This window comes from Micromonospora sp. U21, from assembly GCF_018070045.1.
Classification (GTDB): domain Bacteria; phylum Actinomycetota; class Actinomycetes; order Mycobacteriales; family Micromonosporaceae; genus Micromonospora.
In genome coordinates, this window is the sequence record NZ_JAGPYK010000002.1 from 341,611 (window position 1) to 399,281 (window position 57,671).

Sequence of the window (57,671 nt, forward strand, 5' to 3'; positions counted from 1 at the left end):
TACCTCGCCACTACGATGCCTTCGGGCTGCTGTTTGGTGTACGAAACCTCGCCGGGTTCGAACCCGTTGGGGCCGGCCGCGGCCTACCGGAAGACGCCAGCCCGGAGCTGCTTGGCCTCCAGCTCGCCGACAGCGAACACGGTCACACTTGGGTGTCATGGACGGAGCTGGCCCACATCGATTGGAACGCACAAGCGCCCCGCGTTGACGACCGGATTCACGAGTACAAGCTGACAAGCGACGGGCCGCGTCTCATCGGCAAGGCCAGCCATCATGGGCATGCCTGGCGCGCAGTGGCCGGCGAGCGTGCCGATCCCAAGGGCAGCGCCTACCCGGAGGGAACTGAATGGCGTGCCGGCGATCGGCTGTGGCGGGTAGAGCGCCTCTCCCACGGTGACGTGTTGCGTGCCGACCCGCAGTTGCGGGCACTGCTGAACACCATGCGTGATCTCGCCGAGCGGCATGGCGGCGACAACGTACGGCTGCTTGTGTGGTTCGACAGTTAGCAACTGGCGGCCAGACCTCTATCTTGGGCATCCTCTTCTGGCAGCCGCAATGAGAGCGACAGCCAGGGCGCCTCGGCCGAAGCCTGGCCGGGCCACGGTCGCAGGTCAATAAAACAAGTAGCCGCGAAGCGCTCGTCACCGAAGGTGACGTCGGCATTGGTCTGCGACGTCCGGACGTGCCGACGCGGTCGTTCGCTAGCTTCCGGCCCCGTTACGGATGCTCGTCGGCGCTGCCCGTGAATCCTCTCCAGCTCCGCCGCCAAGGTCACTGCTTGCGATTGGGGGCAGCGGCCGAATCCGTTGCGGGGTCCGGGGCAGGAGGACCTGACCGCTGTGTCCGGGACCCAGGACGATGGCCGCCCCGTTTGTGGGCGGGGCGCCGACGACGCTGCTCTCCACCGCCGGTATCGCAGGAGCGACATCCGGCCCGCCCAGGTCTCCGGCGTCCGCCGCGTCACCGTCGCCCATGATCACTCCTTCTTGTCGTGGGCTCCGCGCGTGCCGGGGCCCGGTGAACCCGCCGGCGCCAGCTCGGCGGGTTCACAGCATATCTTGTCTTCCACTATATTAGGTGGATGAGTTCTCGGGCGATGACGGAACCAGCCTTCTTCATCCTCACCGCGCTGCTCGACGCTCCGCGCCACGGCTACGGGATCGTCGCGGAGGTGGCGGAACTGTCGCGGGGCCGCGTGCAGCTGAAGATCGGCTCCTTGTACGGGGTCTTGGACCGACTCGTCGGTGATGGCCAGGTCGAACTGGACCGCGAGGAGGCATGGCAAGGACGGTTACGCCGGTACTACCGGTTGACCGAGCGCGGTCGCCATGCGCTCGACGCAGAGGCTCAACGGCTGGCCGCCAACGCACGCCTCGCCTCGACCCGGTTGCGCGAGCGGCGGAACCCGATCACGGGGACGCCGTCGTGAGCCGGCTGGAGGAGCGCTACCGGTTCGTTCTTCGGCTGCTGCCCGCCGCCTACCGGCAGGAATGGGAAGACGACATGGTCGCCGCCTTCCTGGACAGCATGGACACCGGCGACTCCGAGACCACCGCGTATGTCACGGACTACGGCCGGCCGAGCCTGTCCGAGGTCGCCAGCATCGTGTCCCTCGCCGTGCGGTTGCGCCTCGGCGGGGCTGACGCGCCACCCCGCTCGTACGCCTGGGGGCAGGCCGTGCGACTGGCGACCCTGATGGCGATGCTGACCCACGCCGTCATGATCACCACCAGTATCGCCGTCACACTCTGGCTCTCCGGGAAGATCGCCTGGTTGCCAGCTCCCGCATCCGAATGGACGATCACTCCACCGTCGAGCATCTGGCACACCGCGTGGAACCTGGCCGGCTACGCCTGGTTACCGGCCTACATCGCACTCGTCCTCGGACACCGACGCGTGGCCCAGGCAGTCGCCCTGCTCGCCGTCGTGCCTCCCGCCATCACCACCGCCGTGCAACAAGCCGGTGATGTACCGCTGTCCGTGTCGTCCTGGGCGATGCTGCTCATCGACGTCGTCTTGCTACTCGCCATGGCGGCCTTTCACCACGGCGCCCCACCGGTGCCGCGCCGCCCGTGGCTCCTCGCGCTGCCGGTCGGCGTCCTCCTCGTCCCCGTGCCGCTGTTCACCATCCAGGCGACCACACCGGCGCTGAGGCTGCTGGACTGGCCGGGCCTGTCCTGCGCGGCGGTTACTGCTGCCATGGTGATACACCTGACCGTTCGAGTATCCCGTCGTCCTCGCAATCTGCCCTGGTCACTGGCGCTCACCCTGCTCGCCGTAACCACGCTCGCCCAGCGAACCGCAACCCTGCCCGACTACAGCGACCAGGCACAGCACACAACCCTCGCCACGATCGCTTCCGTGCAGGCAATCGCCGTCCTGGCGGTGGGCGTACCGCTCGCCGTGCTAGCCATCCGAGCACTGCGCCGGCTTCCACCGATCCCCGCCACCCAGAGACCCACCACACCGACCGAATAGGAAAATCGCCCATTCCTCGGCGCCACAGGCCCCGAGAAATGGTGAAGGCCACGGGCATGGGTAAGGGAATGGGAAACAATTCCGGCCCTGCCTCACCTGCGACGGTGTTGGCTACCTCGCCGAGGATGACTTGGCGAATTGATCACGTGCAGAAGGAGCCTCCTCACCGCCGTCGCTAGCTGCCCAGGGCCGCTTGTAGTTCGGTCACTGGCGTGTGCTGACTGGCGGCGTCGGCCCGGACCTCGGCGCGGTTCGCACGGGTCGCGGGGAGCATGCCTGACCAGGGGATGTGCATGGTGGACCGGAGGTACCACCACGCGAACCGGCCGGCGATGATTGCCAGTACCCCGATACCGCTGCACCTGGTTAGGTCAAGCCGATGAGCGGGGACGTCACTTTGACCTGGCTGGACCCGGCTGACCAGCGCCGATCCGATCAAGAATCGCTGTAACGCCTAGCGTTGCGCACCCTGTCTCCGCTCAGCGTTGCTTCTCGAGACCAAGAGATCGTCGCGCCCAGCAGGCCGGCAGCCAGCAGGGTCACCCCGGAGACGATCACCACCCTCGCCTGCCCGCTCACGTCCGGCAACAGGAAGGCCGCGATGTCCAGCAGGAGCGCCGCGGACGCGACCACGGTCAGCGCGGCGGCGGCCCGTTTGAGTCGCCCGTCCAACCGTTCGCTGCGCAGCGAAGACTCGGCGAGCAGCGACGTGTTCACGTGGCTGAGCAGCTTTTCCGCGCGCTCGTGCGTACCGTCGAGCCGCGATGGTCTCGCGGGCCGCGAGGTACGTGGCACGGTGGTCCTGGCCCGACTCGACCCGGTACGCGTCGAGATCATGGCTAGGAAATGCTCCGGGGACGCTGCCGTCCAACAGCGGATCATCAGCGCTCACCCGACGTTCAACTCATGCGCTGACACATACACCCAACGACGCCGGAACGCCGCCGGGGCGTGAACCACCGCGTCGACCCGGGCGGCACGGGTGTTGAAGGGAAACCAGAACCGCCGCAGCGACCGTCTCGACCCATGACGGCGCGGCATGTCCGTCCTTGACCGCCAGGTGTTCCCTCAACGCCGCGAGAAACACGTCCGTCGGTCGGCGCCTGGCACCGGCGGCCTGAACGCGCACCCCGTTCCCACTCCACCGCGTCGGGGTTGGCGAAACCGCTCCCGCCAGCCAGAACCGCTGCGTGGGCGGGAACCTCCGCCGTCGTCTGCGCCGTCTCGCTGGTCAGCGCGCTGGGCGCGGCGCTCGGGGCGGTGCTGCGGCTGCGCGCCCGGCAGGGCATCGCGACGGCCACCCAGCGGGCCACGCGCGATGTGCTGCACACCAACGGGCTCGCCGCCGAGCCGCTGCGGGCGGGACTGAGTGCGGCGGCGTGTCGGGAGGCCTCCACTGAGCGGAACCCCTGCGTGGCTCGCAATCCACGCGCAGTGAACTGACACCGGTCCCTGCGGTTCGCGCACCGCCACTTACTGAAAGCACCCTCCGGTCACCCGAACCGCGAAAGCGCAGGCCAAAAGCGAGATCACGTTATGGAGTGGGGCGGGCGGGACCCGAACCCGCGACCGAGGGATTATGAGATCAAGTTGGCGACCCGTGCCTACCTGGCTTTGACTGGCCTGACGTGCGGAAATTTCTGTCGGCAACTCTCGGCGTCGGTGGTCGTGGTCTGGCCTCTTGAGGACTAGATGAGGACTGCCGCCGGCGGCGCGCCCGACCACCTGTTCAGGCGGGAAGTTTAGGGATCGCCCAGGTGTCGAAGGCCCCGCGAAGAAGAACACCCAGGAGGTAGACGACGACAGACGCTCCGATGGCAATGAGAAGTCCAGTCAGGCCGCGGTAGCGCTTGTCCACACCCGGCTCTGACGGCGAGCCAATGCGCCGTGACCATGGGCGTTCGATGGCCAGCCAGGCCAGCACTCCCAGTCCGAACGGAACCCCTGCGGTGAGCCAGAACCAGTACCACCGCGTACCGATGACCGGCGCTGGCCCGGCGACGACGATGGTCAGGCAGACCAGGCCAATGATCACCGGCAAGTATCGAGAATCTGGGCGTACGTCGCCGTGGAGTCGCCGGCCAGTATCGAGCAGCGACGCCCATACCGCTGCACGGATCGACTCCGTCTGCGAGCCAAGCGGCTCGGAACTGTCGGCAACGAAGAGCTGTTCGGCCGGACCGGCATCCGCCACCACGTAGTACGTGTGCCCGTCATCCGTGCGCCAGACGAACAAGGGGCCCTCACGGCCCCACGAGCGAAGTGTGGGCACCGAGCCCCAGGAGGATACGGCGGGCCGTTCCCACGAGTCCGCCCATTGGTACACCGCTACCTTGTTGGCGGCGATGTCCGCACGGGCTCTGTCAACCTCTGCTCGACGCGGCGCCGACCACCACGCCATCACCGCCCACAGGCACCAGGCGCTGATCAGAGCGATACGCAACGCCCGCCATGACCCCCAGCTGCGCCACCTCGCGAAGCGCTGGTCACCAGTTCCCCCGTCATGCGCCGCATGCTCCCAGCGATCACTGCGAAACGCAATTGCGGCCAGCGGCCCGACCGGATATTGCCGCGCGGGGCCATGGTGTCAGACGCCAGACAAGTGCCCGCCCACCGGCATCGTCATCGACGGCGTCGGATCCTATGGCGCCACCTTCACCGAACAGCTGGTCGCAGCCGGCTTGACCGTCGCTGAGGCACCTGATGTCCCGGCCTCCACCCGCCGCCGCCGAGGCAAGAGCGACGCCTTGGACGCCGTCGCGATGGCTCAAGCCGCTGGCAGCTTGGACGTCAACCACCTGTGCTGGCCGCGGACGGCCATGTGGGATGCTCGTATGCCCTGCGACAAAGGGTAAGACGTCCTACGCTCTGGACAGATGGGGCCGCGTGCCCTTGCTGGCCTGCACAAGTTCGGGCAGCCCTTCGCCGAAGATGCTCCTCGGCAGGCAGGAGCCGGGGCATGCCATTCGTCTGCGGTAGGCGAGCAGCGACCACCCGCTCGACCTCAGAGGCGTTCAACGCGGAAGGGAGGCCTGCGTGGCCGTCACGACGAAAGCGCGAACGGGCGCCGCAGAAGTGCGGCCATTCAACATCGAGGTCCCCGAGGTGGACCTTGAGGATCTGCGCGCGCGTATCAGGGCCACGCGCTGGCCCGAGAAGGAGACTGTTGAGGATGAGTCGCAGGGTGTGCCGCTCGCGCTCATGCAGGACCTCGCCCGCTACTGGGCGACCGACTACGACTGGCGCAAGTGCGAGGCAACGCTGAAGGCTCTTCCCAACTTCGTCACCGAGATCGACGGCCTGGACATCCACTTCATCCACGTTCGCTCGAAGCACGAGGACGCGCTCCCGCTGGTCGTCTGCCACGGCTGGCCCGGGTCGGTCATCGAGCAGCTGAAGATCATCGAACCGCTGACGAATCCGACGGCGCACGGCGCAAGCGCGTCGGATGCCTTCCACGTCGTGATCCCGTCGATGCCCGGATACGGGTTCTCCGGCCAGCCGAACACGACCGGCTGGGATCCCGTGCACATCGGGAAGGCCTACGTCGAGCTGATGAAGCGTCTCGGGTACACACGGTTCGCCGCGCAGGGCGGCGACTGGGGCGCGATCGTCGTCGACGCGATGGCCGGCGGTCGCGCCGACCCGGCGGCCGCCGAGCCGGCGCCACCGGAGCTGATCGGCATCCACACCAACATGCCCGGCGCGGTTCCGCCGGACCTCTTCCTCGCGGCCTTTGCCGGCAGCCCGGCGCCGGACGGCCTCTCCGACGAGGAGCGGGGCACCTACGAGCAGCTGCTCGGGTTCTTTGGGACGCACGTGGCGTACGGACTGATCATGGGAACTCGCCCGCAGACGCTCTACGGACTGGCCGACTCACCCATCGATCTCGCCGCGTTCATACTCGACCACGGCGACGGGAGCGGTCAGCCCGGCCTGGTCCAGCAGGTCCTCGAGGGACGTCTGCAGAAGCCGAGCGACCTCACGCGCGACGACATCCTGGACAACATCACGCACTACTGGCTGACCAACAGCGGGGTCTCCTCGGCACGGCTGTACTGGGAGAGCAAGCTCCCATTCTTCTCCACCAAGGGCGTGACGCTCCCGGTCGGCGTGAGCATCTTCCCCGACGAGATCTACCGGGTCCCGCGCAGCTGGGCGGAGCAGGCGTACCCCAACCTCATCCACTACAAGCAGCACGACAGGGGCGGGCACTTCGCGGCCTGGGAGCAGCCGCAACTACTCTCCGAGGACGTCCGCGAGACATTCCGATCGCTGCGCTAGCTGTAGCTAGCCGACGAGGACGAATCAGTGAGCCACGGCCATACGGGCCTTGCGCAGTGTCCGGGATCAGGGCGGTCTTGGGAGCCACGCGTGGGAGCCACCGGGGCGACCGGAGGCGGACGAGCCTGGGCCGATCCAGTCGCCGAGCGCGCGGCGACCAGGGCGACGCAGACGTTGCCGAACGGCTGTGGCGTGGACTTTGGAATCTGCGGATCAGAAGGTTACGGGTCCGAGTCTGTTCTGGCGCACCGGGCTAACAAGGTTTGACCAGGGAAAACGTCTTTCTCGTCATCGGCGGCGATCGACTGGAGGGGCGTTTTGTGCGCCCACGGGCGCACAACGCCGCTGACGCTGGTCTGATAGTCGCGGGGAGTCGAGAGAGGCTGCCCCTGTCGATGGTTGACCCCGCCCTGGCGGCTGGCTCGGCCCTGAGGCGAATCCCCGCCGCGCCGCTGCTTGGCTCCGCATCTCGTGGGCACTGCACGCGAAGCGACCGCGCCCGTCTACCCACCGTGCCGTTGGCCGTCGGAATTTCTGCCCTGCCGGGCCGGATCCGCACGGGTCTGCACCCCGTTCGGAAGTCGAGGGCGAACGGGAAGGTAGCGGCCGGGGGAAGTCAAACGATCAACTTCAGGGGATCGATGCTTGTACGCGGTCAGGGTCGTGAGGCGGCCGCCGGACGGAAGCCCCCGAAGCAAAGACCAGCAGCTACGGGCGTTTGCCGAGGTGGGAGCGCGTTGCGCCAACGGCCCTCATCGGCGGTGTCCGGCAGCCACAATTGTCGTATCAGCCGGTCCACGGATGACCGGAGCCGGCGCTTGGGTCCCCGGCCGGTGGGGGCTTATCCAAGGTCATGAGCCGCCGGGCATCCGTCACGGGAGTTGACATGAACACCCCGCAGGAAGATCTTGACGGCGCAACGGACGTCGTCAAGGAGCCCTGCTCCACCAGCCAGGCACGCACGTCATCGCGGACAGCATCGGCGTCCCACACCGCCGTACGCAGCAGCCGCTGCATCGCCTGCGGATCGGCATGACCAGCCCGCTCCGCCAACGACCAGCAGGTCTTACGTTCCAGACCCGACAGCAGTCCTTCCACGAACTGCCCGGCCGTCGCACGCGGTTCCGCCCGCACGAACCGGGCAGCGACACGCGTCACCGCCTCATCCAGGATGACCCGCCACCCGGCCGGGTCTACGCTGTGGCACGCGGCCACCGCACGATCTTCGGTTGTCCTCACAAACCATCGATGATCACGCGGTGGCCGTCCTCATGCCCGCGCCACCCCCAACGTCGAAGCCAAGTGACGTTGGAGTACTAACCGCGATCAACACCTACCGCGATGCCCTCGGCGCCGCCCCCGATCCCGCCTCGCAGGGATGCCGCGATGTCGCGCTCGCCTCCGGGCCATGGTGGCCCTTCCCGGACACCGCCCTGATGAGCGAACGTCCCGCTGTGCTCAAACTCGATGACCAGGGTCGCCTGCACGCCGACAACGGACCGGCCATCCGGTGGCTCGACGGTCACCCGGTATGGGAGCGTGAAGGGATCCTCGTCGACGCACGCGTCGGATCGACGCCAGCGGACACATCGCCAAGGTGCACGACACCGATCAAATGATTGCCGCGTTCACCGAGGTTCGGTTGACTCCTGACCTGTGAGGCCGGCTGGCTGAAGGAGGGAGTGGAGTCGGCGGGAGTGCAGCGTCAATACTCGGGCATGGCCGGACTGTCGAAGAGATACCAGCTCGGAGTGTTCCGGGAGCCCCACGACGAGCCCAGGGCGATCACCGCCGGACTTGTCGCCGACCAGGCCGTAGTAGGGCGTGACCAGGCTCTTGATCGCGTTCGGCATGATCGCTCCTCGATCGCCAGTCGTCCATATGGTGTGTATGCTTGCTGACCGAGACCTGCCCCTCCAACTCATGCCATCCCACCCATTCGCCGGGTGACGCTGGCCAGATCGGAGTGACATGGGCTGCTCACACGCTCAGGACTGCCCCCTCTTCCCCCTGCTCAACGCAAGCTTGCGCGACTGGCGTAACCACTACTGCGACAATGCGCAGGGCTGGCTGACATGTGCTCGGTACCAGCTGTACAGGACAGGCCAGCTCGTGCCAATCACGCTCCTGCCGAATGGAGTCGACGCGTTCAGGCCCGTACCTGCGGCAGTACCCAGGTCCAATCAACCAGTGAATGCACGCCGCCCGTGGACGTCAGGAACATCGCGAGAGGTATCGGATAGATTACCGACTGCGGAAAGCGGAGGTGCTGCGGAGCCGACTCCACCGGTAAATCACCCGGATCGCTCAGGCGTGCGAGACAAGGTCAGCGATGCATGGGTGCTTGCCGTCGCCGATGATGCGAAATGCCGCGGCGGTGAACGGCTGCACGTGTGGGTGACGAGCCAGGAGAAGCCGTGGGCTGCTCCTTTTCCCATCCCGAAGCCAGGGGATCCTTCTCACGCCGACGGACCGGTGGTGGTCGCCGTCGCCTGGTTCGAGCCAGCCAGCGCCGCGTGGACGGAAACCCTCACTGGCTCGCGGTGCGAGGCGCAGGTGGAGGCGGCGATCTTGTTGGGCCTGCCGCGCTGGCCATCAGCGACACGTCCGGCGAGGGTGACCACCTGGGGTGTGGGCCTCGGCGCTACGGGTCTCGCGTTGCATGACCCGACCGGTCATGTTTTCGCCTACGGCGTCGCCGAGATACCGTCCACTTGGACGACCGCCGCGAGGGCGCTGGGCGCCGTCGCCGTCGTCTACGGAGTTGGTTCTCTGCAGCAGGCAGTGCACCCCGAGCCGCCTCCGGCTCAACGGCTCACCGAGGCGCGACGCGACGGAACCGTCGCCGCCGCATGGGTACCACTGCTCGAGTGATAGGCCGAGGCCGTCCCCTTACCCGGTCAGGGTGCCGCATCTCGCGGTCGCCGTCGGCGGTATACGGGTGCTGAAAGACGTGCTCACGTGGATGAGGCCCTGTACCGTGCCAAACTCGGTACAGAGTCCGTGAACTCGGGTTTCGTTGATCCGATCATGCCGCCCGCTGGTACTCGTTGATGACGCCGCTGAGGACCCGGCGGCGTCGTATCGGCGCGTTGATCGGAATGACGACGGCCGGGTCGTGGGTTCGGTGAGTGCTGGGCGAGGCTCTGGTGTGGACGATGCCCGTTGAAGCGGGCGGCGTATCCGTCGAGCATGGCACCGGAGTGACGTTCGTTCTACATCAGGAGTCTGTCGGTGCACCCGTGCCGGACGCCGCGGATGAACCGTTCTGCGTAGCAGTTCGTCCGAGGGGCTCGGGGAGGGATCTTCACCAGTCGACGCCGTCAGCGGCGAACACCTCGTCGAAGCTCGCGGGAACTTCGCGTCCAAACCGCGGATCAGGAACCGGAACGACGTGACCTAAGCCGAAATCCATCACCAGGTTGCGGGCTTGCCGGGTGGTCCAGGCCGCAGTCCGATGCGCCGTGGCACCGGGATCTGCACCAGGCGGCTTGCGAACTCCATTACGAACAGCACGTACAGCTTCTCGTTAACCTCGGCCGCTGGTAGTTTCTGGCAGTCCCTGTGGGTGCCGCCCTCGTGCTCGACGTGAGGACGACCACCGCAGATGATCTTCCGTTTCCTGGCAAGAACACGAAGATCAATCGGCGGCCGGCATCAGCAACGCCGCCAAATGCCTGGATGCCGTCGTAGGGCGCCGGACGGAGATCGGGCATTAGTGGCGGAGGCACGGATGGTCAGCGGTAGCACCGCCAGGCGTATGGATCGTCAGGATTCGACGCTTGTGCATAGGCGCCCCGATCCGTACGTGTCGCGGCAGGCGACGTCAATGTCGACGGCGGACGGGTGACGCCGGCGAAACAGGCGTCTGGCCGCCGACGCGTTCGCCTGCCTGACTGCAGTGGGACTGCGCTTCCGGACTGGTCTCACCCACACGGCTTCAACACGTCCGCCGATCCACAACGCAACAGCCCGCGGTGGCCGGAGGCGTAGAACGCGCCGACATGGGATCTGCCGGCCGCGCAGCGCCAACGTTCGGCGCGGCGCCGACCGGGGCGCGGGGCTGGCCCCGCGCCAGTCGGACGAACCATACGGCCGACGCGGACGCGTCATCGGCCACGGGCAACGGCCGTACGACCGCGACCGGGCCGTAGTAGGGCGTGACCGGGCCGTTGATCAAAGCGGCGACCGGCATGATCGCTCCTCGATCGCCAGTCGTCCATATGGTAGGTATGCTTGCTGACCGAGACCTGCCCCTCCAACTCATGCCATCCCACCCATTCGCCGGGTGACGCTGGCCAGATCGGAGTGACATGGGCTGCTCACACGCTCAGGACTGCCCCCTCTTCCCCCTGCTCAACGCAAGCTTGCGCGACTGGCGTAACCACTACTGCGACAATGCCCAGGGCTGGCGGACGTGCGCTCGGTACAACCTGGCCCGGACGGGCCAGCTCGTACCGATCACGCTCCTGCCGAATGGAGCCGACGCGCTATATCTCGGGCGCCTACCCACCGGTGTGGGGTCGGACACGGCACGCCGGACACCCCCGTCACGGCTCGATCCGGGGTCCTCGCAGCGGTTCGAGCCGGTGCCGGCCCGGGAGCTCAACCCGGTACCGGCGCCCGCTCAAGGCTTCAACACCCGCCACCCGCACAGGTTCCCTACCCCTCCAGAACCCCATCGACCCCACCGACGCCGCCATGGGCCCGGTGGTGGACCCGACTCGCAGAGTGGATTGCAGGTCCCGCATGACTGAATACTGGCCCTGGTGGGCGGGGGCTGCCGGGCTCGCCCTCACCACCATCAACTACGCCGTCACGACCGATCGATCCTTCGGCGTGTCCGGTGCGTGGGACCGCGTGCTGCACTGGCGCGCCGAACGCCGTGTCGAACGGGTGAACGCCCGGTTCGCTGACGAACGTGTCCTCACCGCGGCTCTCGCCGCGGCCGCCGCCGACCAGTTCGGAGCCGGTTCGGCTGCACCTGCTGCGCATCCCGCCCCGCACGGCGACGCGTGGGCACCGCGACAGGACGGGCGACCACCTGCCGCGCCGAGCCTCTTACTGGCGAGCCTGCTCCCGGCGCCCTTGATCAGCCAGGTCGCCCTGCTCCTGTCGGTTTTCGTCGGCGGGTGGGTAGCGGCGGTTACCGCCGGACGATTCCAGCTCCGCCTCGACATGGGTGACGCCTTCGGCCAGATCGTGACCGACAAACCGATCGCAATGATCGGCGCGCTCTTCATCGGCGGTGTACTCGTCGGCTTCGGCACCCGTCTCGCCGGAGGGTGCAGCAGCGGTCACGGACTAAATGGCTGTGGGCGGCTACAGCCGGTCAGCATCGTCGCGACTGCCATCTTCTTCGGCACCGGCGTCCTCGTGTCGTTTCTGCTGTGGAAGGTGATCTGATGCGCACCCGGGGCGGGATACTCGTCGCTAACGTCATCGCTGGGCTGGCTCTCGGCTACACCGTCGCGAACATCGGGTTCGGTGACTACGCCGAACTAAACCGTATGTTCACCTTCCAGGATCTTCGCATGCTCCTGGCCTTCGCCGGCGCCGTAGCAATCATCGTCGTGGTATTCGCTGTATTGCGCGTCCGCCGCACCCCAGGTCGCATCCACGCCGGCGTAATCCCCGGCGCGATCTTGTTTGGCGGGGGCTGGGCCATCTCGGGTGGCTGCCCGGCGATCCCCATCGTGCAAGTCGCCAGTGGGTACCTCCCCGCCTTGGTCACGATCGCCGGCATAGTCGTCGGCATCCGGCTCTGCCGCTGGGCCAACACGAGGTACTTCCACCTCGACAGCGGATCCTGCGGGCGGTAGCCGAACGCGAGCGACTCGAACGACACGTCTCCGCGATGGCGAACTCCGATTTACCCGACTTGGCTCACAGTCTGCTGATTTAAGGGTCTGCCGGGCTGTGACCTGGGGTGTTGTGCCCGGAGGCACGCACTAACGGGCTGCTTCCATCGTGCCGATCGTGGCGTTTCTGCGGACGGTGAAGACGCCTTCCGGGGCGCGGGCGGTGCAGATTCTGCATTCCCAGCGCCGGGGATCGCGGGACATCGAACACATCGGATCGCCACACCGACGCGGAGTTGCTCAAGGCGATTGCCCAGCAGCGGATGGCTGCGGGGCAGGGCGAGTTGGCCCCCGTCCGCCGAACAGCCCGGCCAACGGGGGCGACGCGTTGCCGATCACGTCCACACGGGCCAGGCACCTGCTGGACGCCCGCACGAGACTGCGCCGCCGTGAGCTACGGACCAGACGATGCCGCGTCAGCAGAAAGTCCGCGAACGCTGTGATGCGCGACCGACTCCAATGGTCACAGCCGGCATGAACCGAAGGCAGGACCACAGGGAACAGCGGTGCTCAGAGTGGGCGCCTACCCGGGGTGATCGGTTCGAGGCGTACCCGATCCGCAGATCGCCGTCGGCGGCGGCGTCCTCGTCGGGATGGTCCTTTCCGCCCGTTCGCCGGCACGGGCCGGGAGGGGGCGTCGTCGCCCCCTCCCGGGAAACCCGCGGTGCTACTTTCCGGACTCGTAGAGAGCCGTCACCTCGGCGGCGCTCAGCGCGCGGTCGTAGACGTGCACCTGGTCGATCGTGCCGTCGAAGTAGTCGACGGGGTTGCCGCCGAACTTGCCGCGGCCGATGACCAGGGGCCCGGTGGAACCATCGCCGAGGCAGGCGCTCGCCTGCCCGGCGAGTTGCCCGTCGACGTAGAGGCGCAGCTGGCCCGTCGCCGCGTCCCGGACACCGACGAGGTGGTACCACTGCCCGACGACCGGGGTGGTCGGCGCGAGGGCCCGCACCCCGGCGAAGCTCATCGCAAACCGTCGGTCAGCGCCCGAGTACTGCAGGTAGAAGGCGCTGTTCGAGGCGCCGTCCTGGCTCACCACCGTCTGGAAGGCGCCACCCGCGCTGTCGAGCCGCACCCACGCCGAGGCCGAGTAGCTGGCGGTGGTGTCGAGGATGGTCCTGCCGGTGTCGACGTACTGGTTGCTGCCGTTGAACAGCAGGCCCGAACCCGTCTTGCCGGCCGTCCAGGTGGGCCCGGCGACCAGCCGGCCGTCATTGTTGCCCGCCTCGTCGTTGGCCGTGTCGCCGGCATTCTCGTCCAGTGGCCAGTAGCCGACTCCGGTGAGGCCGGGCGTGCCGGGCGGCGGCGGAGGAACGTGCACGCCGGTACCGTCGGCCGAGCGGATGACCGCCTCGTTCACCGCGCGCACCTGGTCGAAGTCCATCTTCTCGACGCGGCGGTCGTAGGTGAAGAAGCCGTTGACCTCGTGCTCGACGTCGGTGATCTGGGTGTAGACGCCGGCCGAAACCCCGCAGGTGTTCGCTATGCGCAGCAGGTCGCGCTGGTTCTCCACGTACCGTCGGGTCAGCGTTTCGGAGTCCGGCGCCATCCAGTACGCGCCGCCCTCGCCGAACCACATGTGACCGTCGACCTCGAGGCCCATTCCGCCGTGCTCTCCGTCGACGGCCACCCGGTCGGCGGTGGGCAGTGGCGACGCCGGACCGAGGTACTGGTGGTGGTCGATGATGTCCCCGCGTCCGGAGTCACCGAGGGAGTTGCAGCAGTTCACGCCGCTGTGCGCGTTGACGAGCCGGGTCGGGTCATGCTGCTTCACCGAGTCGGCGATGCGGCCGGTGGCGCCCCGGTCCCACTCACCCCAGCCCTCGTTGAACGGCACCCACACCACGATCGACGGATGGGCGGCGTGTTCCCGGATCATCTCGCCGAGCTCGGATTCCCACTGCCGCTGCCACTCGACCGTCGGACGGCCGGGCTTCGTCGCGGGCATGTCCTGCCACACCATGAGCCCCAGCCGGTCCGCCCAGTAGTACCAGCGGCTGGGCTCGACCTTGATGTGCTTGCGGACGGTGTTGAAGCCGAGCACCTTGTGCTGCTCCAGGTCGAAGCGCAACGCCTCGTCCGTCGGTGCGGTGTTCAGCCCGTCGGGCCAGAAGCCCTGGTCGAGGGTGGACATGTGGAACAGGATCTCGCCGTTCAACGTCATGCGAAGCTTGCCGTCGGCGCCCTTCGCCTTGCCGATCTCGCGCATCCCGAAGTAGGAGCCGACCTCGTCGACCCGCTTGCGGCCGTCGAACAGGCGTACCCGGAGGTCATAGAGGAAGGGCGAGTCGGGTGACCACAGCTTGGGCTTGGCGATGGGTATCGTCAGGTCGGCCCCGGCCGGACCGGAGACGCGCGCGACGGCCTTGCGTCCGTCGTACGCCACGGCCTCGACGGTGAGGCCCTCGGCCCCGGATGTGGGGTTCGCGCGCAACCGCAGGGACTTGTCGCGCAGGTCGGGCGTCAGGTTCAGCGAGTCGATGGCGCCCGTGGCCGAGACGGGCTCCATCCAGACCGTCTGCCAGATGCCGGAACTGCCCTGGTAGAAGATGCCCCGGTCGCCGATCCGGCGCTGCTTGCCGATCGGCTGGAACGTCGCGTCGGTCAGGTCCTCGGCCCAGACGATCAGCTCCTGCTGCCCGCCGGGCCGCAGTGCGTCGGTGACATCGGCGTCGAAGCCGTCGTAGCCGCCCCGGTGCGTCGCCACCTGGTGGCCGTTGACCCACACCTTCGAGTCGTAGTCGACCGCGCCGAAGTGCAGCACCAGGCGTTGGCCCCGGCCGACCTGCCACTGCTCGGGCACGGTGAAGGTCCGGCGGTACCACATCCGGTCCTCGTGCCGTTGGATGCCGGAGAGGGCCGACTCGATGGGGTAGGGCACCAACACGCGCTCGGCCAGCTGCTCGCCGACCGGCGGAGCCTCGCCGGCGGCCGCACCGGCGAACTCCCACACGCCGTTGAGGTTCTGCCAGCGGGACCGGGTCAGCTGCGGCCGCGGATATTCGGGCAGCGCGTTGCTGGGTGAGACGTCATCCGTCCACGGCGTGGAGAGCGGCGGTGTTCCCTTCGTCCAACCGGTCTCGGCGTCGGGTTGGGGCGCGGCGGTCGCGGCGGTCGGCGCTGTGGTCGCGACCAGGACGGCCGCGGTGGCGAAGGCGAGGAATGGCCAGCGTCGGCTGGAGGCGCGTCGGGTCATGCGGTCGGCCCTTCGGGAGTGCGGACGGGGGCGGCGGCTGCCAGTGGTGCGCTCCGAGGGTGGGCGGTCTGGTCACTGGTCGATGTTCCAGGGGCGGGACGTGCCCGCTGCCAGATCCCACCACGCGCAGGTCACGGCTGAACACATCCCAACGTTGTTCCGGCAGCGATGTCAATAGATATCGACAAGACTGAGCTGATTCGGCCACCACCGAACACGCTCGAACAGCGGGCAACCCTGGCGCTGACGGGCCTTGCGGGACACTCGGCCGCCGGGCTCATTGGACGGTCCTATCGATAGTCGGCGAAAATTCGATGTTCCACGCCATCAACGGTGATGGCTCCGCCGTGGGGAAGGATCCATTGCGGTCGGGTGTGGCCGAAGGGGATGCCGACGCAGACGACTGCCTCCGGGTTGTAGCGGGCCCCGACGTCGACGACCGTATCGCGCTGCCGCTTGCGTAGCCGGGCCCGATCCGCGGCAACGGGCCGGCGGGTGTGGTCGGAGACCAGCGGACGGCGAGCAGGATCGCGTCGACGGCGCTGAGGATGCCGCATTCACCGAGTGAGCGGACGATGAAGCTGACATCGCGCGCAGGAGGAGTTGATGTCCGCTGCGCGCGCCGCCGCGGTCGCACCTACCTTGCGGGTGGTTGGGTATTCGACCGGAACGAGGCCGGTCACGTCAGCAAGCCGTCGCATGGCCTGCTCGTGGACTTCGGGATAGGCACCTGCTGCGGCGAAGGACCGCGAGAGGACTGCGATGTGGTCCCTGGGCGTGCCTTCCGAGGACGAACAAGATCATGCTTCATGCCGAGATCCAACAGGTGCGCCAGTCCGTGCGCATCCCATTTGGGGCGGGCCACCGCGTTAGCCTGGATTTACCGTCGCTGTGTTGCCCGGACGTCAACGGGCGAAGCCGTACCGAGGTGCCACCTTCAACCGGACGGGTGCCAACCCGCCCCGGACGGTGCCCTCACCGTGGACGGGACAGCCGCCGTCACGCTGCTCCGATGCCCGCCGGAGGTAAGGAGCCAACGGCATGCAGGCATTTACATCTATGTGCCGACCGATTACGGTGATCCCAACTCGAGTACCCAGTGGGTTGCAACCCTCACAGAACGTAGCTGCCCCTGCCTACGCGCGGGCAAGCACCACGTGACACGGGAGATTTGCCTTGGGTTCCGACGTTCGACAGCCCTCATCCGGTCAGTCACCAGCCTCCTCTCACTCCGCCGCCGTTCAGCGGTCGCTGGGGAGCAAGCACCTCCGCCGACGCCCGCGCCCGCTCTTCATGGTGGCGGCCCTGGCAGCGGGGGCCCTCGTCCTCGGCGCCACGCCCCTCTGGGGGTCGGACCGCGCGGACCTCCTCGACAGCGCGGCCCTCTCCTCGACCCCCACCTACACCGTCGGCCTGCAGCCGCCGCAGGATCCGGGGCCGTTCCCCGGCAGCGTGACCCCCACGTCCCCCACCATCACCATCGCCGGCCAACGAGACGGCGAAAGCACGTTCAAGGTCGTCAAGTACGACCAGGTGCAGCCGAAGAACCCCGGCCAGATGGACTTCGACCACTACCACACCGGCATCGAGGTCCAATGGTGGTTGCGGAAGTGGGCACACGAACGTCCCGACATCGTCGACCTGCACATCGTCGGGGAGAGTTTCAGCGGCCAGCCGATCTACCAGGTGACCATCACGGACAAGTCCACCGGCGCGGACTCCGACAAGCCGGCGGCCTACTTCGAGGGAAACCGGCACTCCGGCGAGGTCTCGTCGGCCGAGAGCTCCCTGTGGCTGGCGCACCACCTCATCACGCAGGCCGGCCGCGACCAGAAGGTCGACAAGCTGCTCGACGAGAAGACCGTGTACATCCGTCCGGTCAACAACCCGGACGGGCACGACATGTACCTGTACACCGCCCAGACCAACCGGTCGACGGTGCGGCCGTACGACAACGACGGGGACGGCAAGCGCGACGAGGATCCGGGTGAGGACCTCAACGGTGACGGGTACCTGAGCCAGATGCGCCAGTACGTCGGCGCCGGCAAGGGGACGCACGTCGTCGACGAGCGGGACCCGGCCAGGAACGCCATGCTCAACATCGGCGCGGGCAAGGGCGACTACCTGATGTTCTCCGAGGGTACGGACAACGACGGCGACGGCCGCTACGACGAGGACGGTGTCGGCGGCTTGGACCTGCACCGCAACTACCCGTACAACTGGCACGTCATGCCGGAGGACGACGCCACCGACCGGAACCTGACCCAGGGCGGCGCCGGCGAGTACCCGTTGTCCGAGCCGGAGACCCGGCACGTCTACACCTGGCTGATGTCGCACACCAACATCGGCGTCGTCAACAGCATGGACACCCGGGTGCCCATGCATCTGCGGGGGCCCTTGACCTGCGACCCCGTCGAGTGCATGTACTCGACCGACCGCAAGCTCTACGAGCACTTCGACAAGGCGGGGGTCTCGTTCACCGGCTATCGGCATGCCGGGAGCGTCTACATCGACTACGCCACCCGCAACGGCGGCCAGCCGACGCCGCTGTTCGGGCATGGCCCTGACTTCGGCTACTTCCAGTACGGCGCCATTTGGTACGGCGACGAGATCTGGAACGGTGGTGACTTCACCGACTACGACAAGGACGGCAGGTACGCCGACTGGGAGCGGTCGCGGTGGTGCGCCGAGAACGGGCGGACGAACTGCTTCCTGCCGTGGACGAAGGTGGAGCACCCGAAGCTGGGGGCGGTCGAGATCGGCGGCATCAACCCGAAGTTCTGGTCGCAGAACCCTTCGGCCGATCTGATTGGCGGGTGGGCCACCAACCAGGCCCGGTTCAACCTGTATCTGACCGAGTCCCTGCCGCAGATCGACCTCAGCGACGTGAAGGTCAAGAAGCTCAAGGGCGCTCAGGGTGACGGAGCGACGCACGAGATCACGGCTTCGGTCCGGAACACCGGCCGCATCCCGACCGCTCTCGAGCAGGCGAAGGAAATCAAGATCGTCGCTCCGGACACCGTGAAGGTGGAGGGCGCGCGCGCCGTCGGAACCGCACCCCAGTTCTATCTCGACGGGGGTGACCGGCAGAAGGTCCGCCTGCGGGTCGTCAAGGCCGCCACCGACACCATCACGGTGAAGGCTGTCAGCGTCCGGGGAGGCCTGGACTCCGCGTCGGCGCGGCTGAACTGATCGCTCGAGAGGTCCCCGTCCCGCCGTATGGGGCGGGGACCTCGCCATGTCGTCCCACATCGGCGGCCGGTGTCCGGCGAGGAATACGGTGACCTGGTCGGATGGCTGGCGTGCCCGACGAGGACGACGAGCGACAGACCCGAAGCGGCGGACTACGGCTCAGGTTGGCTGTGGCTGCGGTGGTGGTAGCAGGTGAGGACGTCGCCGACGTGCTCTCCGAAGGCGGCGACGAGAGGACCCGGTCGGTCTTCTGCGAGTCGATGAGGAGCGCGGCCGCGTGGTGGACGACTTCGGTGCACTGGGCTGCTCGGCAGGGACTGATCGTGGACGCGGGACGATCGTCCTACGCGCGTGTGGTGGCCGAGCGCAGGAGCGCGCTCGGCCACCACGACCCACGTCAGGTCAGCGCTGACCCCCCAGGTACATCGCGTTGAACAGCAGCCGGTAGGTGCCGTGCCACTGGGCCCGGTGCTGCGGCTTGAAGCCGATCATCACCACCTGGCCGTCGCCCACCTTCGCGGTCACCACGGCCGCCTTGCCGCCGATGACGTCCTCGCCGAGGAGGAAGCCGCTCTTCAGCAGCTTGGTCTTCGGCCAGGTGGCCGGGTGCCGTTGCGTTGTGGGATCCACGGACACGTTGAACCCGTGTCGGTCCGGCGGTCAGATCGCCAGGGCGAGGGCGGCGAACGCCGCAGGCACCCGCGTTGCCGGCGGGGCGTCGACGGCGAGTTCGTAGTGTCCGCGGCGCAGGTTCTGCATGAACGCGTGTCCGGCGATGATGACCTGTGCTGTCTTGTCGGTTCGTAGCCCGCGCATCGGGTGAACCACTCGCCGCCGCACGGGCAGGCGGCGTCACCAGGGTCGGCGTCCTCGACGACGCCGACGGCATCAAGCATCAGCGCTAGTCACCGCACACGTGGCAGGTACGTTCGGGGCGGATCGGCTGGCCCACAGCATGGACAATCCGCTGGTGACGGCGCACGATAGACCGATGCCGCTCCAGGAGGGTTTTCGGGGGCAGCGGTTGGCCTCGGTGCCCCGTCCAATCGTCGCCGAGGCGCTGCGGCGCCCGATCACCGGGCGGCTTCTCGTCACCGACGCCGGGTACTACCCGTATGCCGCTGACCACCGGATGCTACGCCCTCGGGGCACGCCCGAGGTGGTCCTGATCGTGTGTGCCTCGGGCATGGGCTGGGCGCGGGTCGGGTCGGGCATGCATCGGATCGGGGCATGGCAGGCGCTGGTCATCCCCCGCGGCGTCCCCCACGAGTACGGTGCCGACGAGCACGATCCCTGGACGATCTGGTGGGCGCATCTGATGGGCTCCGACGTGTCGAATCTCGTGGACTGTATGGAGGCCACGATTGAACGACCCGTTGTGCCGGTGCGGGCTATCGGTCGGGCGGTGACGCTGCTGGACGAGATCGTCACCTGTGTCGAGCGCGACCAGTCACCCATCCGCCTGCTGGGCGCGGCGGGGACCGCGTGGAAGCTGCTGACGCAAATCAGCGTCGAAAGACTGCTTCCGGAACCGGGCGACCCGCTGCAGCGTGCCATGAGCTACTTGGCCGAGCGGCTCGACGGCAACGTGAAGGTGCCCGAGCTGGCGCGGCTGGTGGGGGTGTCGCCGTCGCATCTGAGCACCCTGTTCCGCAGGGCGACCGGAGGCGGGGTGTTGGCTCACCACACCGCGCTGCGGATGGCGAGGGCGCGGCAGCTGCTCGACACGACGGGTGCGACGGTCACCGAGATCGCGTCGGAGATCGGCTTCGACGACGCCTTCTACTTCTCGCGGGTCTTTCGGAAGCACCATGGGATGAGCCCGAGCGGTTTCCGCCGGCGCCACGCGGGCTACGACCTCGCGGATGCTGCCTTCGAGGTGTGACCGCACATGTTCGGTGGGATCGAGGGTCGGGGTTCGCCCGGATACCGGCGTGGCATCCGGACGAAACAGCAACGCCGGCCGTCGCCTGGGTCCGGCGTGGCCCGACCACGGTTCAGCCCTTCAAGCCGCTGCTCGCAATGCCGGAGAAGAACTGCCGCTGGAGCGCCAGGAAGATGAGGATGAGTGGCAGCGACGCGACGAAGGCGCCGGCCATGAGGGTCGGGTAGTCGGTTCCGAACTGGCCCTGCAGTCCGGCCAGACCGACGGTGATGGGCCGCCTGTCACCGCGCGGGGTCACGATGAGCGGCCAGAGCAAATCGTTCCAGGAGTAGAGCGAGGTGAGGACGGCCAGCGCCGCCATGGTCGGGCGGACCATGGGCAGCATGATGTACCAGAACGTCCGCAGGGCTCCGGCGCCGTCGAGTCGGGCGGCTTCTTCGAACCCGGCGGGGATCGACATGAACGCCTGCCGCATCAGGAAGATCCCGAAGGCCGAGAACATGCCCGGAATCGCCAGGGCGGGAATGGTGTCGAGCATCCCGAGGTCCCTGATGATCTCGAACTGCCCGATGAGGAACAGCTGGCTGGGCACCATGAGCATGACGATGAACAGCCCGAACAGGAGCTTGCGTCCGGGGAACCGGAGCCGGGCGAACGCGTAGCCGGCAAGCGCCGCGACGGCGAGCTGCCCGATGACGCGCAGTACGAGCGCGGACACGGAGACGGTGAGCTGCGCCCAGAACGGCACCGAGCCGAAGAACGTGGCGAATGCGCCGGTGGTCGGGTCCTCGGGCAGGAGCGTCGGCGGCATCTGGGACGCTTCGCGGTTGGACTTGAAGACGGTGAGCAACTGCCAGACGAACGGTGCCACCATGACGACTGCCGAGACGGCGAGAACGACGTGGATGACCCACTCGCCGTGGCGCGAGGCCTTGGATCCGGCTGCTGCGCGCTCCAGTCGCCTGCTTCGCAGGAACTGATCAGTCATAGAACACCCACCGACGTTGCAGGCGGAACTGGACGAGGGTCGCTGCCATGATCACCATGAGCAGCACGATCGCGATCGCCGCACCGTAGCCCTGGTCGAACTCCACGAAGGCCTTCTCGTAGAAGAGGTAGACGATGGTCTTCGAGTCGGCGAGCGCGGTGTTGTTGACGCTGCGGAGCATCACGAAGATCAGGTCGAACATCTGCAGCGCGGAGATCACGGTCAGCACGGTCACCAGAAACACGCTCGGCGACAGCAGCGGCAGGGTGATCCGGAAGAACTGGCGGACCCGTCCCGCCCCGTCGAGCGAGGAGGCCTCGTAGAGATCCTGCGGGATCGACTGGAGTCCAGCTCCGAGGATGATGAGGTTGATGCCGAGATTCATCCAGATGCCGACCGCACCGACCGCGTAGATCGTGAAGGTCGCGTCGGCGACCCAGTACTGTCCGGGGACGCCGACCATGGAGAGGACGTAGTTCAGCAGACCGAAGTCGCCGTTGTAGATGAAGCGCCAGACCATGCTAATTGCGACCGGCAGCGTCACGACCGGCAGAAAGAACAGGATCCGGTAGAAGGCGCGGCCCCGGCCGACCTGCTCGATGAGCGCGGCGAGCACGATCGCGACGGGGAGGCCGAGCAGCAGGATCGCGGTGTAGAGCGCCGAGTTGCGCAGGGCCTGCCAGAAGCGCCCGTCGCCGAGCAACTCGGTGTAGTTGTCGACTCCGGTGAACGTCCCGGGCCCGAAGGCCGGAACGTCCATGAAGCTCTTGCCGAAGGTGGTGAGGAACGGCCAGACGTAGAGCGCGACGAGGCCGATGAGCGCCGGGGCGATCATCAGGTAGCCCCACCCTGGTGAGGGCAGCAGCCCTCCCCTGCGGCGCTTGCGCTGCCGCAGGGGAGGATTGGGGATGTTGGTGGTCACTGCGCGAGGACCTCGTTGATGGCTGTGTTGTAGGCCCGGGCGGCGTCGGCAGCGGTCCGCTTGCCTTCCCACGCCGGGGCGAGGTACTGGGTCTCGAGGCCGGTCCACTTGGCCGCGTCACCGGCGATCGGCAGCGGCACCGAGTAGTCGACGGCGTCGACGAAGACCTTGAGGTTGAACTCGGGCATCGCGTCGAGCCAGCCCTGCTGAGCGCCCTGGTAGGCGGGCAGCACCGCGCCGCTCTTGGCCTGGATGACCGCCGCGTCCTTGCCACTGGCGAAGATGAGGAACTCGGCGAGTTCCTTGGGGTGCTTGGTGCCGGCGTATCCGGCGTTGAGGATGCCGCTGATCATGGTGGCCCGCTGCTTCGCCTTCGGCAGCGGCGCGACGCCGACGTTTGGGCGCAGCGTCTGGTCGCCGTAGAGGCGCTGGGCCCAGAAGGAGCCGGAGAAGTACATGGCGACCTTCTGGTCCATGAACATCTGCACCGCCTCGGTGTCCGAGAGCTGCTTGAGCGTCGGCGAGAGCCCGTCGGCGTGCATCTGGGTCCAGAACTGCAGACCGGAGATCGCCTCCGGGCTATCGACGGCGGCCTTGCCGTCGGCGCCGATCACCGTGCCGCCGGCCTGGTAGATGCTGTTGTAGTAGCCGCCCTGCCGGTCGATCGGAGCGGCGATGCCCCACACCCCGGCGGCGGGGTTGGTGAGTTTTCGGGCGGCCGCACGCGCATCGTCCCAGGTCCAGCTGTCGTTCGGGTAGGCCACACCTGCCTTGTCGAAGAGTGCCTTGTTGAACCAGATCCCGTTCGTGTCGAAGTCCTTCGGCAGGCCGAAAAGCTTGCCGTCGACGTCGTACAGGTCAAGGACGGCCTTGGGGTACGCGGCCAGGTCGACGCCCGCTGCCTTGACCGCGTCGGTGATGTTGAGCAGTTGGTTGCCCGTCGCGTAAGCGGGGAACTGGTCGGCGAGCATCCAGAACGCGTCGGGTGCGGTGCGTCCTGCAGCCCCGACCTGCAGGGTGGACCAGTATTCGGGCCACGGCAGGACCTGCACCTGGACATCGATGTTCGGGTGCTTGTCCTCGAAGGCCTTGGCGATCGCCTCCATGGCCGGCTTCTGGTCGTCGCTCCAGGTCGCGTAGCTCAAGGTGACCTTGCCGTCGCCTCCGGCGCTACTGCATCCGGTGGCGGCGAGGGTGACCAGCAGGGACGCGGCGGCGGCCCATCTCTTGCCGTTTCGCATGGTTTCTCCTTGGTGGGTGGTCGAGCGTCAGTGCTCGACCGGGGTGGTGGCGGTGTCGTGGTGGAGGTGGAGGCGACCCGACGCCCAGTCGACATGGGCCGGCTCCGGGTGGTTGGGCAGGGTGTCCGCGCGCAGGCTCAGCGTGACGGCGCCGGGGATACCGACGTCGATGTCGCGCGGAGGTTCGCCTGAGCGCACGTCGGCGTTGAACAGCTCGACCCCGTCCGCGTGCACGCTCATCCGGGCGGCGGTCCCGGGGGTTTCGTCGTCGATGCCGATGCGGGCGGTGAAGCGGCTGACCGAACCGCCCAGGTAGAGCTCGATCCGCGACGGCGTGGACGCGCCGAGCCCGTCGTCGAACTCGGTGCCCGCGATACCCATGCGGCGGCCGTCGCCCGGGTTGCCGCCACCGTTGGTCTGGTCGCGTTCGATCGGGCCGCTCTCGTTCTCGAACGCGAGCATGGTCAGCGCGGACAGGCGATGGGACCCGGGCATCAGGGGTCGGAACAGGCGGGCGTGCGCCACGATCGGGACGCCGTCCTCGCCCGGCGTCTCGACCGTGACCACGCCGGCCCGACCGGGTGCCAGGGCGGCGGGCGCATGGACCTTCCAGCAGTCACCGTCGAGGTGTTGCGCCGACCAGCCGGGCGGTAGCCTCAGGCGTCCGTGGGTCAGCAGGATGGCCGCGCCGTCCGGGCCGAGCAGTTGGACAGGCGGGTCCACCCGCGGGGCTGCCTGCTCGGGTCGCTCGACGGCCCGGTGCAGCCGGGCCCCACGGGCGACGACGATGGCGACGAAGCCGCCGTTGTCCGCGACGTCGACGACCAGCTTGTCGTTGACGGGTCGCCGGTGCGAGGCCAGGCCGCCCTCGGCACTGTCGCCGACGATCCACGCGTCGGCCGGCCCGAGCGCTAGCCGGTCGACTGGGATGGTGAGACGGCGCGCAGGCCCGGTGGCGATGCCGCCGATGAACCAGCGGTCGCCAGATCGGCGGGCGATGACGGCCTCGTGGTCGGGGTCACCGGCGAGCAGCACGGTCTCGTCCCATACGGGCCCCAGTTCCGCGAGGAACCGCGCAGCGTCCGGCCTGGCGAGGTAGACGTCGACGTCGTCAGCGAAATGGGTGATGCCGCACTCGAACGCCACGCTGAGCGCCAGCTCGTGACCGTCGCTCGTGCTCCGCCCCGGCGCGCCGAACGCGACCGGTGTGTAGTCCATCGCCCCGACCACGTTGCGGGTGAACGGTTGGATCACGTTGTGCGCGGCGGTCAGGGGCGTGCCCTGGTAGAAGACGTAGTACTCGCTGCCGCGAATGGCTTCGTAGCCGATGACCTGCGGCCAGGTTCGCGCCCATCCGCGCGGGATGACCGAACCGTGAAAGTTCACATGCAGACCGAGCTGGGCGGTCTCCGCGAGGATCGTGTCGTACCAGCGGTAGCGTTCCTTCGACTCGGACTCCATGAAGTCGACCTTGATGCCAGCGACCCCCCAGGACCGCCACAGGGCGAGCTTCGCCAGATTCTCCGGACCGTCGAGGTCGTGCCAGACCGCCCACAGGTGCACCTGGATGCCGCGGCGACTCGCGTAGGCCACGATCTCGGGAACCCACGTCTCGTCCCAGCCGCAGTCGATGAGGAGATGCTCCCAGCCGAAACGCGCGGCGATATCGACGAAGTGTCGCTGCCGGTGCAGATGGGCACCGGAGTAGAAGTCCGACCACCACGACCAGGCGGCGCGCCCCGGACGTACCCACCGCGTGTCCGCCGACGGGTCGGGTGCGGGCGCCAGTTCGTCGACGAAGCGGCTCTCGACGATCGCGGCGAGGTCGCCGATCATAAACACCCGCCAAGGGGTCACGGGACCACGCGTGATCTCGATCGACTCGTCGGCCAGCGCGAACCGCGCCTCGCCGTCATCGCGGATCTCGGCGTGGGCACCGCTGAAACGGCCGTCGATCGCCGCCTCGGTGAGCAGGAAATACGCCCCCGCCCGGGGCGAGCGGACGAGAAGCGGGAACCCGTAGGCGCCCGGCGGCAGCTCGGTGGCGTCAGCACCGAAGCGCGGCGTCTCGTACCAGGTCTGATAATCGAGCGCCCACACGCGGGCGTTGGCCTCGACGGTGAACCGGGTGCGGTCGGCGTCGAGCCGGCCGTGGCCCTTCAGACGGGCGAGCACGTAGCGGACGGCCACCCCGTCCACACTGGCCCGGACATGGATCTGCCACTCGAGCCCACTCGCGTGGCGCAGCTCGTGGACCGTCTCACGATGCGCGTACCGATGGGTTCCCGTCGCCTTGCCGGACCGGGCGGTCCACTCGTCGGTGATGTCGCGACAACGCGAGCGCAGGAGGACCGACCCGACGTCCAGGTCGACGCCACCGACGCGGATGCCCAGCCGGACCTCGTCGAGGACGGTTTGTCCGTCGCGCCGCACACGCAGGACGACGCCGTCCGCTCGCGTCTTCACCTCGGGCTCGACGCGCGGGGGCAGCGCCGTCGGGCCGATCTCGTTGACCACATCGTCTCCGTGCCGTGCGGGAACCGAGCGGGCGGATCCCTGCACGGCGGCTTCCGACGCTAGGCTCGCGGCAGCCCGCCGGGAATGTTCATTCGAACTCGAAGCCTGGACGATTCGCTTCTGTCTGGGGATCCCGCGTGGCAGTGAGACAGGTTTCAGGGTCCTTCGACAGGGACGATCAGCGCACGACGTACTCGCCAGTGACCATCGGCCGAGATCTTTTGGCGGTCTCGCAATTGACAGCGGAGGACGACCGACTGGGGCTCATCGAAGTAGCCACCGACCGAGGCGGGTTGTTCTGCAGACAAGGCCCTGTTGGCCATGGTGGTTAGAGATCAAGGCAGGCGAGCGCTCACCAGCGGGTACGTGGCAGCGAGGACACTCTCGGTCCGCCCATGTCCAGATCGGTGAAGCGGCCGTGGGGTCGGTCCGCTGTTGATGGTGAGCAAGGTGCCAACTCAGTGCGGCTCGCTGTTCGTCAACGTCGTACGACGCCGACTGCCTTGTTAGTCGATGTGCAGGCCGGCCTTTATGGCGCCGCGGGCGTCGAGGTAGCCGGTGATGCGGTCGACGGCGGCGGTGTAGAGGGTTCGGCGTCGGTCGATGGCGGGCATGCGCCCGATGGCGTCGGTGAGGTTGACGACGCGGATGGTGGGTTTGAGGGACAGCCAGATGGGGGTGGCCTGGGCGTGGGTGACGCGCCAGCGGTGGTTGGGTTGTTCGGTGAAGGTGAAGGCGGCGATGACGCCTTCCCGGTTGGCGTCGACGGGGAAGTCGTGGCGGGCGAGGGTGTTACCCACGCCGTAGGCGATCCATTTGTCTCCGACCTTCTCGAAGGGCTGCACGACGTGAGCGTGGTGGCCGATGATCAGGTCGATGTTGGGGTCGCGGATCAGTTGCCGGGCCCAGTGCAGCTGGTCGCCGCTGGGTTCGTGGACGTGCTCTTCGCCCCAGTGCGCGGAGAGCACGATGATGTTGGCTCCGGCTTTGCGGCTGGCTGCGGCTGCGGCCCTGATCGCGGCGACGTCGATCCGGTTGGCCAACCATTCCTTGCCCGGCGGCGGCTTCAGGCCATTGAAGTGCATGGCGTAGGACAGGTGCCCGACCTTGATCCCCTTGATCTCGTAGATCGTCGGTCGCACCCGCTCGGCCGGGCTGCGGAAGGTGCCGGTATGGCGCAGGCCGGCGGCGTCGAGGGCGTCGAGGTTGTCGTAGACACCCTGCTCGCCTTGGTCGAGGGCATGGTTGCTGGAGGTGGAGCAGCCGTCGTAGCCGGCGGTCTTGATGGTGGTGGCCATGTCGGTGGGCGCGCGGAAACGGGGAAAGTCCTGCGGGCTGCCGGGACCCATTGGTGCTTCCATGTGGCAGATGGCCAGGTCAGCGGCTGAGATGACGGGGCGGATGTCAGCGAACATCGGGCCGAAGTCGTAGCCGTCCCGTCCAGCCTTCTGAGCGTCGGCGCGGCCCTGCTGCCAGGTGGGCGGGTGCACGAGAATGTCACCGGACCCGGCGATGGTGATCTGTCGGGGATCCGCCTGCACGCCGGTGCTGCCCACGGAACGGGGCTCCCCAGCCAGCCGGTCGCGGATGGCGTCACCGCGTAGCGCCCACACTCCGGCCGGCAGGAGGGTGAGCGCGACGATGAGGATGATTCGCACAGCACGCATGAGCGTTCCTTAGAGCCGGATGACGCGGCGCAGCCGCTGGCCGAAGTACCCGGAGTCGATGACCCCGTCGCCGCGCACGTCGCCGAAGCTGGGACCGTCGACGGTGCTGCGGGAGGACACGAACCGCATCTCACCGTGCTGGTCCTTGCCGATGTAGACGCCTGAGTGAGTGATCAGGCTCGGGTCATCGTGCAACGCGAAGAAGACGAGGTCACCGGGCTGCGCGGCGGACAGCTTGGCGGGCGGTTGGCTCGGGGTGCGACCAGCAGCGACGAGCACCGATCGGGCGTAGGCGGCCATGCTGGCCGCGGTGCGGGGCAACCCGGCGACCGTGGTGTTGACCGGAGCGTTGAGCATGGGGAGCCCGAAGCGGTAACCGTAGACGAGTCGCACGTAGCCGGAGCAGTCGAGCTGCCGGTCCCACCGTTTGGAGGGCTTGACCCGGCCGGTGTCCGAGAACTTCCACGGGATCTCGAGGTAGTCGTAGAAGTCGGCGCCGTCACGCTCCTCGGCGGTGTGCACATAGCCGAAGCCGGCGTCGCCGATGTGGCGGACTCCGTTCTCGTTACGACCGTCGGGGGCGCCGGCGAGGTACTGCATCGCCGCGCCCAGCACGTCCACGGGTGGGCTGTCGTCCTCGATCTGGTCGAGCAGCCAGCCGGCGAGGTCCTCATCGAGGCCTGGCCGTGGCTGCCAGGGCCGAGGCGCGATCCGCACCCAGGACGTCGATTCGACCACCGCAGACGTGGCCTCCGGCTCAGTGAAGCGCCGCGGCGGGCCGGCGACGACGACGGTACGCGCACCCACGGTCAGGGCCGCGACCACGGCGCCGTCGCCGCGCCGGCGCACCTCGGTGCGCTCCGGCCCGTCGAGGTCGATCAGCTCGTAGCGCTGCGTCAATCGCTCGACCTTGTTACGCGCGCTGGCCGCGCGAGTCGACTCCGGCGATCCGGCAGTGGGCCTCGCCGGCGAGTCGTCGCGGACGGCCCACACGACGATCAGGGCGACGACGGCGACAGCGACAGCCGTCGCGCAGGCGAGGACCTTCCGGGACCTGGTCATCACAGCGAAATCATCAGCAGGGCGACGCCGCCGGTACCCGCGCTGACCACGCCGGTGGCGGCGAGCGTCTGCAGGGCACGAGGGCGTAGCAGCTGGTAGGTCATCAGCCCGGGAATGATGAACGACAGCGTGTCCCCGCCGAACAGGAACGGGTAGCGCAGGTGCAGCAGCACGAAGGAGGTGACCGACATGAACGAGGACACCAGTACCGCCACGGCGAACAGTCGCTTGCCGTAGAGGATGGTGACGCGCTGCAACACCTTCATGAAGGCGACCGTGACGGCGGTGATCGCCACGACGGTGAGCAGGCTACGGGCGTCCTCCATCGCGGTCAGCACCAGGCAGCCTGGCACCATTAGCCCGGCCGGCGAGACGTTGGTGACGAGGTAGCCGACAAGCCCGAACAGCAGCCCTGCGGCGATGATCACCGCGCCGAGCTCGGAGGACAGATCGAAAAGGGGCATAACGCTTCCTTTTACTCAAGGTCGGGTGGTACGGCGGCGGTTGGCGGCCAGGACGGCGATGTGCGCGCTGTTGAGCACCGCGGTTGCCATCAGGTCCTCGCGGGAGAGCACCACGGTCGCGTCCAGGTCTCCATACGCCTTCGTGTCCGCCTGCGGCTTGGCGGCGCTGTCCAGCTTGTAGATCCGCTCGAGAGTGTGCGACAGCTCGTCGAACGGCGCCGCCGCCGTCGCGGCGACCGTGACCTCGTGCAGCGCCTCGAGAAGCTCCTCGCCGCGGCCGTGGATGTTGCCGATCATGAGCAGCGCGGTGCCGGTTTCGCCCGCGCCCAGCGCCTGCACGATCGCGTCACGCAGCCCGCTCCCGGTGCGGTGTTCGCCGTCGAGGTCGACCACGCGCTCACGCCATCGCTCCGGGATCAGGTGCGAAGCGCTGCGGGTGGGAGTGCCGATGAGGAACACCCGCGTGGGGTCGATGTCCGGGATGATCGTTCCCATCTGGCCGTTGCGCTCGATCCGGTCCGGCCGGCAGTTGATCACCACGGCGACCCGATCACCGATCAGGCGACGCTCTTGCAGAAGCCGGATGTTCATCAAGGTCGAAGCGGGGTCGTTGGCCGCGAAGAGGTTCACCGCGGCGAAACGCCGCCCCTGGTGAGAGCAGGCGTCCACCCGCAGCACGCCGGGGTCCGGAGCCGCCTGCCACATGCCCTTCAACGCGGTGGCCCGGTCCATCCCGCCCAACTGCGCGACCGCCAGCGCCAGCGCCACGTTCTCCTTGAAAGTGATCCACCGGAAACGGCGCATCTCGGCGTCGGTGACACTGTCCGGATCGACAGCGACGAGCTTGCACCCGCGGCGATCGGACTCCTCCTGAAGGATGTGCAGGCGGTCCCGCTCCGCGGTGACGACCGTGCCGCCCTGCGGCATCGACCGGCTCAGCGACCGGGCAACGTCATCGAGCGTCGGCCCCATCTCCTCCAGATGGTCCTCGCGCACATTGGTAATCACCACGACGTCGCCCTCGATGAGCAGATCCTGGTTGACCTGCTGCAACTCCGGCAGCACCGCCATGCACTCGATCACCAGGGTGTTAGCGTCCGCGTGCACCGCCCGCCGAACCACCCCGGTCTGCTCGATCACGTTGACACCACCCAGGCCACGGCGGATCGGCACCTCCCGACCATTCGGATAGATCAGCCTGGCCGCTGTGCCGGTGGTCTTGGCGAACACCGTCCGCCGGGTGTCCGCCCGCAGCGCGCCAGCGACCAGTCGAGTCACCGACGACTTGCCCCGGATCCCGTTCACGACGATCCGCGTCGGCAGCCGTGACAGGTACCGACGGTGCCGCGCCCGCTCCACCACCAGGTAGACGAGCAGGGCGACGATGCCGACCCCTAGCGCCCACAGAGGGTCCGCCTCTGACGTCATCGGTGCCATCTCATCGAGGGCCGGCTGCCGCCAGGCATGCATGTCTCCGTCTTCATGGGCAGGGGAAAGGCTGGTAGGCCCGCCGCTGTCGGTAGGCGCCAAGGTGCCTATTGCGGGCCGGGGCGTCAGGCTAGTTGCAATACGTTTCCAAGGTCAATCGAAGGGTGAGTCCGTGTGAGCCGTGAGATGAATAACACCCGCCACAGCCACTTAACCTGGCACTGGACGCACTTCAGAAAAGGGTTCCCCGAGAGGACCAGGCGTCTCGCTTCGGCGAATCGATGGGCCTAAGATTTTTAGGCGCCCTCCACCCCTTGGCCTGCGTGAACAAGCGATTCTCGCGGGGTTGGCAACATCTGCCCCTGGGCCTGGTTGCCAGGAACGCTCCGGTACGAGCCGTACGAGAAACGGCAGGTCATAGCTTGTCCCGCCTAAGCGTCGGCAGGCCGAAAACTGTCACATCGCGTCGGAGGAGTTGACAACCTGAGAGAGATGCAACTGCGCGGGCAGCAGTGCTTTCACAACCTGTCGCCATCCAATGTGCGCCGTATCGGGGTTATGGGGGGCGACAATTCGGCCATCGGTGCGTGGCGAGTACACCGGCTCGGCTCGGCATGAATGACCGGGCGGTCAGAAGTTTCGAGGCAAATGGACGACGAATCCATCCCGCACACCCACATCTCTGGTCCTGTTGCGCCGGCTCTGTCCTTCAGCGCCCGGTTGAGAACCTCGTCGGAGAAGAACGAGCGACCCGATCGGTCCTTCACGCCGCCGTCGGTCGCCGGATTGTGAGGAGGTAGGTGCCGGCAGCAGGGTCGTCGCGTCGACCAACCTCGACCGTGGCAGCGGGTCTGTTGGTGGCCACGGTCATCACGTGCCGAGGTGCCGGGGGCGGCAGCCGGTGGATTGTCAGGCCCGGTCCGCCAGCGGCCTTGGACTGGGCTTCTGCGGTTGTCCAGGCGACTACCTCCCGCACCCGCACGATAGAACGCGATCCTGGCCTCCGCATGAAGCAGAGGTGCAGGCTCGAGCGGGCATTCGGTCAGGCCCCAGGAGCCCGCCATCCACGCTGGCGTACGCGTCGCCGTGAACACCGACGTCGCCAGCGGCACTGCCAATGCCGCGGCGCCCCCCAAATCGCCGGTCACGCCAGCGACGCCGAGACGGCCGGCGGTGCCGTCCAGCGTGCCGCCAACCTCACCGCTCACACCGCCAGTCAGGCCGGTGACACCGCGCACCGTTCCGCCCAGGTCGCCAACGTCACGGGCCACGCCGCCAGCCAAAGCCGGCGACACCATCCACCCTGCCACCCAGGTCGCCAGTGACGCCCGAGCCCACCAACAGCGAGCGGGTCCCGTGGGTGCCCGCGGAGTATGGGTGGGGCCGCTGGTCAGCTACTGCCGGATGAGAGGACGTCCAGAACGCCGGTGATACCCAGGACCCCGACGGGCGTTCCTACTGGGATTGGTGACGACAAGCTGCCTGCATGCCGCCTTCGCCTTGTTCCTAGCCCATGACGAGTGCACCGACCGGGCGGCCGGGGCGGATGTCGGCGCGGGTGTCCTTCCTGATCGGTGTGGTGGCGTCGATCGTCGCGAACGTTCTGGCGGCGCCGGACAACCTGGTGGCCCGGGTCATCTCCGCCCGGCCAGCCCTGGCGCTGCTGCTGGTGGTGGAGATGCTGACTGGCGGTCGACCGGCAGGCACTCCCGCGGACAGCGGCAAGGAGGTGGAAGAGTCTTTTACCACGTCTCCATAGGACCCAGGCCCGGTCATCGCACCGCCGACTTCGCAACCGCGTGCCGACCACCGGCAGGACCGCCCGGTGAAGACTCCGCCAGCTGGCAACGGCACCCGGCCGTCCGCTGCCGCCCGCGTGCTCGCCGCGCGCGCCGCCGACCCCACCGCCAACGTGGCGGACGTCGCCCGGCGAGCTGGCGTCACCGACCGGACGGCGCGACGACACCTCAACGGAACGCCGGTCGGTTAGCAGCCCTCGCCTGCCTCGGACAACCGACCGCATCAGCCTGCTCCTGAGCTGTCAGTCGTCGTCTTCCTCGCCCCGCTCCTGCGAGTACCCGGCGAGCAGGTCCTGAAGGCGGGTGGCAGTGTCGGCGCTGACCCGGCCGCCGTCGGCCGCGTCGGCGACCCGCTCGCTCAGTTCCCGTATCCGCTTGGCTCGGTCCTTGGGCTTGCCCCGGTCCAGATCGGCGAGCTTGTCCCGCAACTCCTCGGCCGTCTTTGGGTCGATCTCGCTCCGGCTCTCCGCGTTGTCGATCACCGCCGTCAGCTGGGCGGCCAGCTGACGCAGGGCGACCGGCGTGAGCCCGCCGGTCGTTGGCGGAACCCTACCCGGATCGGACGACCCGCCCGACGCCTCCGGCGCCGGCTGCTCGACGGGTGTGACGGCGACCGGTGGCGCGGCGGGCGGACTGTCCGGTTCGCCGCCGAGGGTAAGCATTCCGACCACCCCGACGACGAGGGCGGCCGCGACGAGCACCGCGAGCAGCCGATTCGACCGGCGCGGGTGGCCTGCCGGCGATGCGGCGCGCACCGGTCGCGCCGTGGGCAGCGACCGGTCGATCAGCGTGGGCGGGTGCGCGGGCGCGACGGCCGCCCGTCCGGCCGGCAGGGTGGGCAGGACCGCGGTGGGCGGATCGGCCGGCTGGCCGGCGCCGAACCGGGTGGTGAGCTGTGCCGCCGTGGGACGGCGGGCCGGGTCGGTCGCCAGGCAGGCGAGGCTGAGCTCGGCGATGTCGGTGGGCAGGCCGGGGATGCGCAGCGGCGGTACCGGGGTGCGCCCGGCGTGCACCTGCAGCGCGTCCTCCCAGGTCTGCACGGGCAGCGGGGCCCGGCCGGCCAGGGAGCGGTAGAGCAGCGCACCGAGGGCGTAGACGTCGCTGGCCGGATTGGGCGGCCCGGCGGCCAGCCGCTCCGGGGCGAAGTAGGCCGGGGTGCCCATCAGCGGTTCGCCTGTCTGTCCGGCGAGCGGGTGGTGCGGGCCGGCGAGCGTGGCAATGCCGAAGTCGAGCACCTTGGCGCCGGTGTCGGTGAGCATGACGTTGCCCGGCTTGATGTCGCGGTGCACCACCCCGATCCGGTGTGCGGCGGCGAGCGCTGCGGCGACCTGGCCGGCCATCCGCACCGCGTCGGGCCAGGCGAGCGGGCCAGCGGTGAGCCGGTCGGCGAGGTTGCGTCCCTCGACCAGCTCCATCACCAGGTACGGCACCACCGTGCCGCCGGCCAGGGTCGCCTCGCCGTAGTCGTACACCTGGGTGATGTGGGGGTGGGTCAGCCGGGCGGCGGCGCGGGCCTCGCGCTGGATGGTGGCCCGCAGTTGCGGGTCGACGGCGAACTCACCGGCGAGCGCTTTCACGGCGACGGGCCGGCCGAGCACCTCGTCTTCGGCGCGCCACACCTCGGACATCCCGCCGAGGCCGATGCGCTCGCACAGGACGTACCGATCGTGCAACCGGAGGGTGGGCGTGAACGGCGACATGGCCGTCCAGTGTGCCCGCCCGGCGGCACCAGCCATCAACCGCCCTGCCGCCGCCGAGCTGAGTGCGCCGAGGAGACAGCACTGGGGTACGGCGGCGGCGCTGAAAGGAGCCATTCGTTCGCACCTGCCCCCACCCGCAAGGCGATCGGGCTGAAGAACCGGTTGACCGTGACTGCTGGGAGGCAGAAGGCGAGTACCACGCCGAGCACGTCCTCTACCTCGTCTCCCCGCGGACTGGTCAGGATGCGCGACGTTAACAATGTCGTGATGACAATCCGCGATCTAGAAGGCGACGAGTCAGGCGGGTGTTGCGGGTTGACACAGCAGCTCACCCGTGGCCGGATCCTGGCACAGATAGCGAAGGTCTTCGTGCATCCAGCCCCATAACCAGTCCTGCCACAGGGGCTCACCACAGTGCCGGCACTCGGCACGTTGTTCCTCGGGCGCCGGTTGTGGCACCTGGGTCGATGTGTCTGGCGCGCTGGTTGTCACGGTTTTCCTAGCGTTGATGTTCCGGTTTGTCGTACCTCGGCCCATAACCTTCCGGCCGCAACTCCCTCGTCAGCGCGGGTGTTGGAAAGCTCTCGGTCGGCGCGCAGCCGGTAGAGGCACGGCCAGTAGGCCTGGCAGTCCCGGCACCGGCGAGGGTCGCCATCGCTTTGCCGATGTCGGTCTGCAAGCATCTGCCAGTTCTCCGCGGCCAGGTCCACGACGCCCTGTACCCGGAAGCGGCCGCGGTCACCCATCGGGGATCCGGTCAAGGCTGCTTCGCCATCCATGATCGCTGCCGATGTCACGGCCGTCTCTGCGCGCCCTCGTGGACATCCCCCAGTCCGATGACTTCAACTGGTCAGCACGACGACCACCATGGCAACGCACCCGATCAGCAAGGTCGTCCCGCCTTACTGGCATAGGGGCCACCACTTTTCGGACAGCTGGGGTTCGATGCGAACTAATTGAGTCGGCAGGCTCCAGCGCGAAGGTGAAGGCGGCGTCGTGTTGTCGGCCGACGGCCGCTCCGGCGGTGGGGTTTGAGGCATCGATTGAGCCATTGGCTGCTCCCTGCGGGCGTCCCTGCGCGCTGTTCGGGTCTGGATCGAGCGGGACCACCGGGGGTCGGGCGGTCCCGCCCCGTCCAGGAGGCCGCGCACTCGACCTTCCTTCTCCACCGGCGTGGGACATCGGCATGGCGTTACACGAACAAGTCGGGTGAACGCGGACTTGACCCCCAAGCTGCCCGCAACTGAAAGCGGCGCGCTCGTCCGTTCTCTGGGACGGGCGAAGGTGGACTTCAGCCAGTGCCGTGACCACAAACGTTGCCAGTGGTCGCGGCGAGGTCAGGCGGCCATCCGGGCATGGCTCAATGCCGCTGGTCGTCGCCTGGAGCCGTCGAGGCAAACGCCCTTGGGACGCCGCGTTAGCATCGATGTGTCGGCGCGAGCGGGCCACTGCTCGACCGAGGAGGGGTCATTGGCGGCGACACGGACATCGTTCCGGCGGTGGGCCGGCGCGCCCAGGTGGGTTCGGGTTGTGGTGATCGCCGCCGTCTGTGTCTTCGCGTATGGCGGGATGGTTCACCTGGGCGACCTGCTCGGGGTCCGGCCGGGTGGTCCAAGCTCGTCCATGCCCCTCTGGCTGATGTGGTACTTCACCTCGCTGACCGTGTTCGACCCGCTCGCGGCGCTGTTGTTGGCGCTACGTCGGCTTGAAGGGTTGTTGCTCGGCTGTGTTGTGCTCGTCAGCGACGCGGTGGCGAACGGGTATGCCAACTACGTGCTGGACACCGCGCCGGGGATCACGCTCGGCCGGATCGGGCAAGCGTTCATCACGGTGCTCGCGGTCGGCCTTATCGCGGCGGCGCCCAGGGCCGCGCCCTGGCTGCATCGGCCGGGACGTGCCAGCTAGTGCCGTGACCACGAAACGTTGACGGGTCAGGCTGCGCGGGTGGCGGGTTGGCCCCAGCGTCGTTGGCGTTCGCTGCGGATGCGGGCGCGTTCGCGGCGTTGGGCGGCCAGGACGTCGGGGTGGCGGGCGTTGGCGTTGCGCCAACGCAGGTAGATCTGCAGTTTCCGGGTCAGCGCCGGGTGGTTGGGGTGGTTGAAGCCGGCGATGACGAAGGTGCGCAGCGGCCCGAACTGGGCCTCGATCGGGTTGGCCCAGGAGGCGTAGGTCGGGGTGAAGCAGAGCCCGACCCTGTTCCGGGCCGCCCATGCCCGGATCTTGCGGCCTTTGTACGCGGACAGGTTGTCCAGGATGACGTAGATCGGCGCACCGTCCGGACGAGCGGCGCGGATCGACTTGAGCGCGGCCAGGGTGTTCGCGGCGCTCTTACACCGCCGCACGACGCCCCAGAGTTGGTCGTCGCCCACGGAGTAGCAGCCGTGGAACTGCCGGACGCCGTGCAGCTTGTGGTAGTTCGCGGGCAGCCGGTGCGGATGGCCCGAGGGGGCCCACCCGGTGCCGGCCTGGGGGCGGATCACGAGGGGTCCGAACTCGTCGAAGGCGAACACCCGCTGCGGGAAGTGGGCGCTGACGTACTCGATCCGGGCGAATTTGGCATCGCGCTGCGGGTCGGTGGACTCCTTCCACGTCTTGGTCCGTTGAAGGGTGATCCGGTGTCGGTGCAGGATCTGCCGCAGCCGTTCCCGCCCAATCCGGACCCGGCGGGTGGCATGCAGGCGCAGGTGGTCGGCGAGCTTGCGGATGCTCCACCGGGTGAACGGTCGCCCCAGCTTCTCGGGGCGGGTGTTGGCCGTCTCGACGATGAACTGCTCTTCGTCGCTACTGATCTGGCGGGGACGGCCACCCGCCCACTGAGACACCCCATGCCGATTCGGCAGGCGTCGCGGAAATGTGGGGCGTTACATCTACACTCGTCCGGCGCCGCCCCCTTCGCCACCTTCGCCGCACTCACCGTGCGCGACCTTGGCCGGGTACGGCCAGGAGCGGCAGGGCGTAGCGGTGGGCACACGTGATGATCGGTTGCTCCGTTCCGCCGGGGCTGTGGACTTATCAGTCGCACACCACGCCGTCCTTGTTCCGGTCGATGTACCAGGCGTACTCGGGGTCGACGCCGCGGTAGTACGGGCCGTAGCCGGCGTTGTTGGCCTGTTTGCAGGTGCCGAATCGCGGGTCGGTCGTGGGCGCGGGTGGAGGCTTCGGCCGGGAGCTGGTGGGCGCCGGCAGTGGCGTGGCCCGTGATGAGGAGCACGGTGTGGCGCTGCGGCGGTCGGCTCGGTGAGAGCGACTCGCAGCGTCACCTGGTTGGGCGCCGGCTTCGTCGCGCCGCGCTGTGCGTCATGTGCGTCCAAACTGCTGTGCCTGGGGCGGGCCGGGTCCGTGGATGCGGCGAAGAGCGTGGGCGGCACCTGCACCCCGGCTATGGCCGGGTCAGGGAAGCGGTGGCAGGTCCGCGAGGGTGGTTGGCCGAGGTGGTCGCTGAACGGTGATGCGCCCAATGGCGACCGGCAAGGAAGCCGCCGCACGATCGGCGGCGTAAGCGACCGCCCGGCCTGCGGCTATGGGAGCGGTGGTGATGTCGTCGGCCATGACGCTCAGGGTCACCTCGCAGGTGTTTGTTTCGACCATGCCGCGAACGGTCGGCGCGATGACGCCTTCCCACCGGTGTTGAAGGTTCGTCAGCTGATCGCGCAGATCGTCAATGAATGCCGGCACCGAGGCGTCCTCGGGTGCGAGGATCAAAAGGATGAGACTGACCTGAAAGACCTGCACGCAGGATTCACCCCTTCCCGCAATGAGAGCGGGTCCGGTCGGCGACCGCGGCTGCAGGCCCGAGCAGGTCCGACACGCCCTCCCTCAGGTCGGGCTCTGCGCCGTCCCGGGCGGACCCAGTGGCCACGCCCGTACAGCTTCGCGGGGAAGCGCTGACGGCGGTGGTGATGACCCGCTCGTGAAGGTGCTGCAGGTACCAGTCGAATCTGGGAACGGTCATGGGTACTTCCTCGACGGGGATGCCGGGTCGCGGCACACCGGCGGTGGTGAACGTCGCTGGCCACGCCGGGCAAATAACCGCGTCGAGTAGGTCACGCGGCGCGAAGGCCACGTGAGTTCCTCGTAGGGCATGCCATGCCGGGCTATTTTGCGGCTGGTCGAGTGGAGGCGGTTGCGGGGCAGCATGTCCGCGTGCCGGATCCGCAGGACGATGCTGCACACGCCGGGCCGTTGCCGAGGCATCAACCCCGACGATGAGTCCAGTCATCGGGTTTGCCTTCGTTACGGTGCGGCCGGGAGGGCAGCGGCCCCACCAACCGCGTTGCTGGGGGCGACGGAGGCGGTAGGGCCGCTGCGTCATCAGCCGGGAACGGGGGGGTCAACGTCCCCGACCGATGGTTTAGGACCAATGACCTACCGCCAGATCGCGGACGGCACCGCCGCGAAAGCCGCGACCGGCGAGTACCCGCCCGAATCCCGGATGCCGCCGTACAGCCAACTGTCCGCGCTCTACCGCGTCTCCATCGCCAGCGCCCAGCGTGCGGGCAGGCTGCTGCACGTCAAGGGTGTCGTCCACGGAGAGCCCGGCAAGGGAGTCTTCGTCAAAGGCCACACCTAGTACGGCGTCTCACGCGGGTCGGACGTTACGCCCGTTTCGTGGAGCTGCTACGCGAACCGGGCCGTGGGAGCGTTCTCGCCGACCAACCAAGCGACCACCTTCGGTAACCGACGCAGGGCATCACCGACTCGTGATACGCCTTCTCGTTGCGCCCTGTGCATAACACAGTGAATGTCCGCAGGCTCTGGCCCATCCCACGCCCAGCCGTCTCCCAGTCGCTGCCGGTGGGTGTCGAACCGCGGCGCAGCGCTTGGCTCGCCTATGCCGCTTCGCCGTAGTGCTGCCACGGATCGCAGCAAGCATCCGCCACAACTCGATGTCGAAACGCTTCAGACAACGGCGCGACGGTGGCGAACGGGTGGCTGTTCACCATGTCACCGTGCTGATCTGGGTGCCTCGCCATAATCGTGGTCGGTTGGGCCCGCTGAGGCTTCAGCGGCCCGCCTGCGGCTGCCGTGGCCTCTTTGGTGCCAAAGCGGGAACCGCCCTCAGTTCACCGTGCTGCGAACCTGTCCCGGTACCAGCCCCGTTCGTGGACGTAACGGTGCGTTGCCTGGCGAGGCCGATACGACGGATGCCCACGGGCGAGCGTCCAGCGGCAGGGGCGGGACGCCCGGCCCCTCCCCAACCTTCGGAGGGTGGTCCCGCTCCTGGCGCTATCAGGCGCGGTGCATGTGGTGTTCATTGACCATCGCGAACGCGTGCCGGGCATGACCGTCCACCGCCTCACCGGGTGGGCGACGCGCAGAGTGGGTCGGTCAAGTCCACTCTTGAGGCCAAGCAGGTGCTACTGTGGCCCCGCGATTTACCAGGTCGCTCACCGTGACGCGGTGCTCAGCCAGCCACCCCTGGGCATCTTTTATGGACCTTATAGTCCGTGAAAGGGAGGGTTGCGGGAATGCAAGGTGTGAGCTCCTGGCGTTGCCCGACTTGGGGCCGCTTCACCGCGCCAGCGTGGCAGTGCGCCGATGGCCGTTCGTCGTGGCGAGTGTCTGGACGTGCCGCCCGGGCCGCCGCAGCCGCGAGCGCGATCAGGTTAGTGGGGGTTGAGAGGCGTGGACTCAGGTCCGGTCAGCGGACCAGGTGGTCATCGGGTTCGCCGGCTCCGGCGTCCGCTGGTTCCCGTGGCCGGGGAACGGGCATGGCATGGCCGGTGAGCTGAGCGAGGCGGTCGCCGCGGCGCAGGCCGGTGACGAGAACGCCTTCCGCTTCCTCTACCGCACCCTGCAGCCGAGCCTGCTGCGCTACCTGACCAACCTGGTCGGGGCCGACGCGGAAGATGTGGCGTCGGAGACCTGGTTGCAGATCTCCCGGGACCTGCCCCGCTTCACCGGCGGCGAGTTCCGGGCCTGGACCGTCACCGTCGCACGGAACCGGGCCATGGACCACATGCGCCGGCAACGCCGGCGCCCGTCGTTGCCGGTGCCGGTGCACGCGCTCAGCGAGCTGGCTGGCGACGCCGACACCGCCGAGCGGGCTGGGGAGATTATCGGCACCGACGCCGCGCTCGCGCTGATCGCCATGCTGCCACCCCGGGAAGCCGAGGCGGTCCTGCTCCGGGCCGTCATCGGCTTGGACGCCGAGACCGCCGCGCGGGTGCTCGGGCGGCGGCCCGGCGCGGTACGGACCGCCGCGCACCGGGGGTTGCGGCGGCTCGCCGGGCTCATCGAGCGCTACGACCCGAGCCAACAACCGGGCGCGCCCGAGAGCAGCGCGCCGCCGCGGCCGCTCGGCAACCGGCGCAGACAGGTGCCACACGCCGAACCGGCGGATGGTTGACGTAAGGGGATTCAGGATGGGCTTTCGCCGCTCCGGCCGACTCGTCGACCGCGCCGTGGCCGACCGGCTCCTCGATGCGGCGCGCCCCGCAACGCCCACGGAGGGTGCCGTCCGGGCCGACCCGCTCGCCGGGCTGCTCGCCGCGGCGGCCGCCCCGGCGCGCCCGCAGGAGCTGGCCGGGGAGCAGGCGGCGCTGGCGGCCTTCCGGGCGGCCCGCGCTGCCCCAGCATCCGCGCATGCCCGGGTCCCCGGCCGCCGCCGGTTCACCGCCGGCGCCCTGGCCTGGGTCGCCGGGATTCTCGCCACTGCGACAGCCGGCGCCGCCTTCGCGGCGGTCACCTTGGACGCTCCTCGGGAGACGAACCCACCGCCCGGCCCGGCCACTCCGGCCCCCACCACCGGCCACTCAGGCGGATCGCCGAGCGAAGGGGGTGCGCCCACCACCGGCGACCGCAGCGGATCCCCGACCGCCCCGTCGGTCCCGCCGAGTCCCAGCAGCGGCCAGGCGCACACCACACCGCTCGGCGGGCTCTGCCGGGCTCACCTCGCCGAGCAACCAGACCAACGGGGAAAGGCGCTGAAGACCCCGAGGTTCCAACCGCTGGTCGTCGCCGCCGGTAGCACCGCTCAGGTCGACGCCTACTGCCAGCGCCTGGTCCCGGACGCCAAGCCCGCCAGCAAGAACGGGTCCGGTACGAAGAACAGCTCCAGCACCGGGAGGGGGTCCGGCACGGCGAAGAAGCCCGGCACGACGGCCGATCCGAGCCGGCCGGCGAAGGTTAAGCCATCCCACCCGGTCACCGGCCGGCCCACCGAGACCGGGGTACTGACCGGCCCGCCTCACGCAGCGCCGCCACCCAGCCCTGGCGGGGGCCACGACCGTTGAGGCTCGCTCGCACGGATGATCAAACTCGGCAGGCCCCTCGGGGCGGAGCTGAGCGGTGACCGGCTGACCCTGGCCGACGCCAATCCCGCCGAGGGTGTTTTTCCCGCCCGGCCGTCGGTGTTTGGCTCCGGCGACAGCGGCTCGATCAACGCCCACTGAGCACCGGTCAAGCCGGAGGGGTAACCACGACATTCGGACACCGAGCCCGGCTGCGGTCGCCGCTGTCACGCCGTCCACATCAGACCATCTCGAACACGCTCATAGGCAGCGTGCATTGCCGTAATGCGCGTGGGTGGATGCTGCTGGTGGAAGGATGGAATATGTGGGAAATGCCTTGGCTGAAATGACTAAGCCTCAGATCTCGCCGCTTGCCGGCGAGCCGATCGAACGTACCGATGCCGAGCGGCTGGCGGGGTCCTCAAGGCCCTCGCCGATCCTGTCCGGCTGCGGCCGCTCAGCCTGATCCAGTCGGCCCCCGAGGGCGAGGCGTGCGTCTGTGACCTGACCGCGCCGGTCGGTCTCTCCCAGCCGACGGTCAGTCACCACCTGCGTATCCTTACCGAGGCCGGCTTGCTGGAGCGGGAGAAGCACGGCGTGTGGGCCTACTACCGGCTGGTGCCGAGCGCGATCGCCACGATCGCGGATCTGCTGACCCCGCCACGCAAGCGATCAGCGTGGAGAATCCACTGACGGGTGACAATCTCACCGTGGGGGCGGGTGCGACCTACCTCCCCTGTGGCGATGCGAACGGCTCATGAAGGGTTGCCTTCGCCCAGTTCGTTGTGGGGCAGTCAAAGACACCCGGTAGGACCGCGGCTGGACCGTGGGCGACGTCACCAGGCACACCGGTGTCAGTCGCTCGACCCTCTTCCGCTGGCTCGCCGGCGACTGGCAGCAGTATCCGGAGCTGGCCAAGGTATGCGGCCTATGCGCCGCACTCGACCTGCGACCCAAGCAGGTCGTGTCAGGGGGCTGTTCGACTCTCATCGCCGGTGCCGAGACGGGCCGCGCCTACACCGTGCGCCGTTGCACTGGGCGACCACCCCGACCGCGGGCACGATGGGTGCGGCGGTCGCGGGTCGCGGCAGCACCCTCTACGGGGACACGTTGATCGGGATGGCCAACGCGACAGTGTTTGCGGGCAAGGCCGAGCGGCGGTCCACCGCCACCGCCGCATCTGCTGGTCCAGTCGTGGAGATGTGCTGATCCATCTGATCTACCTGCACAGGACGTCGGTACCTACGACGCGTCGAACCGACACGCGTGGTGGCCCTTGCGTGCTGGGCTCCGTGGCGTCGTGATGCCCAACGAGCCGGCGATGGGCGCGGTCGTCGGCTTCCGGTCGGCGTCACCCTCGACACGGAACGGGGTGCGCAGGCGGGTCATCGCAGCCGAACTTGCGTCAACTGCAGGCGTGTGGTCGAAAGGCGCATCTGCTCCCGGTGCTTCACGGAACAAATTCGAGTCATGCGCGGTTACATCAGTCAAGAACTGCTCCAAGTCTGGCGCGCCAACGCGCGACCCGCTCGCATGCAAGCCGGGTGCCGAAAATGCGCGGGGCGCATCCGGCCGCTCGCCGCGATCCGTTTCGCTCGGCCCGTCGAACCCTAACCCAGAAAAGCCATCGTTACGGCTTGGGCTGGGGTGGGTAGAATTGATCAAGCAGCCCGCCGGTTTTCGACCCGGCCTGCATCTGACGCCGACCACCACGCGCCGCGACCAATCGGTCAGCGCCGTGCAGGGCGACCCCTTCCACGTTCGGAGACTCCATGGCGGCACGCAGCCCCAGCAAGACACCCCTTGTCACACCCACCTCCTTCGCCGACCTCGGCGTGCCCGGCCGCCTGGTCGCCGCGCTCGAGCAGGCGGGCATCAGCACGCCATTCCCGATCCAGGCCGCGACGCTCCCGGATTCACTCGCCGGACGCGACGTGCTCGGTCGGGGCCGCACGGGTTCGGGCAAGACATACGCCTTCGCTCTCCCGGTCCTCGCCCGACTCTCGGCCGCCACGTCTCCACGGCTGCCCGGCCGCCCGCGCTCGCTCATCCTGGCGCCCACTCGCGAGCTGGCTACCCAGATCGAAGCGGCGATCGCACCGCTGGCCACCGCGCTGTCGCTGCGGACCCTGACGATCTTCGGCGGGGTGAGCGCGCGGCCACAGGTCGGTGCACTGCGTGCCGGCGTCGATATCCTCATCGCCTGTCCCGGCCGGCTCGCCGACCACGTGTCGACCGGCCACGCAATCCTCGACGCCGTCGAGGTCACGGTGCTCGACGAGGCGGACCACATGGCCGACCTCGGCTTCCTGCCGGTCGTACGGCGACTCCTCGACACAACACCGCCCCGCTCCCAGCGCCTGCTGTTCTCGGCGACGCTCGACGCGGGCGTCGACGTCCTCGTGCGGCGATACCTCTCCAACCCAGTCACCCACAGCGTCGACTCGGCGATGTCCCCGGTCGCCGCGATGACCCACCACGTACTCCGGGTGCGTCACGATGACCGGCTCCCCGTCCTGATCGACCTGACGGCCGCCCCGGGGCGCACGCTCGTTTTCACCCGCACCAAGCGGGGCGCCAAGAAGCTGACCAGTCAACTGGTCGCCTCCGGCGTGCCCGCCGTGGAGCTGCACGGCAACCTGGCGCAAAACGCCCGCACCCGCAATCTGGCGGCGTTCTCCGCCGGCGACGCCCGCACACTTGTCGCGACCGACATCGCGGCGCGCGGTATCCACGTCGACGATGTGGCTCTCGTGATCCACGCCGACCCGCCAGCCGAGCACAAGGCATACCTGCACCGCTCGGGGCGGACCGCGCGTGCCGGAGCGAGCGGCACAGTCGTCACCCTGATGACCGACGACCAGGTCACCGACGTGCGCGACCTCACCCGCCAGGCCGGCATCAACCCGACGATCACCCGGCTTGGCCCCGGTGACTCGCTGCTCACCGAACTCGCCCCGGGCGAGCGCCGCTTCGTGACGCCTCCCGTAGCGGCAACGAGGCCGCATAGCGGACGAGGCGACAGCGCCACGCGGCGCCCGGATCCGCGCACAGCGACGGGCGGATCGACCGCCCGCGCGGCGCGCGGGACAGGCTCGGAAAGTCGTCGGACGAGTGCCGCGGAAACACCGTTCGCGCCACGGGGCGCCGCGGCGTTCTCTGCCGGCACGCGGTTCGGTAGCCGGCGCGGTCAGCGCTGACAGCGAAGACACCGCGCGGGCGCCACCCCCGTGCTAGCCTCACCGGGTTGCAGCCTTCGGTTTGTCGCATACTTTGCCAGCGCCTGGTGGGTACCTAACCCGCCAGGCGCTCTCTGTTCTGCCGGTTCTTCCGGCCAGCAGCGGCGACAACCGAGGGCCCGTAGATGGCTCCACCAGCTACTCAGAGGAGAAGACATGGCATTCGGCACAGTCAAGTGGTTCAACGCGGACAAGGGCTTCGGCTTCATCGCGCAGGATGGCGGCGGCGCTGACGTCTTCGCCCACTTCTCCGCCATCTCATCGAGCGGGTTCCGCAGCCTGGACGAGAACCAGCGGGTCGAGTTCGACGTCGAGCAGGGCCAGAAGGGCCTTCAGGCCGCCAACATCCGTCTGGTCTGACGTTTGACTCCGCCGTGCGTGGCGACGAGGCCTCGCCCGTCGCCACGGCGGTGGCTGAGACCAACGAACCGGCGAATGCCGATCCGTTCCGACACCGCGGTCCTGCCCGGCCTCGAACCGCTGGTGCTGCGAAGTTCCCGGGCTGGGAGGCCAACCACACGATGCTCGACCACCTCGCCGCGCCTGCTGCCCCGGGGAGCGGCAGCCGGCCCGGTGACTGCCCGTCGGGCCCGGAACGAACCGGGGGAGCTGTCAGATGGGGGCGTGCCATGGCCGGATGCACGGCGGCGACCGTCAGTCGCGGGTCTCGGTGAGCTGATCGGAATGCAGACACGGACGGGTGGCCGAGTTGACGCTCGCGGAGCGTGTCCGTAGCCTCTACTCATAGGGGAGATGGTGGCTGGCGATGATGAGCTGAAACGTAGTCATCGTTCGATCTGTCTCAATACCCGGCCCCAGCCTTCGTGCTGGGGCTTTCACTTTCCCCAGGACCTTCGCCGATCGTCCGGAGCGCGGTCAGAGCGTTCCGGGCTCGTGTCCCTGCACGTAGTGCCAGGCGCCGAGCCCTCGTGGGTCGAAGAGCGCGGTCGTCCGGCGTGGGTTCGCGAAGACGTCGGCGTATTCGAGATCAAGCCAGTAGGCGATGCTCGGCCCGGCGTCCTGAGACGTCATCGAGCGGAGTTCCTCCGGCAGCGGCCGTCCATCAGCGCGGATCACGGCCGCCATCACGCCGGTCCGGCCTGCGCCCAGGGCCGGGACGCCGTCGACCGGGCCGTTGCGCCCGTCCGAGCACCACAACGTCCCTCGGACGCGCAGCGCCGGCCCCTCACCGACGTTCTCCACCGGGACGAGGAACCTGTCCTTCGCGATCGCGAGGAACGCGTACGCCGGGGCGGGCGCGGAGGTCAGCGCGAAGCGCTCCTGGGCGGGTGGGTGCTGGGCCAGCATCCCGCCGGAGTCCGGGAACGCGACTGACTGGTGGACCGGCAGCAGGAGCGGATATCTGCTCAGCACCAGGGACCGGCGGGTTTCCGTGAGTTGCCGGTCGGTCCGGGACAACGCCTGCCGGGAGAGGTAGATCGCGGCCAGCACGCCGATGGTGGACGCGATGGCGGAGAAGGAGCCGGCGACCGCGGCCGCCCGCTGGGCCCGCCAGGTGAAGGCCACCACGAGGGCCGTGGCGGCGGCGCAGACCGCCACCGCCCCGGCGAGCGCCAGCCCGTACCTGCCGGCACCGCGCAGCAGGGTTTTCGTCCGTTGTGGCACGGGAATTCCTAGGCGAAGGAGGAACCGGCGTCGCCCCATCGGGTCTGGGGGATCGTGACCTTCTCGCTCCGCCAGCTGATGACCCGGGACTGCGCCAGGACGCGCAGGATTCGGTGCCGGTCGCGGGGGTCGTAACCGAACACCGGCTCGGCCCGCGTCCGGTCCTTGACCGTCATGAACTCGAGGATCTCGCTCTCCGGTATCGGGCTCGGAGCCCGCCCGACGAAGGCGCGGTAGAGCTCGTGATAGGCGTCTTCGATCGGACGGACGAACGGTGAGTTGGTGGCCAGTGCGTGGCGGGCGCCGCCGACCGCGACGGCATCCACGACGCCTGCGGCGCTCGCGTACTTCATGACCTTGTTGATCAGGCCGGCGGCGAACTTCTCCTGCCCCTGCCCGACACCTGTCGCGCTGAGCAGCCCCGGCAGGCGCCGGAACGGGATGGTCCGGCTCTGCGTCCGGAAGCACTCCATGGTCAGGCCGGCGTGGACCCGCCACAGCGGTTCCAGGTATCCGAGGCCGAGATCGTCCACAGTCACCGCGTACGCGTCGTCCGCGCCCTTGCGCACCAGCTGCACGGCGGTCAGCGCGTCGAGCACGCGCAGCAGCCGGTCGCCGTTGTCCGCCTGCAGGGGGCCGGTGCGCAGTTCCGTGACCGTCAGGCCCTTGGGTCGGGCGGCGAGCCGCCGGACCACGTAGTCGATGGCCATGACGTCGCCGAACCGGCCGGAGCCGACGTCGAGGTAGGTGCGGGTGGCGTTGCGCGGCAGGAACTGCTCCTTGGCCCGCACTGCGGCGTCGGTACGGACGACCTTGTGACCGAGCGACTCGATGAGCGCCCAGTACCGGCTCTCGTCCTCGTTCTCCAGGATGCCCCAGCGGGCCAGGGTCGCGGTGCGGTCGGCCTGCTCCTTGCCGCCGAGGATGATGCCGCGACGCTGCAGTTCGAACAGGCCGAGCAGCGCCCGGCAGGTGACCGGCGGAGGCTTCTTCAGGGTGTAGATGTCATCGATGCAGATGGAGTCCAGCCCGGGCAGGGTGAGAATGCCGCGGAACTGGGAGGAGAGCCGGTCCTTGTCGCCGTACACGACCGTCACCCGGCAGCCGTCGCGCAGCAGGCGACGGATCAGCGGGATGAAGTCCTGGTCGCCGGTGACCAGGACGAACTGGCCGCAGTCCTGGTAGAGGTAGTCCATCGCCAGCAGGGTCAGATGGATGTCGGCCTGCTCCTTGGTGCTGCCCACTACCTCGTCGTCGATGAGGTGCTCCGTCATCGCGGTCGAGATGCTCCCGTCGAACTTCGCCGCCGCCATGTGCTTGTACTGCAGGTGGCCGCCGCACCGGGTCGTCGCGTCGCTCCAGAGGGCATCGACGATGCCTCGCTCCACCACGTGGCCGCGGCCGATGATCGCGCCGGCCAGGTTGTCCCAGTCGACGAGCAGGACACCCTTGTTTCCGACGGCCATCTGCGGCTCCTCCGTGAGCTCATCCAGGCGCGATTGTCTTCCGAATTCTGCCTCCGTGTCCCCACGCTGCTTGTTCATCCGTTCGGTCACGATGTTCATCACTTGTGCGAGGTCGTCGGGGCGTTCGGTTTGCTGTGCGTGACCTCCAGATGACCGATCGTCCAGGGAAGACCGCAACTCCGGTGGAGCGCGACAGCTCGTGAGCGAGCGGACAATGTGGATTGTTGGGCCGTCACCCCAGTCGTCGAACGGCCCGTGTTGTGGAGGCGGACTTGGCGCGCTTCTATCCGAAGAACCTGCGAGCGAACGCCACTCGCGGGGAGCGGGCCGTCTTCGACAAGCTCCGGTCGCTCAACGACTCTTGGTTCGTGCTGCACAGCCTCGCGTACTTCGACCCCGGCCGGCGGAGGTGGCGGATGGGCGAAACGGACTTCGTCCTGCTCCACCCCGGACGCGGTCTGCTGATCATGGAGGTCAAGGACGGTTCCTACCGGGTCGCCGGCCGGCAGTGGTTCGCCCAGCGCCGCGGCGGCGATGTGCCGCTGAACGTCGACCCGTTCGATCAGGCCGTGCGGAACAAGTACGCCCTGGCCGGGTGGCTGCGCGATACCGCCAGCATCCGGCACGTGCCGGCCGGGCACTGCGTCGTCTTCGCCGACGGCCGGCCGTCGGGCAATCTCGGTCCGCACGCGCCGGACACAATCGTGCTGAGCGCTGCGGCGTTGGAGCACGCGCCGATGCTCGTGGAACGCGTCATGGCGCACTGGGACCAGCATGGCTGGGCCAGCCAGTCGGACTTCGAAAAGGCCTTGGCGGCGCTCGCGCCGACCGCGGTCGTCGCCCGTACCCTCCGCTACGACGTCGATCTGGCGTCCGATGACCTCGCCCGCCTGACCCAGCGCCAGATCCGCCTGACCAGTCGCCAACTCGAGGTGTTGGAGGGCACCTCCAGGAAGCGGGCGTCACTGGTTCTCGGCGCGGCCGGCACGGGCAAGACGGTCCTCGCCCAGGAGCGGGCGCGCGAGTTGGCTGGCAGGGGCCTGCGGGTCGCGGTGATCGGACAGCAGCGCAACCTGCGCCTGGAGATCCGACGCAGGTTGCGGGTGGAAGGCGTGAGCTCCGGCGACCCGGAGGACGTGCTGTGCGACCTCTACGGCTCCGATCGCCTGCGCGCCTACGAGGGTGAGCAGCTCTGGGTCACCGTGCTGGGCCTCGCCGAGGCGTACGGCAAGCCGCTGGACTGTCTCATCGTCGATGAGGCGCAGAGCCATGACGAGGATCTTCTGGACGCCCTACGCGAACTCGTCCGCCCCGACGGTTCGGTGGTGTTGTTCGCCGACCCGTACCAGCGCGACTCTTCCGGAACCTGGCGCCCACGTCCCGACGGATCGTTCAATGAGTTCTGGCTGACCGAGAACTGTCGCAACGTCCTGCCGATCGCGAAGCTCGTCGCGCGAGTCTCGGGAGCGCACACGCCCGTCACCGGTCCGGCCGGGCGGAAGCCACGGTTCAGCGACGGCTCCGCGGACCTGCCCTCGGCGTGCGCGGATGCCGTCCTCGAGATCCTGAAGGACCTGCCGGCCTCCCATCTGGTGGTGGTCACGTCGACGCAGGCGAACCATGCCGCGATCCGCCGGACGCTGGCAGACCGGGGCGTGCGGACGACGAGTGGGCTCCTCGGCGACGAGCTGGCTGTCTGCACCGTGCGGCAGTTCCACGGCTGTGAGGCGCCGGCCGTGGTCTATGCGGACGACGGCCAGGAGGACTGGACGACCAGCTACATCGCGGTCAGCCGGGCCTGCGCCTACCTCCACGTCGTCGCCCAGCCGGACCGCTGGGAGCCCTTTCGATTCCTGATGGAGGACGGTTCATGACGCTGTACGACGAGGCTGTGACTTTCCTCGAGTCGGAAGGCTGGTCGGTTCCCGGGGAATTGCGGGGCGAAGTCGTCCGAGCGAGGCGCGCGGCATATGCGGACAACAGTGAGCACATGACGGTGTGGTGCCGGGCCGCCCCAGACGCCGAGGACCTGCGTCGAAGCGAGGCGACCCTCCTCCAACGCTTCGCGGAGGAGGCACGCACTCCCGGGGCGAAGTTCCTGCTGGTCGAGTCCACCCAGGGGCTGTCGACGGATTTCCGGAGACTCGCCAAGCACGAGTACAACGTCGACATCCGGGTTCCGATTCAGTTCTTCGACGCCCGGTTCAAATGGGACGACACATCTGTGTCGGCCCTGGCGGGAACGGCCGCGCAGCAGCTACGCCGCGACGGAGAGATGGCGGCGCGCCGACGCACTCCACAGCCCTTCGAGGCGGTGGGAACCGGAGTAGTGGGCAGTGATCTGCTGGCCGAGCTTGCTCGCCGCTTCGACAGCCCCGGCGACTGGGACCGCCCTATCGTGCTGGTGACTGCGCCAGCAGGTTACGGCAAGAGCGTCCTGTTCGAGTCGCTGTTCGCAACGCTGTACACGAACTTCCAGAAGGCAAAGAAACAGCTACGGCGGGCATATCGGCCGCTGCCACTCCTGCCGGACTATGCCGCCCTGGCGAGTGCGCCCGCACTGGGCCCCATGGTCGACGCCCTGCTGCAGACGGAGATCGCGCGGCCGGTCAAGCAGCCGACCTTCCAGTGGATGCTCACACGGGGGTTCGCGAGCTGGCTACTGGACGGACTGGACGAGGTCATCGCCCAGGACCCCGGCTTCTTCGAGTACATCCACGAGATCGTCGCCCGGCCGGACAACCCGACGACCCCGCGCATCCTGCTCTGTATCCGTGATTCGCTGCTCAGCTCCAACCAGGCGCTGCGGGACTTCCTCGCGGTGGCCCACGAGTACGTCGAGGAGTACCGCCTGCTCCCGTGGCGACCCGAGTCGATCACGACCTTCGCGCGCATTCGTCTTCAGGACAAGGACCGCGAGCTGCTCTCGATCCTCGACGCGAAACCGCAGCTGATGAAGCTCTGCGGCACCCCGTACTACGCCGAGCTGCTCGCCGAGCGCGTCGCCGAGGGCAAGACCGACGGGATACCGAACGACTACTCCGAGATGGACCTGGTCCACGACGCCGTCGACGCGATCATGGACCGCGAGTACAAGAAGGAGCAGTTGCAGGAGAACGTCGTCTCCCGGCATGACCTGCTCGACGTCATCAGTCACGTCGCGGTCGTCGAGCTGGAGAACGACAATCGCGGCGTGCCGATCGACGAAATCGGCCAGCTCGCCGAGTTCGTGCTTCCCTCGGACCTGTCCGATCCCGAGCGTGAACGGTGCACCGCCGCCATCTGCCGCCTGCCGGTCTTCCGTGCCGCCTCCGAGCGACAGCGGGTGCGCTTCGCTCAAGATGTGATCTTCGAGCACCAGATCGGAATCCGCGCCGCCCAGTATTTCGCCGTCAATCCGGTGCGCTTTGCGCAACTGTTGGATTGTCGCCCCTTCCCGCCCGATTCCTTCGCCCTCCGGGTGCTCTGCGCCCGAATCAGGGAACTCGCCGCCGGCGAGGAACTGCTCACCCGGCTGTCCAGCGCCACCGCAACCCCGACCGCCTTTCGCAACATCCTCCAGGTGCTCCTCGGCCTTCCCGACTGCGCCCGGCTGCTGATCCACGCTCCGCTGGAACGCCAGGACCTTTCTGGGCTTACCTTCTCGGGTCTGTCGCTGGCCGGCGTCAGCTTCCGCGGTGCGAATCTGGAGTCGACCCGCTTCAACAGCTGCGTCATGACCGGCTGCGACCTGTCGGACGCAACGTTGCACGGCACCCGATTCGACGCCTGCCTGCCCACCCTCGCCGAGGCCGACTTCGGGCATCTCACCGGCTTTGTCTCCGTGGAGATCGACTCGCGAACCGCCATCGAGGACGTCGCGGACTTCGTCACGTTGCTCGGGGCGGACGGGCGCCGGGAGCACCCCTTTGTCGGCCCCTGCCCCACCGCCCTTCAACTGCGGTTCCTGTTCCTGAAGTTCGTCCGGCCGGACGGCCACTATCGTCGTGACTCGCTCGACGAGAAGGGCCTGCTGTCGGGACGGCGCATTGTCGATCCGGCTTCCGTTCTCAGCGGTGCGGCGCGAGCCGGCTTCCTCACCGCCATTCCCAAGCGCCGCCGGTATGAGCGCACGCACAGCCAGCTCTATGCGGACATGGTGGGGTTCGCCCAGAACCTCCGAGTGACCCCGGCCATCCGGTCGCTCTTGGAGGACACCTGCCGGGTGGAGGGATGTTCGCACGTCGTTCAGGAAAACCTGACGTCAGCGACCTTCGATTGAGCGGCCATCCGCTGTCATGCTCACCGCTCGTCAGCATCCGCCGGATGGATCGTGCCACACCCGCCATCGGGCGGGCGGGACGCGACCGCGATCCACCTGGAGTCGTGGCGGCTCTGTGTACTCGCGTCCCGCCACCGGCACGCGTGCGTCCTGACGGACTGGGATCGCTGAGCTGCTGGATGCGCATCCGTCGACCGAGCGGGTGCACCTGAACGTGCCGGTCAAGTTCCCGGACGGCTGGGAAGCAGGAGTTCCCCAGCAACGCCCGGACCACCTCGGCGCGCCGCGTCCCGCCCTCCGCTCGCAAACCCTTGAGCCCGGCGGCGGTGTAGGTCGCCTTCACCAGGAATCCGGGCACCTCGGCACCGCCTCTCCGATCTCCAGAGTCGTCCCTAAGCAGGTCGCGGTGCGCATCGGCGCCCCCCGCCGGCCGCGGATGCCCGCGATTGGGCTGGACATGCGTCCCGGAGCCGTCGGGCCCCGCCGGTAGGGTGCCCCGCACAGGCAGGTGAGGTCGATGTTGGGGCTGGCGGTGCCGCCCGCGGTCGAGGCGGAACGGGTGATCGGGGGCTGTCCTTGCCGACCTGCGCTCCGGCCGCCACCGTGGCGTGGTCGTCGTCCTCGTCGGGTTGCGGGGGCAACCGGTCCAGCCGGGTTGAACGCCTCGGTGTACGGGAACGGCTGACCCAGCGTGTCCCGGTCGGTCAGGCCCGCACCGTCGCCCTCCCACTGCCAGCGGCCGTCGACCTGACGGAGCGGGAAGAGGCCATAGCAGGGTCCAGCGCCGCCCGACGTCCACCTGGACGGGACTCTCGTCGCCCGCGAGCGCTTCGCCTTCGTCCGCGTCGACCGGGTCCGGATGGTGTCGTGAGCCACGTGCACCGCGAGCACCTGCCCACGCGGTCCACCTGGCGCTGCCAGGTCTGCGGTATCGCCTGGCCCTGCTCTCCGGCAAAACTGCGGCTACTGGCCGAGTACCGCGACCGGTGTACCGACCTGCTGGTCTACCTGGCGACGCTTCAGGCCGAGGCCGCCGAACAGCTCGCCGAGCTGCATCACGGCACGCCGCCGGCCTGCCTGGCGGACCGTTTTACGGGCTGGGGGCGCGCCCGGTAGCCGGGGCCGTCGGCTGGCTGTCCATGGCTGGGCGCGTCGCAGCGACGTGAGCGCCAGAGCCAAGGTCACCTGGCTGCGCGACCGGGGATGGCTTTCGACAGCCAGTTGCAACTTGAGGTCTTTCGTCTGATCGAGGTTTGCTGTCGCCGGCACGACCGGGAGGTGGCGGAGCGGTCGTCGCTGAGGTGCTGGCGGCACCGGAAGCAACCGCGGCCCAGCACCCGTTTTGGCGTAGATCGCGCGACATGCTCCCGAGCTTGAGAGCGTCCGCGTCGCCTTGGCGGCGGCGCAAGGCCGAGAGACACCAAATCCAGGACCGCTGCTTGCGCTACCTCGCCCGCCACGACTATCGGGCAAGAACTAACCGCCCCTGGCGCCACCGCCCAACCGCACAGTCGCCGACCCGGGTGGCAGCACGCCACCTGGAGGCGGCACGATGCTCGCCGTGACCGCTCCCACCCGTCCGCCCCCTGGCGGTACTGGACGCGGTGCTCGAGCGGTTGACCTACGTCAATGAGGAAACCGGCTACACCGTCGCCCGGGTCGCTACCGACCGCAGCAGCGACCTGTTGACGGTGGTCGGTGCGCTGCTCGGCGCGCAGCTCGGGGAGAGCCTGCGCCTTCAGGGGCGCTGGTCGTCGCACCCGCAGTACGGGCGGCAGTTCGAGGTCAACTCCTACAGCACCGTCCTGCCCGCGACGATCCAGCGCATCCAGTGCTACCTCGGCTCCGGCCTGGTCAAGGGCATCGGCCCGGTGTTCGCCGAGCGGATCGCAGCCCACTTCGGCCTAGACACCCTTCTGGTCATCGAGGAAGAATCCGTCCGGCTGATCGAGGTCCCCGGCCTAGGCCCGAAACGCACGGCGAAGATCACCGCGGCGTGGGAAGAGCAGAAGGCCATCAAGGAGGTGATGGTCTTCCTCCAGGGCGTCGGCGTGTCCACCTCCCTGGCCGTGCGGATCTTCAAGAAGTACGCCGACGCCTCGATCTCGGTGGTACGCAACGAGCCGTACCGGCTGGCCGCCGACGTGTCGGGCATCGGCTTCAAGACCGCCGACACCACCGCCCAAGCCGTCGGCATCCCCTACGACAGCCCACAGCGGGTCAAGGCCGGCCTGCAGTACACCCTGTCGGAGGCCGCCGACTCCGGCCACTGCTACCTACCCGCCCCGCGCTCATCGCCGACGCCACCAAGATCCTGAAGGTGCCCGGCGGTCTCGTCACCCGCTGCCTCCAGCACCGCTGCCGGCATGCCGTAACCGCGTCCAGGGCCGACCTGTACGGCCGGTAACCGTAGGAGTCTGGGTGGAAGATCGGTTCGACCTTCGCCTCCACGCCTCGATGCGCGCCTCGGGGTGGTCCACACCGCCGGATGCCAGGGCGGCGGTGAGCAGCCCGCGGGCGGCGGCGTCCGCGCCGGGCCCGGTCAGGCCCAGCCCTGCCGGTGGCCACAGTGTCGACAGCGGATTGTCCAACGCCGGCGAGACCGTCAGCGGGTCACCGCCGTCGACGTCGCTGACGCCCGCACCGGAGGTGCCACCGCCGCCCGGGTCCTGGTCGTCACCGTTGCCCTCGACGTCGAGACTGCCGCTGCCGGCGCCCACGCGGATAGGCACAGGTTCGTCGTCGAGGTTGTCCACGTCGTTGTGGCCGACGCCGCGCAGGGCGGCGGACTCGGAGGGGTCGGGGTGGCCGGCTGCAGCGCGGCGCAGGCCGCGGCGGATCTGCCCGACCACGCGGGACATGGGTATCAGGTTCGGGTCGTCGAGGCGGCGCGGCGTCGAGGCTTTGCCGGGAACTTAGCGCCGTTGCCGGTGCGCCCACACGAGGGCCACCGCGGCGGTGATGGCCAGGGCGAGACCTATATCGACCCAGCTGCCACCGGGTAGCGACACTCCGCAGGTGGCCGGTCCACGGGTGGCGGTGTCGCCGGGCTGACCGGCCGGGGTGCCGGTGGCCACTGGTGGCGCGGTGGCGGGCTTGGATGCCGTGGTGTCCGGCGAGGCAGGAGCTGTCGGGGTCGTGCCGCCCCGTGCCGGCGTCAGTGCTGTCGCCTCGGGGCTGGGATTGGTGGCGTCGGGCTAGTCGCGGCCGGCCGGTGGCGCAGCGGGAGCCGCCGACGGGGGCCGCCCGTGGGTAGCGGGAAGGTGAGGGGCCCAGCCCGCGGTAGATCAGGTTCAGGTCGCGCAACGTGCCGCCGGTGCTCGGGAAGTGGGTGCCGCGGTTGAGGGCGAAGATGTCGGGCCAGCGGTCGGCGTCGCCGAGGCACCGCTGGGCGATTTGGGAAAGCGTGTCGCCGCGCCGGACGGTGTACGTGGCGCGCTGGCCGGCCGACACCTCGGCGAGTTCAGGGGCTGCGGCAGTGCGGGCGGCGAGGGTGGGGCGGTCTGGCGCGAGGCAGGGGGTTGGGACTGCCCCTCGGCGGTAGGTGCGGTGGTGGTGGACGTCGCGGCGTGGGCGGGCGCACCAGTGGTGGCGGTGACGCGGTCGCGCCGAGCAGCGCAGCCGTCAACCCCTGCAGGGGCCCGGGTATGTGCAGGTCCGGTACCCAGCGCTGGGCGCGGGCAAGGCGGGTATAGGCGCGGGCGACCGCGGCCAAGAGTGCCCAGACCAGCCACACACCGGCCTGCAAACAGGCAAGGAGGAACCCGGCGGTCAGAGGCTCGCGGATCCGCTCCTGCACCGCCGCACAGGACGTTGGTGTTGCGATCCTCGCCTGTGGTCGGTGACCAGGGTCAGGTCCTTGTGGTGCTTGCGCCAGGAGATCTCGTCCACCCCGATGTCGACCAGGGCGGCCAGCCGGTCGGGGTCGAGTTCGTCGTCGGCGACCCGTTGGCAGATGCGTCCGATCGTGTCCCAGTCCAGGCGCAGGAACCGGCAGATGCTCGTCTTGTCGGTCTTGGTGACCAGGAACGCCGCGACGTCTTCGAAGTCGCGGGTGAACCGGGCCTGGTGGCGAGCATAAATACCCAGCTCAACACCGTGATCAACTTACGCTACGTGGCATTGGCTCTTGACCCCCCGGGAAGAATGGAATCCCATTCAACTTGGGCGATGAGGGGGTCGGCGCATTGTATCCGGACCTGTACACGACGTGCGCTCAGGTGCTGCCCGTATTGATGCTCGCGCTGCTGTGGGAATCGCGGTTTCTGGAGCGGATCCAACGGCAGAGCCGGCGTCCGCGGCGCGAGGATTCGCGGGACGGCGTGCGGTTCTGGACAAAACGTCGGGCTGGCCTCTACGCCAGTTTTGTCGCCACGATGAGCGTCCTCGGCACCGCCGTGGCGATCCTGGTCCTCGCCGGGCTGCTGGCCGACCGGCCGGCGGTCCGCGGTCTCGTCCTCGGCTGCCTCCTGCTGACCCTCGCCACGCTGCTGACCCGGACCCTCATCGACATCGCCGACGCGACCCGCACCGATCGTGACGAGCCCGACGCCCCTATGCAGCGTTGACAATGGACCATCCGCTGTGGTCGATAGTCGAGTTGTCGGGGACCGGACAGTCAACACGCGTACTTTCGCCGGACTGCGATCATGAATCGCTCCCACGGCCGGGTTGCGTGATCCGTACCGAAGCACCGATGATCTGCGGGCACCACGTGCGATGCGCCCGAAGTAGCCTGTCCGATACCCGGAGCGGATCCGGACGACATCGCGAAAAGCAGCTGCACGACAGACCGGATGGCCCATGACGCATCTTCCGTTCCACGGTGAGGCCCAGCGGCACCGCATCGAGGAAGAGCTGGTCAACGTGCTTGGTGGGATGCGTCTGTTGCAGCAGCAGAGCAGCCGCGAACTTGCGGTGGAGCGGCTGCGGGAACGGCTGGGCAACCGGGTGTCCGTCAACGATTTCGCCAATCCCCGTCAGCAGAGCGTCGAAATCGCGGGCACCTGCCTGGGCGAGTTACCCACGCTCATCAGCGTGGTGGAGCTGATCGATCCGGAAGCGCCGCAACTGACCTCGCTACGCCGGCTGCGCCATGAGGTGGACGCGATCGATCTGCTCGCCGAGGAGGACTGGACCGAGCTACGGCCCGCGCTGCTCAGC

Annotated in this window: 46 protein-coding genes and 7 pseudogenes (2 of these 53 only partly in view); 30 read left to right on the top strand and 23 right to left on the bottom strand. The window is 68.5% G+C overall.

The features are described from left to right. The 3 genes from KBX63_RS04300 to KBX63_RS04310 all read left to right on the top strand — a co-directional run. Positions 1-506, top strand: the 3' portion of a protein-coding gene (locus KBX63_RS04300; RefSeq protein ID WP_210908394.1) for a hypothetical protein. It extends 109 nt beyond the left edge of the window; only the last 506 of its 615 coding nucleotides appear in the window; its start codon lies beyond the left edge, outside the window; the stop codon is at positions 504-506. 590 nt (positions 507-1,096) lie between these two features. Next, a complete protein-coding gene (locus KBX63_RS04305; RefSeq protein ID WP_210908395.1) occupies positions 1,097-1,429 on the top strand; it encodes a PadR family transcriptional regulator in 333 nt (110 codons plus the stop codon). Continuing rightward, positions 1,426-2,478 carry a hypothetical protein gene (locus tag KBX63_RS04310; protein ID WP_210908399.1) on the top strand — a complete coding sequence of 351 codons (1,053 nt, stop codon included), beginning with the start codon at positions 1,426-1,428 and terminating at the stop codon, positions 2,476-2,478. Before KBX63_RS04305 ends, KBX63_RS04310 begins: the two co-directional genes overlap by 4 nt. Positions 2,479-2,913: 435 nt before the next feature. Here the strand turns inward: KBX63_RS04310 and KBX63_RS04315 are convergent, their stop codons facing one another. Continuing rightward, positions 2,914-3,273 carry a hypothetical protein gene (locus KBX63_RS04315; protein WP_210908400.1) on the bottom strand — a complete coding sequence of 120 codons (360 nt, stop codon included), beginning with the start codon at positions 3,271-3,273 and terminating at the stop codon, positions 2,914-2,916. Between the two features lie 395 nt (positions 3,274-3,668). On the opposite strand from KBX63_RS04315, the pseudogene KBX63_RS04320 reads away from it, so the two are divergent. After that, positions 3,669-3,870: pseudogene (locus KBX63_RS04320) on the top strand (sensor histidine kinase); the annotation flags it as partial. A 337-nt stretch (positions 3,871-4,207) separates the two neighbouring features. On the opposite strand, the gene KBX63_RS04325 reads toward KBX63_RS04320, so the two are convergent. Then, a complete protein-coding gene (locus tag KBX63_RS04325; RefSeq protein ID WP_210908401.1) occupies positions 4,208-4,714 on the bottom strand; it encodes a hypothetical protein in 507 nt (168 codons plus the stop codon). A gap of 800 nt (positions 4,715-5,514) precedes the next feature. On the opposite strand from KBX63_RS04325, the gene KBX63_RS04330 reads away from it, so the two are divergent. Then, positions 5,515-6,762, top strand: a complete 1,248-nt coding sequence (locus KBX63_RS04330; RefSeq protein ID WP_210908402.1) for an epoxide hydrolase family protein — start codon at positions 5,515-5,517, stop codon at positions 6,760-6,762. A 786-nt stretch (positions 6,763-7,548) separates the two neighbouring features. On the opposite strand, the gene KBX63_RS34980 is transcribed toward KBX63_RS04330, so the two are convergent. Continuing rightward, complete coding sequence (locus KBX63_RS34980; protein ID WP_307871607.1) at positions 7,549-8,001, bottom strand: transposase; 453 nt, start codon at positions 7,999-8,001, stop codon at positions 7,549-7,551. 32 nt (positions 8,002-8,033) lie between these two features. On the opposite strand from KBX63_RS34980, the gene KBX63_RS36630 reads away from it, so the two are divergent. The 4 genes from KBX63_RS36630 to KBX63_RS04350 all read left to right on the top strand — a co-directional run bounded on the left by KBX63_RS36630 (position 8,034) and on the right by KBX63_RS04350 (position 12,584). After that, a complete protein-coding gene (locus tag KBX63_RS36630; protein ID WP_374102184.1) occupies positions 8,034-8,381 on the top strand; it encodes a DUF6745 domain-containing protein in 348 nt (115 codons plus the stop codon). A gap of 694 nt (positions 8,382-9,075) precedes the next feature. After that, on the top strand, positions 9,076-9,636 hold the full coding sequence (locus tag KBX63_RS04340) for a hypothetical protein (protein ID WP_210908403.1): 561 nt from the start codon (positions 9,076-9,078) through the stop codon (positions 9,634-9,636). Positions 9,637-11,511: 1,875 nt separating this feature from the next. Further along, positions 11,512-12,168, top strand: a complete 657-nt coding sequence (locus tag KBX63_RS04345; protein ID WP_210908404.1) for a YeeE/YedE family protein — start codon at positions 11,512-11,514, stop codon at positions 12,166-12,168. After that, the gene (locus tag KBX63_RS04350; protein ID WP_210908405.1) at positions 12,168-12,584 is read left to right on the top strand and encodes a YeeE/YedE thiosulfate transporter family protein; all 417 of its coding nucleotides are present in this window, start codon (positions 12,168-12,170) and stop codon (positions 12,582-12,584) included. The genes KBX63_RS04345 and KBX63_RS04350 overlap by 1 nt, the downstream gene beginning before the upstream one ends. Positions 12,585-13,290: 706 nt before the next feature. On the opposite strand, the gene KBX63_RS04355 is transcribed toward KBX63_RS04350, so the two are convergent. Then, positions 13,291-15,819, bottom strand: a complete 2,529-nt coding sequence (locus KBX63_RS04355) for a LamG-like jellyroll fold domain-containing protein (protein WP_210908407.1) — start codon at positions 15,817-15,819, stop codon at positions 13,291-13,293. A gap of 290 nt (positions 15,820-16,109) precedes the next feature. Next, a pseudogene (locus KBX63_RS36330) lies at positions 16,110-16,630 on the bottom strand (hypothetical protein). A 485-nt stretch (positions 16,631-17,115) separates the two neighbouring features. On the opposite strand from KBX63_RS36330, the gene KBX63_RS04365 reads away from it, so the two are divergent. Next, positions 17,116-19,011, top strand: coding sequence for a M14 family metallopeptidase (locus tag KBX63_RS04365; protein WP_210908408.1), 1,896 nt, complete (start codon positions 17,116-17,118; stop codon positions 19,009-19,011). 402 nt (positions 19,012-19,413) lie between these two features. On the opposite strand, the gene KBX63_RS04370 is transcribed toward KBX63_RS04365, so the two are convergent. Further along, complete coding sequence (locus tag KBX63_RS04370) at positions 19,414-19,641, bottom strand: hypothetical protein (RefSeq protein ID WP_210908410.1); 228 nt, start codon at positions 19,639-19,641, stop codon at positions 19,414-19,416. A 30-nt stretch (positions 19,642-19,671) separates the two neighbouring features. Beyond that, the gene (locus KBX63_RS04375; RefSeq protein WP_210908411.1) at positions 19,672-19,827 is read right to left on the bottom strand and encodes a hypothetical protein; all 156 of its coding nucleotides are present in this window, start codon (positions 19,825-19,827) and stop codon (positions 19,672-19,674) included. 175 nt (positions 19,828-20,002) lie between these two features. Here KBX63_RS04375 and KBX63_RS04380 point away from each other — a divergent pair, with 175 nt between their 5' ends. Next, on the top strand, positions 20,003-20,896 hold the full coding sequence (locus KBX63_RS04380; protein ID WP_210908412.1) for an AraC family transcriptional regulator: 894 nt from the start codon (positions 20,003-20,005) through the stop codon (positions 20,894-20,896). 112 nt (positions 20,897-21,008) lie between these two features. On the opposite strand, the gene KBX63_RS04385 is transcribed toward KBX63_RS04380, so the two are convergent. The 8 genes from KBX63_RS04385 to pgsB form a co-directional block, all read right to left on the bottom strand. After that, on the bottom strand, positions 21,009-21,884 hold the full coding sequence (locus KBX63_RS04385) for a carbohydrate ABC transporter permease (protein WP_210908414.1): 876 nt from the start codon (positions 21,882-21,884) through the stop codon (positions 21,009-21,011). Further along, entirely contained in the window at positions 21,877-22,806 is a 930-nt protein-coding gene (locus KBX63_RS04390) for a sugar ABC transporter permease (RefSeq protein WP_307871608.1), read from the bottom strand. Before KBX63_RS04390 ends, KBX63_RS04385 begins: the two co-directional genes overlap by 8 nt. Then, positions 22,803-24,047 (bottom strand): sugar ABC transporter substrate-binding protein, encoded by a 1,245-nt coding sequence (locus KBX63_RS04395; protein ID WP_210908415.1) that lies wholly within the window; start codon positions 24,045-24,047, stop codon positions 22,803-22,805. Before KBX63_RS04395 ends, KBX63_RS04390 begins: the two co-directional genes overlap by 4 nt. Before the next feature lie 27 nt (positions 24,048-24,074). Beyond that, entirely contained in the window at positions 24,075-26,564 is a 2,490-nt protein-coding gene (locus KBX63_RS04400) for a glycoside hydrolase family 97 catalytic domain-containing protein (RefSeq protein ID WP_210908417.1), read from the bottom strand. 506 nt (positions 26,565-27,070) lie between these two features. Then, positions 27,071-28,231: a CapA family protein gene (locus KBX63_RS04405; protein WP_247661628.1), complete on the bottom strand. Its 1,161-nt coding sequence runs from the start codon at positions 28,229-28,231 to the stop codon at positions 27,071-27,073. Positions 28,232-28,240: 9 nt separating this feature from the next. After that, positions 28,241-29,293 (bottom strand): NlpC/P60 family protein, encoded by a 1,053-nt coding sequence (locus KBX63_RS04410; RefSeq protein WP_210908418.1) that lies wholly within the window; start codon positions 29,291-29,293, stop codon positions 28,241-28,243. Next, the gene (locus tag KBX63_RS04415) at positions 29,293-29,757 is read right to left on the bottom strand and encodes a poly-gamma-glutamate biosynthesis protein PgsC/CapC (protein ID WP_210908420.1); all 465 of its coding nucleotides are present in this window, start codon (positions 29,755-29,757) and stop codon (positions 29,293-29,295) included. The genes KBX63_RS04410 and KBX63_RS04415 overlap by 1 nt, the downstream gene beginning before the upstream one ends. Positions 29,758-29,772: 15 nt before the next feature. Continuing rightward, positions 29,773-31,185 carry a poly-gamma-glutamate synthase PgsB gene (gene pgsB / locus KBX63_RS04420; protein ID WP_210908425.1) on the bottom strand — a complete coding sequence of 471 codons (1,413 nt, stop codon included), beginning with the start codon at positions 31,183-31,185 and terminating at the stop codon, positions 29,773-29,775. A gap of 1,513 nt (positions 31,186-32,698) precedes the next feature. Between pgsB and KBX63_RS04425 the strand changes: the two genes are divergently transcribed. Both KBX63_RS04425 and KBX63_RS04430 read left to right on the top strand, forming a co-directional pair. After that, positions 32,699-32,944 (top strand): hypothetical protein, encoded by a 246-nt coding sequence (locus KBX63_RS04425; RefSeq protein ID WP_210908427.1) that lies wholly within the window; start codon positions 32,699-32,701, stop codon positions 32,942-32,944. Positions 32,945-33,010: 66 nt separating this feature from the next. Next, positions 33,011-33,175, top strand: coding sequence for a hypothetical protein (locus tag KBX63_RS04430; RefSeq protein WP_210908429.1), 165 nt, complete (start codon positions 33,011-33,013; stop codon positions 33,173-33,175). Between the two features lie 51 nt (positions 33,176-33,226). Here KBX63_RS04430 and KBX63_RS04435 read toward each other — a convergent pair whose 3' ends face one another. After that, on the bottom strand, positions 33,227-34,798 hold the full coding sequence (locus KBX63_RS04435; protein ID WP_247661629.1) for a serine/threonine-protein kinase: 1,572 nt from the start codon (positions 34,796-34,798) through the stop codon (positions 33,227-33,229). A gap of 1,416 nt (positions 34,799-36,214) precedes the next feature. Here KBX63_RS04435 and KBX63_RS04440 point away from each other — a divergent pair. Further along, positions 36,215-36,589, top strand: coding sequence for a hypothetical protein (locus KBX63_RS04440; RefSeq protein WP_307871609.1), 375 nt, complete (start codon positions 36,215-36,217; stop codon positions 36,587-36,589). Between the two features lie 26 nt (positions 36,590-36,615). Here KBX63_RS04440 and KBX63_RS04445 read toward each other — a convergent pair. The 3 genes and pseudogenes from KBX63_RS04445 to KBX63_RS04455 all read right to left on the bottom strand — a co-directional run. Then, a pseudogene (locus tag KBX63_RS04445) lies at positions 36,616-37,500 on the bottom strand (IS630 family transposase); the annotation flags it as partial. Positions 37,501-37,696: 196 nt separating this feature from the next. Beyond that, positions 37,697-37,870, bottom strand: coding sequence for an excalibur calcium-binding domain-containing protein (locus KBX63_RS04450; protein WP_210908585.1), 174 nt, complete (start codon positions 37,868-37,870; stop codon positions 37,697-37,699). Between the two features lie 204 nt (positions 37,871-38,074). Beyond that, a complete protein-coding gene (locus KBX63_RS04455) occupies positions 38,075-38,416 on the bottom strand; it encodes a hypothetical protein (protein ID WP_210908434.1) in 342 nt (113 codons plus the stop codon). A 628-nt stretch (positions 38,417-39,044) separates the two neighbouring features. On the opposite strand from KBX63_RS04455, the gene KBX63_RS04460 reads away from it, so the two are divergent. The 9 genes and pseudogenes from KBX63_RS04460 to KBX63_RS04495 all read left to right on the top strand — a co-directional run bounded on the left by KBX63_RS04460 (position 39,045) and on the right by KBX63_RS04495 (position 45,515). Then, positions 39,045-39,254, top strand: coding sequence for a GntR family transcriptional regulator (locus KBX63_RS04460; protein ID WP_210908436.1), 210 nt, complete (start codon positions 39,045-39,047; stop codon positions 39,252-39,254). A gap of 1,146 nt (positions 39,255-40,400) precedes the next feature. Next, positions 40,401-41,033 (top strand): RNA polymerase sigma factor, encoded by a 633-nt coding sequence (locus KBX63_RS04465; protein WP_210908437.1) that lies wholly within the window; start codon positions 40,401-40,403, stop codon positions 41,031-41,033. A 16-nt stretch (positions 41,034-41,049) separates the two neighbouring features. Then, positions 41,050-41,919: a hypothetical protein gene (locus KBX63_RS04470; protein ID WP_210908439.1), complete on the top strand. Its 870-nt coding sequence runs from the start codon at positions 41,050-41,052 to the stop codon at positions 41,917-41,919. 15 nt (positions 41,920-41,934) lie between these two features. After that, a complete protein-coding gene (locus KBX63_RS04475) occupies positions 41,935-42,078 on the top strand; it encodes a hypothetical protein (protein WP_210908441.1) in 144 nt (47 codons plus the stop codon). A gap of 154 nt (positions 42,079-42,232) precedes the next feature. Next, positions 42,233-42,609: pseudogene (locus tag KBX63_RS04480) on the top strand (ArsR/SmtB family transcription factor). A gap of 118 nt (positions 42,610-42,727) precedes the next feature. Beyond that, positions 42,728-42,865, top strand: a pseudogene (locus KBX63_RS36635) (XRE family transcriptional regulator); the annotation flags it as partial. A gap of 80 nt (positions 42,866-42,945) precedes the next feature. Next, complete coding sequence (locus KBX63_RS04485) at positions 42,946-43,125, top strand: hypothetical protein (protein ID WP_210908443.1); 180 nt, start codon at positions 42,946-42,948, stop codon at positions 43,123-43,125. Between the two features lie 563 nt (positions 43,126-43,688). Further along, positions 43,689-45,116, top strand: a complete 1,428-nt coding sequence (locus KBX63_RS04490) for a DEAD/DEAH box helicase (RefSeq protein ID WP_210908445.1) — start codon at positions 43,689-43,691, stop codon at positions 45,114-45,116. Positions 45,117-45,311: 195 nt separating this feature from the next. Continuing rightward, positions 45,312-45,515: a cold-shock protein gene (locus tag KBX63_RS04495; protein WP_210908447.1), complete on the top strand. Its 204-nt coding sequence runs from the start codon at positions 45,312-45,314 to the stop codon at positions 45,513-45,515. Positions 45,516-46,031: 516 nt separating this feature from the next. Here the strand turns inward: KBX63_RS04495 and KBX63_RS04500 are convergent. Together KBX63_RS04500 and KBX63_RS04505 are read right to left on the bottom strand one after the other, a co-directional pair. After that, positions 46,032-46,781 (bottom strand): hypothetical protein, encoded by a 750-nt coding sequence (locus KBX63_RS04500; protein WP_210908448.1) that lies wholly within the window; start codon positions 46,779-46,781, stop codon positions 46,032-46,034. 8 nt (positions 46,782-46,789) lie between these two features. Next, entirely contained in the window at positions 46,790-48,247 is a 1,458-nt protein-coding gene (locus KBX63_RS04505; RefSeq protein ID WP_210908449.1) for an NYN domain-containing protein, read from the bottom strand. A gap of 260 nt (positions 48,248-48,507) precedes the next feature. On the opposite strand from KBX63_RS04505, the gene KBX63_RS04510 reads away from it, so the two are divergent. The 5 genes and pseudogenes from KBX63_RS04510 to KBX63_RS04525 all read left to right on the top strand — a co-directional run. Next, positions 48,508-50,121, top strand: coding sequence for an NERD domain-containing protein (locus KBX63_RS04510; protein ID WP_307871610.1), 1,614 nt, complete (start codon positions 48,508-48,510; stop codon positions 50,119-50,121). Then, the gene (locus KBX63_RS04515) at positions 50,118-52,508 is read left to right on the top strand and encodes a pentapeptide repeat-containing protein (RefSeq protein WP_210908451.1); all 2,391 of its coding nucleotides are present in this window, start codon (positions 50,118-50,120) and stop codon (positions 52,506-52,508) included. Before KBX63_RS04510 ends, KBX63_RS04515 begins: the two co-directional genes overlap by 4 nt. 48 nt (positions 52,509-52,556) lie before the next feature. Beyond that, positions 52,557-52,755: pseudogene (locus tag KBX63_RS34985) on the top strand (helicase); the annotation flags it as partial. Between the two features lie 620 nt (positions 52,756-53,375). Beyond that, positions 53,376-53,624: a flavin reductase gene (locus KBX63_RS04520; RefSeq protein WP_210908452.1), complete on the top strand. Its 249-nt coding sequence runs from the start codon at positions 53,376-53,378 to the stop codon at positions 53,622-53,624. A 436-nt stretch (positions 53,625-54,060) separates the two neighbouring features. Then, positions 54,061-54,858 (top strand): annotated as a pseudogene (locus KBX63_RS04525) (helix-hairpin-helix domain-containing protein); the annotation flags it as partial. Between the two features lie 326 nt (positions 54,859-55,184). On the opposite strand, the gene KBX63_RS36640 reads toward KBX63_RS04525, so the two are convergent. Beyond that, positions 55,185-55,961 (bottom strand): LysM peptidoglycan-binding domain-containing protein, encoded by a 777-nt coding sequence (locus KBX63_RS36640; protein WP_210908453.1) that lies wholly within the window; start codon positions 55,959-55,961, stop codon positions 55,185-55,187. 318 nt (positions 55,962-56,279) lie between these two features. After that, positions 56,280-56,597, bottom strand: coding sequence for an ISL3 family transposase (locus KBX63_RS36645; RefSeq protein ID WP_210908586.1), 318 nt, complete (start codon positions 56,595-56,597; stop codon positions 56,280-56,282). A 74-nt stretch (positions 56,598-56,671) separates the two neighbouring features. Between KBX63_RS36645 and KBX63_RS04540 the strand changes: the two genes are divergently transcribed. Beyond that, entirely contained in the window at positions 56,672-57,076 is a 405-nt protein-coding gene (locus KBX63_RS04540; RefSeq protein ID WP_210908454.1) for a hypothetical protein, read from the top strand. Positions 57,077-57,311: 235 nt separating this feature from the next. Next, positions 57,312-57,671 carry the beginning of a hypothetical protein gene (locus tag KBX63_RS04545; RefSeq protein ID WP_210908456.1) on the top strand. The gene runs 1,125 nt beyond the window's last position, so only the first 360 of its 1,485 coding nucleotides appear in the window; it begins with the start codon at positions 57,312-57,314; its stop codon lies beyond the right edge, outside the window.

What these genes read in the sequence shown, in the direction of transcription:
- KBX63_RS04305 (WP_210908395.1), top strand. Translation starts at nt 1,097, where the DNA reads ATGACGGAACCAGCCTTCTTCATCCTCACCGCGCTGCTCGACGCTCCG.
- KBX63_RS36630 (WP_374102184.1), top strand. Translation starts at nt 8,034, where the DNA reads ATGCCCGCGCCACCCCCAACGTCGAAGCCAAGTGACGTTGGAGTACTA.
- KBX63_RS04345 (WP_210908404.1), top strand. Translation starts at nt 11,512, where the DNA reads ATGACTGAATACTGGCCCTGGTGGGCGGGGGCTGCCGGGCTCGCCCTC.
- KBX63_RS04350 (WP_210908405.1), top strand. Translation starts at nt 12,168, where the DNA reads ATGCGCACCCGGGGCGGGATACTCGTCGCTAACGTCATCGCTGGGCTG.
- KBX63_RS04355 (WP_210908407.1), bottom strand. Translation starts at nt 15,819, where the DNA reads ATGACCCGACGCGCCTCCAGCCGACGCTGGCCATTCCTCGCCTTCGCC.
- KBX63_RS04375 (WP_210908411.1), bottom strand. Translation starts at nt 19,827, where the DNA reads ATGCGCGGGCTACGAACCGACAAGACAGCACAGGTCATCATCGCCGGA.
- KBX63_RS04380 (WP_210908412.1), top strand. Translation starts at nt 20,003, where the DNA reads ATGCCGCTCCAGGAGGGTTTTCGGGGGCAGCGGTTGGCCTCGGTGCCC.
- KBX63_RS04385 (WP_210908414.1), bottom strand. Translation starts at nt 21,884, where the DNA reads ATGACTGATCAGTTCCTGCGAAGCAGGCGACTGGAGCGCGCAGCAGCC.
- KBX63_RS04395 (WP_210908415.1), bottom strand. Translation starts at nt 24,047, where the DNA reads ATGCGAAACGGCAAGAGATGGGCCGCCGCCGCGTCCCTGCTGGTCACC.
- KBX63_RS04405 (WP_247661628.1), bottom strand. Translation starts at nt 28,231, where the DNA reads ATGCGTGCTGTGCGAATCATCCTCATCGTCGCGCTCACCCTCCTGCCG.
- KBX63_RS04410 (WP_210908418.1), bottom strand. Translation starts at nt 29,293, where the DNA reads ATGACCAGGTCCCGGAAGGTCCTCGCCTGCGCGACGGCTGTCGCTGTC.
- KBX63_RS04415 (WP_210908420.1), bottom strand. Translation starts at nt 29,757, where the DNA reads ATGCCCCTTTTCGATCTGTCCTCCGAGCTCGGCGCGGTGATCATCGCC.
- pgsB (WP_210908425.1), bottom strand. Translation starts at nt 31,185, where the DNA reads ATGACGTCAGAGGCGGACCCTCTGTGGGCGCTAGGGGTCGGCATCGTC.
- KBX63_RS04425 (WP_210908427.1), top strand. Translation starts at nt 32,699, where the DNA reads ATGACGAGTGCACCGACCGGGCGGCCGGGGCGGATGTCGGCGCGGGTG.
- KBX63_RS04435 (WP_247661629.1), bottom strand. Translation starts at nt 34,798, where the DNA reads ATGGCTCCTTTCAGCGCCGCCGCCGTACCCCAGTGCTGTCTCCTCGGC.
- KBX63_RS04460 (WP_210908436.1), top strand. Translation starts at nt 39,045, where the DNA reads ATGACCTACCGCCAGATCGCGGACGGCACCGCCGCGAAAGCCGCGACC.
- KBX63_RS04465 (WP_210908437.1), top strand. Translation starts at nt 40,401, where the DNA reads ATGGCCGGTGAGCTGAGCGAGGCGGTCGCCGCGGCGCAGGCCGGTGAC.
- KBX63_RS04470 (WP_210908439.1), top strand. Translation starts at nt 41,050, where the DNA reads ATGGGCTTTCGCCGCTCCGGCCGACTCGTCGACCGCGCCGTGGCCGAC.
- KBX63_RS04475 (WP_210908441.1), top strand. Translation starts at nt 41,935, where the DNA reads ATGATCAAACTCGGCAGGCCCCTCGGGGCGGAGCTGAGCGGTGACCGG.
- KBX63_RS04490 (WP_210908445.1), top strand. Translation starts at nt 43,689, where the DNA reads ATGGCGGCACGCAGCCCCAGCAAGACACCCCTTGTCACACCCACCTCC.
- KBX63_RS04495 (WP_210908447.1), top strand. Translation starts at nt 45,312, where the DNA reads ATGGCATTCGGCACAGTCAAGTGGTTCAACGCGGACAAGGGCTTCGGC.
- KBX63_RS04505 (WP_210908449.1), bottom strand. Translation starts at nt 48,247, where the DNA reads ATGGCCGTCGGAAACAAGGGTGTCCTGCTCGTCGACTGGGACAACCTG.
- KBX63_RS04515 (WP_210908451.1), top strand. Translation starts at nt 50,118, where the DNA reads ATGACGCTGTACGACGAGGCTGTGACTTTCCTCGAGTCGGAAGGCTGG.